This is a genomic window from Paraburkholderia sp. UCT70 (genome assembly GCF_050434085.1).
Classification (GTDB): domain Bacteria; phylum Pseudomonadota; class Gammaproteobacteria; order Burkholderiales; family Burkholderiaceae; genus Paraburkholderia; species Paraburkholderia tuberum.
The window spans coordinates 2,634,637-2,692,307 of record NZ_JBNPVZ010000002.1; the positions used below are offsets into that span (position 1 = coordinate 2,634,637).

At 62.9% G+C, this 57,671-nt stretch carries 50 protein-coding genes and 1 pseudogene (2 of these 51 only partly in view); 17 read left to right on the forward strand and 34 right to left on the reverse strand.

Annotated elements, in window-relative coordinates; translation table 11 throughout:
* On the forward strand, window positions 1-499 hold the end of the coding sequence (locus OKW41_RS14445; protein WP_429572938.1) for a CmpA/NrtA family ABC transporter substrate-binding protein. Its footprint begins 653 nt before the window's first position; the window shows 499 of its 1,152 coding nt (coding positions 654-1,152); the start codon falls outside the window, past its left edge; it ends in the stop codon at window positions 497-499.
* Window positions 500-591: 92 nt separating this feature from the next.
* Here OKW41_RS14445 and rhaS read toward each other — a convergent pair whose 3' ends face one another.
* From rhaS to rhaM, 6 genes are all read right to left on the reverse strand, one after another.
* Window positions 592-1,602, reverse strand: a complete 1,011-nt coding sequence (gene rhaS, locus OKW41_RS14450; RefSeq protein ID WP_026226690.1) for a rhamnose ABC transporter substrate-binding protein — start codon at window positions 1,600-1,602, stop codon at window positions 592-594.
* 39 nt (window positions 1,603-1,641) lie between these two features.
* Window positions 1,642-2,673 (reverse strand): ABC transporter permease, encoded by a 1,032-nt coding sequence (locus tag OKW41_RS14455; protein WP_429572939.1) that lies wholly within the window; start codon window positions 2,671-2,673, stop codon window positions 1,642-1,644.
* On the reverse strand, window positions 2,666-3,721 hold the full coding sequence (locus tag OKW41_RS14460) for an ABC transporter permease (RefSeq protein WP_429572940.1): 1,056 nt from the start codon (window positions 3,719-3,721) through the stop codon (window positions 2,666-2,668). Before OKW41_RS14460 ends, OKW41_RS14455 begins: the two co-directional genes overlap by 8 nt.
* Window positions 3,718-5,247, reverse strand: a complete 1,530-nt coding sequence (locus OKW41_RS14465; protein ID WP_429572941.1) for a sugar ABC transporter ATP-binding protein — start codon at window positions 5,245-5,247, stop codon at window positions 3,718-3,720. Before OKW41_RS14465 ends, OKW41_RS14460 begins: the two co-directional genes overlap by 4 nt.
* Before the next feature lie 47 nt (window positions 5,248-5,294).
* Complete coding sequence (locus OKW41_RS14470; protein WP_429572942.1) at window positions 5,295-6,188, reverse strand: amidohydrolase family protein; 894 nt, start codon at window positions 6,186-6,188, stop codon at window positions 5,295-5,297.
* Between the two features lie 75 nt (window positions 6,189-6,263).
* Window positions 6,264-6,581 (reverse strand): L-rhamnose mutarotase, encoded by a 318-nt coding sequence (gene rhaM / locus OKW41_RS14475; protein ID WP_429572943.1) that lies wholly within the window; start codon window positions 6,579-6,581, stop codon window positions 6,264-6,266.
* 121 nt (window positions 6,582-6,702) lie between these two features.
* Between rhaM and OKW41_RS14480 the strand changes: the two genes are divergently transcribed.
* On the forward strand, window positions 6,703-7,698 hold the full coding sequence (locus tag OKW41_RS14480) for a LysR family transcriptional regulator (RefSeq protein WP_018425428.1): 996 nt from the start codon (window positions 6,703-6,705) through the stop codon (window positions 7,696-7,698).
* A 17-nt stretch (window positions 7,699-7,715) separates the two neighbouring features.
* Here OKW41_RS14480 and OKW41_RS14485 read toward each other — a convergent pair whose 3' ends face one another.
* The 5 genes from OKW41_RS14485 to OKW41_RS14505 form a co-directional block, all read right to left on the reverse strand.
* Window positions 7,716-8,498, reverse strand: a complete 783-nt coding sequence (locus OKW41_RS14485; RefSeq protein WP_184062740.1) for an SDR family NAD(P)-dependent oxidoreductase — start codon at window positions 8,496-8,498, stop codon at window positions 7,716-7,718.
* Between the two features lie 57 nt (window positions 8,499-8,555).
* On the reverse strand, window positions 8,556-9,734 hold the full coding sequence (gene rhmD / locus OKW41_RS14490; RefSeq protein WP_184031529.1) for an L-rhamnonate dehydratase: 1,179 nt from the start codon (window positions 9,732-9,734) through the stop codon (window positions 8,556-8,558).
* A gap of 110 nt (window positions 9,735-9,844) precedes the next feature.
* On the reverse strand, window positions 9,845-10,597 hold the full coding sequence (locus tag OKW41_RS14495) for an SDR family NAD(P)-dependent oxidoreductase (RefSeq protein WP_429572944.1): 753 nt from the start codon (window positions 10,595-10,597) through the stop codon (window positions 9,845-9,847).
* 162 nt (window positions 10,598-10,759) lie between these two features.
* Window positions 10,760-10,993 (reverse strand): hypothetical protein, encoded by a 234-nt coding sequence (locus OKW41_RS14500; protein WP_429443840.1) that lies wholly within the window; start codon window positions 10,991-10,993, stop codon window positions 10,760-10,762.
* Window positions 10,994-11,139: 146 nt separating this feature from the next.
* Window positions 11,140-11,757, reverse strand: a complete 618-nt coding sequence (locus OKW41_RS14505) for a copper-binding protein (protein WP_429572945.1) — start codon at window positions 11,755-11,757, stop codon at window positions 11,140-11,142.
* A 941-nt stretch (window positions 11,758-12,698) separates the two neighbouring features.
* On the opposite strand from OKW41_RS14505, the gene OKW41_RS14510 reads away from it, so the two are divergent.
* A complete protein-coding gene (locus OKW41_RS14510; RefSeq protein WP_429572946.1) occupies window positions 12,699-12,974 on the forward strand; it encodes a hypothetical protein in 276 nt (91 codons plus the stop codon).
* Between the two features lie 115 nt (window positions 12,975-13,089).
* On the opposite strand, the gene OKW41_RS14515 is transcribed toward OKW41_RS14510, so the two are convergent.
* A complete protein-coding gene (locus tag OKW41_RS14515; RefSeq protein WP_184031551.1) occupies window positions 13,090-13,398 on the reverse strand; it encodes a hypothetical protein in 309 nt (102 codons plus the stop codon).
* Window positions 13,399-14,181: 783 nt separating this feature from the next.
* On the opposite strand from OKW41_RS14515, the gene OKW41_RS14520 reads away from it, so the two are divergent.
* The gene (locus OKW41_RS14520; protein WP_429443844.1) at window positions 14,182-14,508 is read left to right on the forward strand and encodes an H-NS family nucleoid-associated regulatory protein; all 327 of its coding nucleotides are present in this window, start codon (window positions 14,182-14,184) and stop codon (window positions 14,506-14,508) included.
* Here the strand turns inward: OKW41_RS14520 and OKW41_RS14525 are convergent.
* Window positions 14,505-15,134 (reverse strand): arsenate reductase ArsC, encoded by a 630-nt coding sequence (locus OKW41_RS14525; protein ID WP_429443845.1) that lies wholly within the window; start codon window positions 15,132-15,134, stop codon window positions 14,505-14,507. The two genes, OKW41_RS14520 and OKW41_RS14525, sit on opposite strands and share 4 nt — an antisense overlap.
* Before the next feature lie 284 nt (window positions 15,135-15,418).
* Window positions 15,419-16,132, reverse strand: a complete 714-nt coding sequence (locus tag OKW41_RS14530) for a J domain-containing protein (protein WP_429572947.1) — start codon at window positions 16,130-16,132, stop codon at window positions 15,419-15,421.
* Window positions 16,133-16,588: 456 nt separating this feature from the next.
* Here OKW41_RS14530 and OKW41_RS14535 point away from each other — a divergent pair, with 456 nt between their 5' ends.
* The 5 genes and pseudogenes from OKW41_RS14535 to OKW41_RS14555 all read left to right on the forward strand — a co-directional run.
* Window positions 16,589-17,332, forward strand: coding sequence for an NADPH-dependent FMN reductase (locus OKW41_RS14535; RefSeq protein WP_429572948.1), 744 nt, complete (start codon window positions 16,589-16,591; stop codon window positions 17,330-17,332).
* Between the two features lie 322 nt (window positions 17,333-17,654).
* On the forward strand, window positions 17,655-17,870 hold the full coding sequence (locus OKW41_RS14540; protein WP_008917353.1) for a hypothetical protein: 216 nt from the start codon (window positions 17,655-17,657) through the stop codon (window positions 17,868-17,870).
* 203 nt (window positions 17,871-18,073) lie between these two features.
* Window positions 18,074-19,528, forward strand: a complete 1,455-nt coding sequence (gene iaaH / locus OKW41_RS14545; RefSeq protein WP_429572949.1) for an indoleacetamide hydrolase — start codon at window positions 18,074-18,076, stop codon at window positions 19,526-19,528.
* Between the two features lie 103 nt (window positions 19,529-19,631).
* The gene (locus OKW41_RS14550; RefSeq protein ID WP_429572950.1) at window positions 19,632-20,420 is read left to right on the forward strand and encodes a CDP-diacylglycerol diphosphatase; all 789 of its coding nucleotides are present in this window, start codon (window positions 19,632-19,634) and stop codon (window positions 20,418-20,420) included.
* Between the two features lie 159 nt (window positions 20,421-20,579).
* Window positions 20,580-21,056: pseudogene (locus tag OKW41_RS14555) on the forward strand (fatty acid desaturase); the annotation flags it as partial.
* A 68-nt stretch (window positions 21,057-21,124) separates the two neighbouring features.
* Here OKW41_RS14555 and OKW41_RS14560 read toward each other — a convergent pair.
* The 19 genes from OKW41_RS14560 to OKW41_RS14650 all read right to left on the reverse strand — a co-directional run bounded on the left by OKW41_RS14560 (window position 21,125) and on the right by OKW41_RS14650 (window position 47,534).
* On the reverse strand, window positions 21,125-22,789 hold the full coding sequence (locus tag OKW41_RS14560) for a glycoside hydrolase family 44 protein (RefSeq protein WP_429572951.1): 1,665 nt from the start codon (window positions 22,787-22,789) through the stop codon (window positions 21,125-21,127).
* Window positions 22,767-23,942, reverse strand: a complete 1,176-nt coding sequence (locus tag OKW41_RS14565) for an alginate O-acetyltransferase AlgX-related protein (protein ID WP_429572952.1) — start codon at window positions 23,940-23,942, stop codon at window positions 22,767-22,769. The genes OKW41_RS14560 and OKW41_RS14565 overlap by 23 nt, the downstream gene beginning before the upstream one ends.
* A gap of 4 nt (window positions 23,943-23,946) precedes the next feature.
* Complete coding sequence (locus OKW41_RS14570) at window positions 23,947-25,356, reverse strand: MBOAT family O-acyltransferase (protein WP_429572953.1); 1,410 nt, start codon at window positions 25,354-25,356, stop codon at window positions 23,947-23,949.
* A gap of 153 nt (window positions 25,357-25,509) precedes the next feature.
* Window positions 25,510-26,205, reverse strand: coding sequence for a cell division protein FtsQ (locus OKW41_RS14575; RefSeq protein WP_429572954.1), 696 nt, complete (start codon window positions 26,203-26,205; stop codon window positions 25,510-25,512).
* A 50-nt stretch (window positions 26,206-26,255) separates the two neighbouring features.
* Window positions 26,256-26,906: an SGNH/GDSL hydrolase family protein gene (locus tag OKW41_RS14580; protein WP_429572955.1), complete on the reverse strand. Its 651-nt coding sequence runs from the start codon at window positions 26,904-26,906 to the stop codon at window positions 26,256-26,258.
* A 53-nt stretch (window positions 26,907-26,959) separates the two neighbouring features.
* Window positions 26,960-31,015, reverse strand: a complete 4,056-nt coding sequence (locus OKW41_RS14585; RefSeq protein ID WP_429572956.1) for a cellulose synthase subunit BcsC-related outer membrane protein — start codon at window positions 31,013-31,015, stop codon at window positions 26,960-26,962.
* Between the two features lie 12 nt (window positions 31,016-31,027).
* Window positions 31,028-33,436, reverse strand: a complete 2,409-nt coding sequence (bcsB, locus tag OKW41_RS14590) for a cellulose biosynthesis cyclic di-GMP-binding regulatory protein BcsB (RefSeq protein WP_429572957.1) — start codon at window positions 33,434-33,436, stop codon at window positions 31,028-31,030.
* 40 nt (window positions 33,437-33,476) lie between these two features.
* On the reverse strand, window positions 33,477-35,864 hold the full coding sequence (gene bcsB, locus OKW41_RS14595) for a cellulose biosynthesis cyclic di-GMP-binding regulatory protein BcsB (RefSeq protein ID WP_429572958.1): 2,388 nt from the start codon (window positions 35,862-35,864) through the stop codon (window positions 33,477-33,479).
* Window positions 35,861-38,116 carry a UDP-forming cellulose synthase catalytic subunit gene (gene bcsA, locus OKW41_RS14600; protein WP_429572959.1) on the reverse strand — a complete coding sequence of 752 codons (2,256 nt, stop codon included), beginning with the start codon at window positions 38,114-38,116 and terminating at the stop codon, window positions 35,861-35,863. The genes bcsB (OKW41_RS14595) and bcsA overlap by 4 nt, the downstream gene beginning before the upstream one ends.
* A 103-nt stretch (window positions 38,117-38,219) precedes the next feature.
* Window positions 38,220-38,642, reverse strand: a complete 423-nt coding sequence (bcsR, locus tag OKW41_RS14605; protein ID WP_429572960.1) for a BcsR/BcsP family cellulose biosynthesis protein — start codon at window positions 38,640-38,642, stop codon at window positions 38,220-38,222.
* Between the two features lie 386 nt (window positions 38,643-39,028).
* The gene (locus OKW41_RS14610) at window positions 39,029-39,487 is read right to left on the reverse strand and encodes a hypothetical protein (protein WP_429572961.1); all 459 of its coding nucleotides are present in this window, start codon (window positions 39,485-39,487) and stop codon (window positions 39,029-39,031) included.
* Window positions 39,488-39,569: 82 nt separating this feature from the next.
* Window positions 39,570-40,703: a mannitol dehydrogenase family protein gene (locus OKW41_RS14615; protein WP_429572962.1), complete on the reverse strand. Its 1,134-nt coding sequence runs from the start codon at window positions 40,701-40,703 to the stop codon at window positions 39,570-39,572.
* Window positions 40,704-40,728: 25 nt separating this feature from the next.
* Window positions 40,729-41,739, reverse strand: a complete 1,011-nt coding sequence (locus OKW41_RS14620) for a zinc-binding alcohol dehydrogenase family protein (RefSeq protein ID WP_429572963.1) — start codon at window positions 41,737-41,739, stop codon at window positions 40,729-40,731.
* 113 nt (window positions 41,740-41,852) lie between these two features.
* On the reverse strand, window positions 41,853-42,167 hold the full coding sequence (locus OKW41_RS14625) for an L-rhamnose mutarotase (RefSeq protein WP_429572964.1): 315 nt from the start codon (window positions 42,165-42,167) through the stop codon (window positions 41,853-41,855).
* Window positions 42,168-42,192: 25 nt separating this feature from the next.
* Window positions 42,193-42,825 carry an amidohydrolase family protein gene (locus OKW41_RS14630; RefSeq protein WP_429572965.1) on the reverse strand — a complete coding sequence of 211 codons (633 nt, stop codon included), beginning with the start codon at window positions 42,823-42,825 and terminating at the stop codon, window positions 42,193-42,195.
* Entirely contained in the window at window positions 42,822-43,838 is a 1,017-nt protein-coding gene (locus tag OKW41_RS14635) for an aldo/keto reductase (protein ID WP_187610742.1), read from the reverse strand. The genes OKW41_RS14630 and OKW41_RS14635 overlap by 4 nt, the downstream gene beginning before the upstream one ends.
* Window positions 43,839-43,952: 114 nt before the next feature.
* On the reverse strand, window positions 43,953-44,897 hold the full coding sequence (locus OKW41_RS14640) for an ABC transporter substrate-binding protein (protein WP_429443864.1): 945 nt from the start codon (window positions 44,895-44,897) through the stop codon (window positions 43,953-43,955).
* A 68-nt stretch (window positions 44,898-44,965) separates the two neighbouring features.
* Window positions 44,966-45,994 carry an ABC transporter permease gene (locus OKW41_RS14645; protein ID WP_184031637.1) on the reverse strand — a complete coding sequence of 343 codons (1,029 nt, stop codon included), beginning with the start codon at window positions 45,992-45,994 and terminating at the stop codon, window positions 44,966-44,968.
* Window positions 45,987-47,534, reverse strand: coding sequence for a sugar ABC transporter ATP-binding protein (locus OKW41_RS14650; protein WP_429573419.1), 1,548 nt, complete (start codon window positions 47,532-47,534; stop codon window positions 45,987-45,989). Before OKW41_RS14650 ends, OKW41_RS14645 begins: the two co-directional genes overlap by 8 nt.
* Window positions 47,535-47,778: 244 nt before the next feature.
* On the opposite strand from OKW41_RS14650, the gene OKW41_RS14655 reads away from it, so the two are divergent.
* On the forward strand, window positions 47,779-48,519 hold the full coding sequence (locus OKW41_RS14655; RefSeq protein ID WP_429572966.1) for a FadR/GntR family transcriptional regulator: 741 nt from the start codon (window positions 47,779-47,781) through the stop codon (window positions 48,517-48,519).
* 279 nt (window positions 48,520-48,798) lie between these two features.
* On the opposite strand, the gene OKW41_RS14660 is transcribed toward OKW41_RS14655, so the two are convergent.
* A complete protein-coding gene (locus OKW41_RS14660; RefSeq protein ID WP_429573420.1) occupies window positions 48,799-49,467 on the reverse strand; it encodes an SDR family NAD(P)-dependent oxidoreductase in 669 nt (222 codons plus the stop codon).
* Window positions 49,468-49,633: 166 nt separating this feature from the next.
* On the opposite strand from OKW41_RS14660, the gene OKW41_RS14665 reads away from it, so the two are divergent.
* From OKW41_RS14665 to OKW41_RS14695, 7 genes are all read left to right on the forward strand, one after another.
* On the forward strand, window positions 49,634-49,903 hold the full coding sequence (locus OKW41_RS14665; RefSeq protein WP_429572967.1) for a hypothetical protein: 270 nt from the start codon (window positions 49,634-49,636) through the stop codon (window positions 49,901-49,903).
* A gap of 934 nt (window positions 49,904-50,837) precedes the next feature.
* Window positions 50,838-51,764, forward strand: coding sequence for an alpha/beta fold hydrolase (locus OKW41_RS14670; RefSeq protein ID WP_429443867.1), 927 nt, complete (start codon window positions 50,838-50,840; stop codon window positions 51,762-51,764).
* Window positions 51,761-52,327: a methyltransferase family protein gene (locus OKW41_RS14675; RefSeq protein ID WP_429443868.1), complete on the forward strand. Its 567-nt coding sequence runs from the start codon at window positions 51,761-51,763 to the stop codon at window positions 52,325-52,327. Before OKW41_RS14670 ends, OKW41_RS14675 begins: the two co-directional genes overlap by 4 nt.
* Before the next feature lie 17 nt (window positions 52,328-52,344).
* A complete protein-coding gene (locus OKW41_RS14680) occupies window positions 52,345-53,619 on the forward strand; it encodes a glycosyltransferase (RefSeq protein ID WP_429572968.1) in 1,275 nt (424 codons plus the stop codon).
* 24 nt (window positions 53,620-53,643) lie between these two features.
* The gene (locus OKW41_RS14685; RefSeq protein ID WP_429572969.1) at window positions 53,644-55,212 is read left to right on the forward strand and encodes a DHA2 family efflux MFS transporter permease subunit; all 1,569 of its coding nucleotides are present in this window, start codon (window positions 53,644-53,646) and stop codon (window positions 55,210-55,212) included.
* A gap of 22 nt (window positions 55,213-55,234) precedes the next feature.
* The gene (locus tag OKW41_RS14690; protein WP_429572970.1) at window positions 55,235-56,215 is read left to right on the forward strand and encodes a glycosyltransferase family 2 protein; all 981 of its coding nucleotides are present in this window, start codon (window positions 55,235-55,237) and stop codon (window positions 56,213-56,215) included.
* Window positions 56,216-56,275: 60 nt separating this feature from the next.
* A protein-coding gene (locus OKW41_RS14695; RefSeq protein WP_429572971.1) for an efflux transporter outer membrane subunit crosses the window boundary here: on the forward strand, window positions 56,276-57,671 show its 5' portion. 170 nt of this gene lie beyond the right edge of the window; only the first 1,396 of its 1,566 coding nucleotides appear in the window; its start codon is at window positions 56,276-56,278; its stop codon lies beyond the right edge, outside the window.

A 57,671-nucleotide genomic window follows, 5' to 3' on the forward strand; every position in this document is an offset into this window, starting at 1 on the left:
AGTGCTCGCCTGCCGACGCGATTTCGTCGATGCGCATCCGCGCACGACGCGCGCGCTCGTGCAGACCGTGCTCGAAGCGTGCCGCTGGCTCGACGGCGCCGGGCATCGCGACGAGATCGCCCGCTGGCTCGCGCGGCCCGATTACATCGGTATCGACGAGACGCTGATCGCGGCGCGGCTCGGCGACCAGCTCGACACGGCGAACCCGCGCCGCCTGCCGATGCGTTTCTTCGACGACGGCGCGGTCAATTATCCGCATCCATTCGAAGGTGCGTGGTTCCTCACGCAGTTCGAGCGCTGGGGGATCATCGATGCGCACAACGACTACGACGCGGTCGCCGCGCGCATCAACCAGACGCAGTTGTATCGCGAGGCCGCCGCGCGCGTGAACGTGCCGGTGCCCGGCGAGGACGTCACAAGGGAACTGATCGATGGCGCGGTGTGGGGAAGCGGCTCACCATCCGCCGCTTATGCGCGGCGTTTTGCGATCCGCCGCTGAGCGGAACCGCACGCGAAAGCCCCGAGATCCGCTGCGCTGACTGCCCACGACCCGTCAACGGCGATCAGGTGGACAGTCGGCGTTGCCGAAACTCAGAAGTTGTACTTGTCGATGTTGCTCGCATCGAACGTGGTCGGCGGCCCGAGAATGATTTCGCCTTGCGCGCCAATCGTGCGCTTGCCGAGCTTGCCGGCGTCGAACGTTTCGCCCTCCTTACCCGTGATCTTGCCCGACGCGAGCGACGCCGCCGCGTACGCGGCCAGATAGCCGAGTTCGCTTGGGTCCCACAACTGGAACGCGGTCACGGTGCCGTTCTTCACGAACGCGCGCATCTGGTTCGGCGTGCCGAGGCCCGTCACCGCCACCTTGCCCTTGCTCGACGACGACGAGATATAGCGCGCCGCCGCCGCGATGCCGACCGTCGTCGGCGCGACGATCGCCTTCAGGTTCGGATACGCCTGCAGCAAGCCCTGCGTTTCGACGAAGGACTTCTGATCGTCGTCGTTGCCGTACGCGATCTTGACGAGCTTGATCTTCGAGTACTCCGGTTTCTTCAGTTCCTCCTGCATCCACTTGATCCAGGTGTTCTGGTTCGTCGCGTTCGGCGTCGCCGACAGAATCGCGAACTCGCCCTCGCCGCCCATCAGCTTCGCGACCAGTTGCACCTGGCCGCGGCCGATGCCTTCGGCGTTCGCCTGATTGACGAACAGCTGGCGGCCCTCGGGCGCGGTATCGGAGTCGAACGTGACGACCTTGATGCCCTGACCCATCGCCTTCTTCAGATACGGCACGACCGCGTTCGCATCGTTGGCGGCAATGACGATCGCATCCTGGTGCTGCGTGATCAGCGTGTTGATGTACGACACCTGCGACGACGCGCCCGCATCCGACGGCCCGACGGCCTTGCCCACGCCGCCGAACTCCTTGATCGCGGCGAGGCCGCCGTCGTCGGCGATCACTTCGTACGGGTTGTTGATCTGCTTCGGCACGAACGCGATCTTCAACCCGCTTTTCAGTTCCGCGGCGAACGCGCCGCCGCAGCTGATCGCGAGCAACGCGGCGCAGAGCGCGGCCATGCCGGTGTGACGTAGAGGTTTGAACATGAAGTGTCTCCTGCGTTGTTGTTGGACAGAGAGGGGAAGCTAGGTTGCGGATGAAGAAGACGTGGCTGCGGACTTCGCGATGAAACGCCGGTCGCGTGCCGCCCGCCAGCGCGCGACGAGGTTCGGAATCAGCACCGACGCGAGCAGCAGCACGCCGGTCACGATGGTCAGCGTTTCGCTCGATACGTCGTCGAGTGTCAGCGCGTTCTTGAGCACGCCGATGATCAGCAGCGACAGCAGCACGCCGACCATCGAGCCGCGTCCGCCGAAAATGCTGACGCCACCGAACAGCACCGCGGCGATCACCGACAGCTCGAAGCCCTCGCCGTTATCGCCGCGCGCGCTCGTGAAGCGCAGCGTATAGACGATGCCCGCGAGCGCGCTGACGAGACCCGACAGCACGAACAGGCGCAAGCGGATCTTCGCGACCTCGATGCCGGAGAACGCGGCGGCGGTCGGATTCGCGCCGATCGCATAGAGACTGCGGCCGAACGCGGTGGCTTGCAGCAGAACCGTGAACAGCACGGCGGCGACGATCACGATCACGAACGGCAACGGAATGAACGTGGGGCCAAGCGTGTTCATGCCGAACGCCGTAAACGCGGCCGGAAAATCCGCGACCGCCTGATCGCCGAGCAGCACGTACGCGAGACCGCGAAACAGCGCGAGCGTACCGATCGTGACCGCGAGCGACGGCAGGTTCAGCTTGACGATCACGAGACCGTTCAGCAGGCCCGCCAGCGCGCCGGCGATCAGCACCACAACGATCACGACCGGCATCGGCAGACCCATGTGCCACAGCACGCCCATCAGCGCGCTCGACGCGCCCAGCACCGACGCGACCGACAGATCGATTTCGGCGGCGACGATGATCAGCGTCATCGGCAGCGCCATCAGCGCGATCTCGGTCAGATCGGCGAATACGTTGCTCAGGTTCGCGCCGGTCAGAAACACCGGCGACAGCCAGCGGCCCAACACCAGCGACACGATCAGCACGATCACCAGCAACACTTCCCATTGCAGCGGCGTTTCGCGCTTGCGCGTGAGCAGCGCGGAATCGGGTTTAGCCATGATCGCGTTTCCTCATCATGCGTTTGGCGACGGAGCGGGCCAGCAGCGTATCGGCGGCGATCGCGGCGACGATCAGCGCGCCCTGGATCGCCTGCTCCCAGAACGGCGACACGTGCAGCACGACGAGCGCGATGCTGATCACGCCGAGCACGAGCGCACCGAGCGTCGCGCCGAGGATCGTGCCGACGCCGCCCGTAATCGCGACACTGCCGACCACCGCCGCCGCGACGACCTGCAATTCGATGCCCTTCGCGGTGCTGGCATCGACGGTGCCGAAGCGCGCGAGCCACAACGCGCCCGCAAAGCCCGCAATCGCCCCGGACAACAAAAAGCCCGACATCACGCGACGCTCGACGTTCACGCCCGCGAGCCGCGCGGCTTCCGGATTCGAGCCGATCGCATAGTGCTCGCGACCGCCGCGAAACTGCTTCAGATACACCGACAGGCCGGCGAGTACGACGATCGCGATCAGCGCGAGCGTCGGGATGCCGAGCAGCGTGCCGGTCGCGAGCCGCGAGTACGCGTCGGGCAGACTGGTCGCGTTGATCTGGCCGCCGTGCACCCATGCGTAATCGGCGCCGCGAAAGATGTACAGCGTCGACAGCGTCGCCACGAGCGAAGGCACGCGCCCCACCGCGACGAGCAGCGCGTTGATGCCACCCGCGACGAGCCCGATCGCTAGCCCCGCGGCCAGCGCGACGAGCACCGGCATATGCGGGAACGCAACGTACAGGCTGCCCACCGCGTACGCGCTGATACCCACCGTCGAGCCGACCGACAGATCGATATGCCGCATCAGGATCACGACGGTCATCCCAGCTGTCAGCAGACTGATGATCGACACGTTCAGCAGCACGTCGCGCAAATTCTGCAGATTCAGGAACTGCGGCTTCGCGAGCCCGGTCCCCGCGATCAGCAAGATCAGCACGACGAACAACGTGGTTTCGCGGCTCTTCGCGACGCTCGCGACGAGGCCGCCCGATGAAGCGGCGGAACGCTTCGGCAGCGACTGCCGCACCGGCGCGGGATGGGTGGAATGGCGCATCATGCTGCACGTCCCAATGGTGAAAGTCCCTGACCGAGCGCGGCGCCCATGATGCGCTCCTCGTTCGCGTCGGGGCGCGCGAGCTCCGCGCTGATGCGGCCTTCGTGCATCACGAGCACACGATCGGCCATACCGAGCACCTCGGGCAGCTCGCTCGAAATCATCAGCACGGCCATGCCATCGCGCACGAGTTCGGCGAGCGCGCCATACACCTCGGCTTTCGCGCCAACGTCGATGCCGCGCGTCGGTTCGTCGATGATCAGCACTTTCGGGCCGGTCGCGAGCCACTTGCCGAGCACGACCTTCTGCTGGTTGCCGCCCGACAGCGTACCGACCGGCGCCCCCGGGTCGCTCGCCTTCAGGCGCAGACGCGTGCCCCACTTGTTGGCGAGCTGCGTTTCGCTACGCGTCGAAATGAGCCCATGCCGAACGAGCCGTCCGAGCACCGTCATCGACGCATTGCGCGCGATGCTCAGTTCGAGCGCGAGCCCCTGCTGGCGGCGATCCTCCGGCACGAGCGCGAGCCCGGCGCGCACCGCGGCCGCGGGCTTGCCGGTGTCGAGCCGCTTGCCGGCCAGCCATACTTCGCCCGAATCGAGCGGATCGATACCGAAGATCGCCCGCGCGACCTCGCTGCGTCCCGCGCCGACGAGGCCCGCGAGCACGACGATCTCGCCGGCGCGCACGTCGAACGAGACATCCTTGAACACGCCGATGCGCGTCAGGCCGCGCACCGACAGACGCACGTCGCCCGGTGTGCAATCGGCCTTCGGATAGAACGTTTCCAGATCGCGGCCGACCATCTTTGCGACGATTGCGTCGGTGGTCAGATCGGCGGTTAGTGCGTCGAAGACTCTCGCGCCGTCGCGCATGATCGTCACGCGCTGCGTCAGCGCGAATACTTCGTCGAGCCGGTGCGTGATGAACAGAATCGCGACGTCGCGTTCGCGCAGCTTGCGCACGATCGCGAAGAGCCGCTCGACTTCGGGCAGCGACAACGCGGCCGTCGGTTCATCCATGATCAGCACGCTCGCGTTTAGCGACAACGCCTTCGCTATTTCGATCACCTGCTGATCCGCGATCGACAGACCGCGCACCAGTTGATCCCCGCGCAGTTCGACGCCGAGCGACGCAAGCAGTCCGTCCACTTCGCGATGCATCGCGTCGTACTGGATGCGGCCGAAGCGGTCGACCGGCTGCCGGCCCATGAAGATGTTCTCCGCGATCGACAGATCGAAGAACAACGTCGGCTCCTGATAGATGACCGCGAGCCCGGCGTCGCGCGCTTCGGCCGGCGTCGCGAAGCGACGTGGCTCGCCGTTCACCAGAAGCTCGCCGGCGTCGGGCTGATGCACCCCGGCGAGAATTTTCACGAGCGTCGATTTGCCCGCGCCGTTCTCGCCGAGCAGCGCATGCACCTCGCCGGGCCACAGCACGAGCTCGCCGTCGGACAGCGCGCGCACCCGGCCGAAGGATTTGCTCGCGTGCCGCAATTCGAGTCGCGGCACCGTGGAAGGGGATGGCTGCACTGCGTGTCTCCTTTTTTGCGGCTGTCTTCTCTTCGACGCGCGGCGTGTCAAATCCGGTAGAACCGTTCCGCGTTGCGACGAAACAGCGCGTCCTTCTCAGCCTCGCTGGCATCGCCAACGATCGCCGCATAGGCGCGCCACAAATCCGCATACGAACCAAACAGCCGGTCGACCGGAAAATTCGACGCGAACATCGCACGTTCGACGCCGAACGTATCGATCGTTTCGAGCACATAAGGCCGCAGGCTTTCGACGGTCCAGTGATGATCGAACATCGCGAGCCCGCTGATCTTCACCGCGACGTTCGGACACGCCGCGAGCAGGCGCATGCCTTCGCGCCACGCGCGGTAACCGGCCACGCTATTACGATCGACGAACATGCCAGCATGATTGACGACCAGAAGCGTGTCCGCATGCGCACGCGCCAAGGCGGCCGCCTCTTCCATTTGCGACGGATACAGTTGCAGATCGAACGACAGGTCGTAACGGCGCAGCAACGCGAAATGCTCGCGCCACCGCGGCTCGCGCATGTAATGCCGGCCGACGTAATTGAACAGTTTGTTGTCGTGCACGTTGAGAATCTGCCGGATGCCGCGCGTATTCGCGAACGTCGCATGCGCTTCGAGCAACGCGGGCGCATTTTGCGCGGACAGGTCCACAGCGGCGACGATCGCGTTCGGCATGCCGCGCGAGGCGTCGCGATCCGCGATCGACTGCAACCAGCGCGTTTCCTCGATGGGATCGGCCGGATCGTGATTCGCTTCGACGTGCACGAGCTTCAGCACGTCGATGTCGCCCGCTTCACCGAGCAGATCGTCGAGCAGATAGTCGTGCTTCAGATCGCGCGCATCGCCGACGAACGACACGCCCGGGTTCTCCAGCCACGGATAGCGATGCGTCTTCAGATCCCACAGATGGATATGCGAATCGACAACCTGCATGCGGCACCTTCGTCCGGTGAAAAGCGTTTTCGAGGTTCGTGCGTCGTTGCGGGGTTCAGCTGCGTTCAGCTCGACTCAATGACTGAGATGAAAGACCGGTTCGAGCGTCTGCGTCAGCGGCGTGTGATCGGGCGCGGTCTGCATGATGTCGGCCATGTAATCCCACCATTTGCGCATCACGTCGAGTTGCGGCAACTCGTTCATCGTGTGATCGCTGGTGCGCGAGAGCACCGCGAAAAGATGATGCGTGGCGGGGTCGAAGAAAATCCGGTAGTCGCGCACGCCGGCGTTGTGCAGCGCGTCAACGAGCTCGGGCCAGATCTGCATATGACGCCGTTCGTATTCTTCGCGCATGCCGGGGTTCAGCACCATCCGGAAAGCGATTGTCTCCATTGCGGCCTGTCTCCTGTCGACCTCTTCGAACGACTATAATTCCTGCATCGATAGCCTCTCAATCCGTTGTTGGGATTGGTCGATCCACAAACCGAATCGCACGGGCACTCCTACTGGCACCATGAGCCAACATTCAGCCGCCGTCGCACTCGTCAATCGTCTCAAGTTCAAGCATCTCGCCCTGCTCGTCGCACTCGACGACACCCGCAACCTGCATCAGGCCGCCGAGGCCGTCAACGTCGCGCAACCGAGCGCGAGCCGCATGCTCGGCGACATCGAGGAAGCGTTCGGCTTCCTGCTGTTCGAGCGCAACGCGCGCGGCATGACGCCGACGCCGCTCGGCGTCGTCACGCTCGCTTACGCGCGCCGTGCGCTCGCCGAGCTCACACGCTTCGCCGAAGACCTCGATGTCAAACGCCGCGGCGGTCACGGCCAGTTGACCGTCGGCGCGATCATGGGCGCCGCGCCCGATCTGCTGGCGATGTCGGTCGCCGCGCTGAAGACCGAAAGCCCGCTGCTCAGCGTGCGCATCCTCGGTGAAACAAGCGATCAGGTCGTGCAATTGCTGCATCGGCGCGAGGTCGATCTCGCGCTGGGGCGCCTGACCAACCCTCTGCAGCACAATGACTTCAGCTTCGAGCCGCTCGCGCGCGAAACGCTGCTGCTCGTCGTTCGCGCCGTGCATCCGCTCGCGCGGCGCACGCGCATCACGTTGCGCGAACTGGTCGCGTGGCCGTGGGTTGCGCAACCCGTCACGAGTCCGGCGCGCGTGCTGTTCGAGGAAGAACTCGCGCGTGCCGGGCTCGCCACGCCAGTCAATCTGACCGAATGCGCGTCGATCTTCGCGACGCTGCAATTGCTCGAGAATTACGATGCGGTCGCGATGCTGCCGGAGTCGGTCGTGCGCGATCATGTGCGCGGCGGGCTGCTGGTCGCGCTGCCACTCGAAATCGGCAAGAGTCTCGCGGGTTTCGGCATTCTCACGCGCAAGGAAGAGCAGCTCGCCGAGCCGGCGCTGCGCTTCATCGAACTGCTGCGCGGCTTCTCGCGCGACCTCGCGCGCGACAATCCGGCCGCCGCACCCGGCACGCCGACTACGCCCGTCACGGTCAATTGACGCCCGCATCGCGTCGCTTATTGCAGGTTCACGAACAGGCCGCCGTCGACGAGCAGCGCGGCGCCCGTCACATAGCGCGCGCGGTCCGACGCGAGAAACACGACGCAATCGGCGACGTCGTCGGGACGCCCGAGGCGGCCAAGCGGAATGCGCTTTTCGAAGTAGGCCTTCTTCGCTTCGTCGGCGAGATCTTCGGCGTTCAGATCGGTCGCGATCGTGCCCGGCATGACAGAATTGCAGCGGATGCCGAACGGCCCCAACGCGATCGCGCACGACTGCATCAGCGAATGCACGCCGGCCTTGGTCGGCGTGTAATGCGTTTGCATGCCGCCGCCCACCAACGCGCTGATCGAACTCGTCGCGACGATCGCGCCGCCGGTGCCCTGCTTTTTCATCTGCTGCGCGGCAGCCTGTGTCACGAAGAACGCGCCGTTCAGGTTGACCGCGACCGTCGATTCGAGCACGTCCGCCGGCATGTCGAGAAACGCGTGAAACGGGCAGATGCCGGCATTGCTCGCGAGCACGTCGAGCTTGCCGAACGCGTCGACCGTCCGTCGCACCAGCTCCTGGCCGGTGTCGCGCGCCGCGACGTTGCCTTCCACCGCGATCACGCGCCGCCCCAACGCCTCGATTTCGCCGACGACTTCCTCGACCGCCGAGCGCCGGCCATACGATGCGTCGTTGTCGCCCCAGTAGTTGATCGCCACGTCCGCGCCTTCGCGCGCGCATGCCACCGCGATCGCGCGTCCGATGCCGCGCGAGCCGCCGGTGACGATCACGACTTTGTCCTTGAGCAGCACCCTAATCTCCTTTGCGGCGGTTCGCCGTTCGGCACAGGTTCAAAACGTTCGACACGTTCAATGCTGATAAGGCCGCACCAGCGCGCATTCCGGATTGAGCCGCACGCCAAAGCCCGGCGTGTCCGGCACCTTCATGCGCCCGTTCACCGGCACCGGCTCGTCGAGCAGCAGCGGGTTGAACATCGGCACGACTTCGTCGGCTTTCGGCGCCATCATCAGAAACTCGGAGAACGGCGAGTTATGGCGCGTGACGACGAAGTGATAGCTGTACACCGACGACCCATGCGGCACCACCATCACGTTGTGCGCATCGGCGAGCGCGGAAATCTTGATCAGCTCGGTGATGCCGCCGCACCAGCCGACGTCGGGCTGGATCAGATCGCAGCACTGCATCTCCAGCAGCATCCGGAAGCCCCAGCGCGTCGCCTCGTGCTCGCCGGTCGACACCATCATGCCGCGTGGCACGTTGCGGCGCAGTTCGGCGTAACCCCAGTAATCGTCGGGAGGAAGACATTCCTCGACCCATTTGAGGCCGTATTCGTGCGCGCCTTGCGCGAGCCGCGTCGCGTAGCGCACGTCGAGGCTCATCCAGCAGTCGTACATCAGCCAGAAGTCGTCGCCGACGCGCGACCGCATGTCGGCCAGCTTGTCGAGGTTTTGCCTGAGTCCGTCTTCGCCTTCCGCGGGACCATGCTGCAACGGCAGCTTGCCGCCGATGAAGCCCATCTCCTTCGCGAGATCGGGCCGCGCGCCGGTCGCATAGAACACCAGCTCGTCGCGCACCGGGCCGCCCAATAGCTGATACACGGGCTCCTTGCGAACCTTCGCGAGCAGATCCCACAGCGCGAGATCGACACCGGAAATCGTGTTCAGCACGACGCCCTTGCGCCCGTAGTACAGCGTCGCGAAGTACATCTGGTCCCACATCTTCTCGATGTCGGTCACCAGCTGCCCTTCGAGAAAACGCGCGAGATGCTTTTCGACGATGAACGCGCCGATCTCGCCGCCGGTCGTCACCGCGAAGCCCACGGTGCCGTCGCTCGCTTCGATCTCGACGACCAGCGTGCCGAGCACATTGATGCCGAACGACTGACGGCTCTGGCGGTACTCGGGATAACGCGCCATCGGCGTCGCGATGTGATCGTCGATCCAGTGTCCGCCGGCCTGGTCGTGATAGTCCGCGCCGCCGCCGCGAACGATGAAGGCACGCACGTGCCGGATGGTAGGCATGGCCATGAAAGGGCTCCGTGAGAGAGGCGTCGAAGCGACTCGACACCGCGCGTTCGACGCGTGTGCAATACGCTGCGGGACGTGAGCACTGCGTGAGCAATGCGCGAGCAGTGCGCTCAATAGGTGGCGCGGCCGCCCGACAGGTCGAATACCGAGCCGGTGCTGAACGCGCAGTCTTCGGAGGACAGCCACAGGATCAGCGACGCCGCTTCTTCCGGCAGCAGGAAACGGTTCATCGGAATCTTCGACAGCATGTAGTCGATGTGCTGCTGCGACATCGAATCGAAGATTTCGGTCTTGGCCGCGGCCGGCGTGACCGCATTGACGAGGATGTTTTTGGTCGCGAGTTCCTTGCCGAGCGACTTGGTGAGCCCGATCAACCCCGCTTTCGATGCGCTGTAGTGCGAAGCATTCGGATTGCCCTCCTTGCCCGCCACCGACGCGATATTGACGATGCGGCCGTAGCCCTGCTTCAGCATTTGCGGCACAACCGCGCGGCAGGTCAGGTACGGGCCGATCAGATTCACGTCGATCACGCGGCGCCACATGTCGGGCGCAAGCTCCCAGGTCGTGCCGTTGCCGCCGGTGATGCCCGCGCAGTTGATCAGCACGTCGATCGAGCCGTGCCCGGCGACCGTTTGCGCGGTGGCCTGCTGGACCGCGGCGTCGTCGGTCAGCTCGACCGTGATGGCGCTCACCTTGCCGAGTTCGCTCAGCTCGCGCTGGCTGCGCGCGAGCCGTTCGCTATCGACGTCCCACAACGCGACCGACGCGCCCGAGCGCAACGCCCGCTGCGCGACCGCGTAGCCGATGCCACGCGCGCCGCCGGTGATGACGACCGTGCGCCCCTCCAGATCGATTCGATTCATTGCTGCGCTCCTGTAGGCCGCCGTGCGGCGTGCCATCGAGTTGTCGTATATCGCTGCAGCCAATATACGGGCGGCGCGATGCGCCAACAATCCGACTATTCGCGGGGGCGATAGCAAAAGTGGATCGGCAGCGGGAGCGAGCGCTAAAGGGAGGCGAAGCGGCTAATCATCGGCAGCGACGAAAAGCATCGAGACATACAGAATGGTCGACACGACGATGATGCCGACGCCGACCAGCACCTTGGTCTGGTCGTAGTTGATCCCGCCGATGATCGCTATGCCGATCCCGAACACCGACGATAACGTGCCGAGCGCCGCGAGGCCCACGTGTATCTTGCTGCGGACCAGCCGTTTGCGCTCCGATTCGGCAGTGGTTTCCGTTTCGCTCTGTTCCATTCCCCGCTCCTTCGCGCGCGACGCGATGACCATCGTGAAACCTGAGCCGCAATGGCCGGCGCGCGACATCGAACCGCCGGTTGCGGTTCCACGCCGTGCACCTCGATACGCTTCAGCGTAGTTTATTTAAGCCTTCTCGATCGCCGTTATTTGACGTCCGCGCCATTGCGCGACACCGACGCCGCGATGGCCGAGACGAACACCGCGCGCACCGAATCGCCGACCTTCAGTTTCTCGAGCGCAATGTCCGGCGCCACGTCGAGCGTTTCCGTGCGCGACGGCCCGCGCAGCGTGATCGTGCGCTTCTTGCGATCGATCTTGCGCACCGTCGCGACGACCTCGACGCGCCGCGCCGATGCAACGACACCGTTGGCCGCGGGCTGCGTGACTTCGGTATCGATGCGCTGGCGGATTCCGTTCGGCGCGAGTTTGTCGACGCCGACCAGCACCGCCTTCTTGTACGCAATCGTCACGACGTCGCCGACATGCAGCTTGCTGACGTCGGCGGCTTGCGGATTCACGTCGAAAGTTTCCTCGCCGCCTTGCGGGCCGCGCAGCGTCACGCTGTTCGTCGCGGGATCGATCGCGACGACGCGCGCCTGAACGTGCAGCAGCGCGGCGGCGCCAATTGCCCGCTGTTCCGGCGCGGACGCGGCCGCGTTGTCCTGTGCCAGCGCCGGACCCGCCGCCGCGACGCAAACCACCAACGCAACCGCGATCGCCTTCACCCGCATGAGCCCGGAGTCCGTTGAATTACAAGCCATGAAATGCTCCTTTTGATTGCGTCGATGTTACGGCAAATGTTTTGTCGCAGATCGCGTACTACGCTTAGCAGCGGCAAGTGCAGTCGCTTCGAATAAAAAGAAAAACGGACTATTAATCGCTTTTATCGGACGGGGTTACGCTTTTTGAAACCAATGGCGGTTCCTTTCTAATGCGTCGATTTGTCCTGGAGAGCTGATCGCGAAAAGCGCGTGCTTCTCCATGCGATGCAATCGGTATGCGGAGTCGTGGCGGATGAGCTTGCGCAAGGAGCCGCGCGGCTTTGCGCATGCGTTCCCGCGAGCGTCAGCGGAGGGGTAGAGAGCTAGCCATAACATATTCCTCGCAACGAGATGGACTACCGGGCGACCCAACGTGAGCGGGTCCGGAAATTGCCGAACGTTATGACTATTTAAAACGGTTTCGGAGATGCTAGCAAACGCGCAAAGGAATGGCAAGAAAAGTGGCGCATCGCCATTCCCGATTAATCGGGTTTGCCGCGTCAAATCTTTTATGACGGTGGGCGATTCATTTGCGATAAAAATATGATCGCTGCAATTCGCTGAGCTCAGATGCCCGGCGACGCCGTCCTCGCTCTGACTCTGTCCGGTTGCCTGACAACAGTCGAATCGGCGCATTCGATATGCATTGAAAAGCGGTAGGCGCGCGGCAGATTGGCAATCGCCGAACGACTCCGCACAAACCCTTAATGGATGATACTGAAGCGATTACGCATCGCTGCGCGACGAATACAAAAAATTGTCGTCAATCATTGGAATACTGCGAACACGGCTTTTGATCGAGCGAATTTTGCCGTCAAGGCAACGAATAAGGACGCCCGAGCCGATGGCCACGGTCATGTGGGCATCACAGGCACAGCGTTTGCTAACGCTCGCGTCACGGTCAAACGCACACACATTGGTTTATCGAAAGGACACCACACATGGTCACGACTCGCCCCTGCACCGCCGCCTGCGTCATCGACGGCCTCCTCGTCACGCTGACGTTCTATCCGGACAACGGCGTGTTGCGTATTGCCGATTCGTCCGGGGCCTGTCTAAGAGAAACGCGCTGGCATGGGTCATGGCGCGATCTGCTCGAGGAGTTCCGCGGTTACTACGAAGCGGCGGAAAACGACGCGGCGCGCGGCGTCGACGATATCGTCGCTCGCCTCGGCGAGCGCTGCGTCGAGGCCCAGCGGGAATTGGCATTCGCGTGAAATGGCATGCGCTTGCGATCAAGCGCGTGAAAGGCGGCGGCAGCGCGCGGCACCTGTTCGTCGCCTCGCGATCCGGGGTCGTTCCTGGCGCCCCGCTGCCGCTCGCGAACTCTGGTCATTGACCGAAATAAGTCTTGCACTCCGTGCTAAACGAGCATGACTGGCTGCGCCGGCCTCCCGCTTGCGACTCGCCCGCCGGAACACCACCATACGACGCGTTGCGTATGCCCTGCTCACGCGGGTCCCAGTTCTGACCGAACGACATGTCGGTCGTCGCCTGCGCCGATTCGTTCGCATCGTGCTCCATCATCGCGCGACCCGACACGGCGTGGTCCGCCTGGCCGCTCAACTCCTCCGCGATGGCCGTTCTCGGCGCGAGAAACAGAACGGCGGTCGCGGCAATCATCAATATACGTACTCTCATTTCCGGACTCCTCGAATCCGGCGCAGCAGTGTTCGTCCTCCATAAGAATTGATCCGAGAACAGCCAACCTGCCCAATCGGGCCGAGGAACGGGTCGATGCCAATGCGCTACTGCTGCGACGGGTCACCGAACTAAACAGATAAAGAATTACCGCGCTTGCAACCGATACTCGACGCGTTCCCGAGCGTCGGCGGAATCGGCGCGCACAAGGCGGCTGTAAGTCTGCATTCGCAGCTTGTCGTCCTTCTTTTATAGTTCGCGCACCCCGGAATTCAATCCAGGAGCTTCCAGCGGTGTCGCCAATCGTCCACACCGTTCGAGAAACCGCATTCACCGACAAATTCAACATGAACTAAGCGTGCTTTGCTCGCGCATTGCGCTATCATGTTGCTACAACGCACAAAAAGCGAACCCGCACATCGACGAAAGTCCGGTGAAAGACAGCGTGGAATGACTCCATCCATTCGCAATCATTGCATCGAGACACAGAGTTTTTCATAGCGAACGTCAGGCTTACCGGCCTCGTTCGTCACGTTGCGACATGCTGAAATATTTGCTGATCGAGACCCTCGGTTCGAGGGTCGGTTGTTCCAGCGGCCGTCTTTGTCCGAGGCCGTATTGCAATTCAGGGAGCAACGTTTTTTAACCCGGCACATGGCATTTCCATCAATCGACAACCCCACCGCGGGGCGGCCCCATTCAGTCGGGCTCGACGCTTCGCAGCTTTTTCCCCGCAATCTGTCTTCGACAGCACGCTGCACGTTTTAGAAGGACGAATATCCTATGGACGAAAGGAAGCGAGATAGCATGATTGCGTATCTCCGCCATCGTATGGAAGAGTTTGGTATCAGACCAGAAGACCTTGCCGCAGCGCTAGCGACCGAGTCATTGGCCAAAAAGGCTGAGCGCTATCGCAATGCGACCGGAGACAGCTGGGACGGCAATGGCGAAATGCCGCAATGGTTGAAGCAGGCTATTAGTGCCGGCCAGAGCATTGAGCATTTCGAATTGGCCGCAAAACCGGCGCCCGCGCCCCAACCGACAAAACAGGTGGACTGGTCGAATGACCCGTTCGCCGGCACGCGGCTCGCGCGCCCGAATAACCGCTAGGTGCAGGCCGCCGCGCTCGAAGGCGCGGGCACAATGGCTGCGGCTTCGAGACGAACCGCCGTGCCACGCACCGGTTTTGCGCCACCGCTTGCCACATTTACGGCATTCGCGGCATTCACCGTATTCCCCGCATTGACGGCATTCGCCGCATCGACGAGATTCGCGTGATTCGAGGCAGGCTGCGCATATTGCGGCAGTTCGATAAGCGCGCTGACCTGCCGGACGATCTGCCAGAAGGTCTTGTCGAAAAGACGGGCCTGCTCGTCAGCGGACCCGTGGCCGCCCGCGAGCGGATCGGTAATGGTCCAATAGACGAACGCCGGTGCGCCGGGAAATACCGGCGCGTGCAGTCCGCCGACGAATTCGTCGAGCGCGATCACGATGTCCATGCGCGGCGCCCATTCGCCGGTGAATTCGAGCCAGCTTTTAGGGCTCAGCACCGCGCGCCCGGAAATGCCGGGCCGCAATTGCGCGACCGCGAGTGGATGAAGGCGCGCGGCCGGTTCAGGGCCCGCGCTGAACGCCTCGAACCGGTGCCCCGCCAGTTCGCGCAGTAAAGCTTCTGCAATGATGCTGCGGATCGAATTATCGCGGCAGAGAAACAACACCTTATATATTCTGGACACGCTTACCCCGTACCGATGTTTTTTTTATTGGCCTCTGGGCGGAATTGTGCCGCTCCAGTCTTGCGCCCCCGTGACACTACGGCGTCTTTATTATTTGCGCCTCGGGATTCGCACCAGGTATCTCGACTCACGGGCACAGAGCACAACTTTGCGAACGATGGGCAGTGTACCAGTGTCCGGCCCACTGTTTCAGCACCCTGTCAATATTTGCCAGATCAACCGACGCTGCCGCCGGCCCGCCGGTCCGGCACGATGGGCTTGGCCCGGTCGCCGTCGGCGGCGGGTCAGAACTTCAGGCTGTTGAGGAACTGAAACCACAGGTTACCGAGCGCGCCGGCCGGATGCATGTCGCTGACGGTTTCGTCGCGCTTCGCATGGTTCTCGCGTCTGGAAGGCTGCGTGTCGTGAGGGGCGGTTTGCGAGGCCGTGCCGGTGTCTTGCGCGGGGTCCGCCAGTTCGGGCTCGGACGCCTTGGCTTGCGCCGCTTGCGCGCTCTTCGCGGTCTTTCCCGCGCGCTGGGCGTTTTGCGCGGCGTCCGCCTCGTCGCGGCGCGCGGCCTGCAACGCCGCGACGCTGTCGGCGATCTGCGCGGCGCGCTGCGGTTCGCATTGCCGCCCGAGCAGTACGCCGAACAGCACGTCGCGATTGTGGCCCTGGTCGGCGAAGCGGATCGCGATCGACACCATCTCGGCATACGCGGCTTCGTCGGCCGCGCGCGCCGCTGCCTCGCGCTTCGCCTGCGCGCGTTGCCGACGCGTGTGCTGCGCCTCCCACTCGCGCATCTGCTCGGTGTAGACCGCGTCGTAGACGTTGCGCTGCTCGGCATCGGACAGGATCGCGTACGCGTCCTTGATTTCCTGGAACGCCGCGCGCGCCACGTCCTCGGCACCGTGGTTGCGGTCCGGATGCCACTTCATCGCGGCTTTCCGGTAGGCGCGCTTGATTTCGTCGTCGTTGGCGTGCGTGGGCACGCCGAGCGTGTCATACAGGGTTGCCATGCTGGACTCGATCTCGCGAAAAATCACTGCGGGCATCGTAGCATGCTAAAAGCGGCGTCATCGTGACCCGGCCTCCACGCAAGCACGCGCATGCCGGCATTGCCGCGATGGCACGGCGGCAGATCGCCCTCCAACGGCACACGAAAAAAAGGCCCCACCACTTGCGTGGCGAGACCGAGTCCCATGTCTAAGGAGATGTCATGGAGGAGACGAGCCCATCTTATCGTCAGACCCGCACGCGCCCAACCAACGGTTCGCCATATGCTTATCGGCCGCGCGCTCACGTGCATTGCGAAGCGGCTCGGCGACCTGCTCATGCATGGTTATATCGTTAGAACAAAAAGTCGCTTAGGCGCGCGGCGGCCGCTCATTAAGATGACGCTTCAAAGTCCGGTTCGCTCCGGCCGGTCCGTTCGCGGCCATGCACGTGCGTTGCTAGCGCTGCATGAGTTCCGCATGAACCGCACCGTGAACCGCAATCGAAGGAGCATTTCGTTGAGCAGATCCGATCATTTCCGCCCGCCGCTCGTCGTCGGTATTGGCGGTACGACGCGCGCGGCCTCGTCGACCGAGCGCGCGCTCGCCTTCGCGTTGCGCGGCGCCGAAGCCGCGGGCGCCCATACCCGCCTGTTCGGCGGCACCTTTCTGCATAGCCTGCCACACTACGCGCCGGAACAGCCGGCCCGCACCGACGAACAACTCGAGCTGATCGAGGCGGTGCCTCGCGCGGACGCGGTGATCATCGCGACACCCGGCTATCACGGCGGCGTGTCCGGGCTCGTGAAAAACGCACTCGACACGCTCGAGGAATTGCGCGCCGACGAGCGCCCGTATCTGGATGGCCGCGCGGTGGGCTGCATCGTCACCGCCTACGGCTGGCAGGCGGCGGGCTCCGTGCTGACGTCGCTTCGCTCGATCGTGCATGCACTGCGTGGCTGGCCGACGCCGTTCGGTGCCGGCATCAACACGCTGGAGACGCGCTTCGATAGCGCAGACAGCTGCTCCGATCCGAAGGTGATCGAGCAACTCGCGACCGTCGGCCAGCAGGCCGCGCAGTTCGCGCTCGCGTTCAATGCACAGCGTGCGCACGGCACGCCCGCCGCGTCGAGCCATGCGACTGCGAGCCCGGCCTCCCCACCGAGCCCCGCCGCCTCCATCGCCGCTGACGGTCGTCCCGCGCGCGTCCTGCACGCGGTCTGAAATACTCCCCGGGCACCGTGACGCCGCCGCAATCGCGCGCGGCGCCACGCTTTGCGCCGAGCGACCGTGCGCCACATAACAGACACCGGGCCTCCACGCGAATAGAGTCACCGGACACAGCGACTTCGATCCAATCCGGGCTTCTGATTACCACTCCGGCCCCGCGCTGATTTGCTTTCGACGAAAGATTGGTTCACCCGCTGCGCAGCGCACCCTACGCTTGACCTGCCCGCCGCTTCACTCACCTATGGCAACGACAGGGTCGCGCCACACGCATTGGTATTCCGCACGACATTCGCGGGCACACAGACAAGTCAAGATCATGAACTCACACATCCGCTACAAGGGCTACGAGGTCGAAGCGGCAACGCAACTGCTCCCCAACGGATTATTCGCCGCCAATCTGACGATCGAGCAGCGCGACGAGAATACGCGCAAGGCTTATTCGTTCGACGCGCTCGACTACTTCTTCGACGAAGAGCATGCGCTCGCCTACGCGTCGGACTGGGGGCGTATGTGGATCGATAATCACCAATAAGGCGATCCCGGAGCGCATCGATATCGATGACAGCGAGCGCGACACGCGTTGCGCATCGCCCGACATCGGGTTTGAGGCGGATGTGCCAGAATAGATGAACCCTTGCGTTCGCTGTCTGCCCGCGTGACCTGTCCGCTACTTCGACGGATGCAGTCGAAACTCGCGCCGCCCGCGACGCACCCATCGATACGGAGACGCCGGTCATGACATGGACCGTCGACGCACAGCTCGCGCTCAGCGCGACACAAGCGGTCGAGGCGCTGCAATCGGGCCGCCTCAAAGCCGCCGACTACGTCGCCACCCTGCTCGCGCGCGCCGCCGCGCTCACGCACCTGAATGCGCTCACCACGCTCGACTTCCACGGCGCGCTCGCGGCGGCGCAGCGCATCGACGCATTGCCGCCGGCTGAACGGGCACGTCTGCCGCTCGCCGGTTTGCCGATCGTCGTCAAGGACAACATCAACACCGCAGGTCTACCGACGACGGCCGGCACGTCCGCGCTCGCGGGCTTCGTGCCGAACACCAACGCCCCATCGGTGCAACGCCTCGTCGACGCGGGCGCGATCGTGCTCGGCAAGGCCAACATGCACGAACTCGCGTTCGGCATCACGAGTACCAACCTGTCCGCGCACGCGGGGCCGGTGCGCAATCCGTACGATCCGTCGCTGATACCGGGCGGCTCGTCGGGCGGCACCGCGGTCGCGATCGCCGCGCGCATCGCGCCCGCCGGACTCGGCACCGACACCGGCGGCTCGACCCGCATCCCGGCCGCGCTGACCGGCACCGTGGGCTTGCGTCCATCGGTCGGCAATGGCGGTGCCGAGCGGCGCTATCACGACCCCAACGCGGTGGTGCCAATCAGCCATACGCGCGACACCGTCGGGCCGATGGCACGCAGCGTCGCCGACCTGGCGCTGCTCGACGGCGTGATCACCGGCGACGGCGCGTTGCCTGCGATTGCGCTCGATGGCTTGCGCATCGGCTTGCCCGCGCCGCTGTGGGATGCTCTCGAGCGACAGGTCGAGGACGTCGCGCGCGCCGCACTGCAAAAGCTCGAAGCGGCGGGCGTCACGTTCGTGCCGGTCGCGATGAATGAGTTGGAGTATCTGAACGGGATGGTCGGCGGTCCGCTCGCCATTCACGAAGCGCGCGACGACGTGCTCGCGTGGTTGGTCGCGAATCGGGCGCCGGTGCAAACCGTCGCCGCACTGGCCGTGCGCATCGCGAGCCCGGATGTGCGCGCGATCTACGACGACGTGCTCGCCGACGTGCTCGGCTCGCACTACTCGGCGGCGCTCAACTACTGGCGACCGCGGCTGCGGAACTACGTCGCCGCGACGTTCGCGAATGCCGGTCTCGACGCGTTGCTGTTTCCGACGACGCGGCTCGTCGCGGTACCGATCGACGATCTGAACGGCTCGTCGACGGTCACGATCGACGGCGGTCCACCGATCGATACGATGGAAGCGTTCCTGCGTAATACCGACCCGGCCAGCACATCCGGCATTCCGGGGCTGTCGCTGCCGGCGGGTATCAGCGCGAGCGGGCTGCCGGTCGGCCTCGAACTCGATGGACCGCTCGGCTCGGACAGGCGCCTGCTGGCCATCGGTGTCGCGTTCGAACAGGTACTGGGAACGTTGCCCGCGCCGGTGCTTTGAAGCCCGTGTTTCACGTGCGCGCCATCAGGTTTGTGCTTTAATGCCTGCGCGTTGCAGCCCGCATTCCGACGCTTTGCCCGCCCGAACCTCCCCCTAAGCGACGATGACGACCCCCGCCACCGCCCTCTCATCTCACGGCCTCGTACACCGCGTCGTTCACTTGAGCGCCGTGCTCGCGGTCGCTTTCGCCGCCAGCGCCTGCGCGCGCCTCGCGACGGTCGATTCCAACGTGCTGTGGAAGATCGTCGACATCCGCTGCGTGCCGTCGCAGCAGGCTACGGGCACACCGGATCAATGCACGGTCGTCGATCTCGACAAACGCTACGTCGTCCTGAAGGACATTCTCGGCCGCTCGCAGTTTCTGCTGATGCCGACCGATCGCATCACCGGCATCGAAAGTCCGCTGATCGTCGCGCCCGATGCGAAGGACTACTGGCGTGACGCGTGGGATTCGCGTCATTACGTGCAGCAAGCGGTCAAACGCGAGTTGCCCGACGATCAGCTCGGCCTCGAAATCAACTCCGAATCTCGTCGCTCGCAAAACCAGCTGCATATCCACATCGATTGCATGCGGCGTGAAGTCAGCGCCGCGCTCGCCAATCACGCCCACGACACGCCCGGCGAGTGGCGTTGGGAGACGCTCGATGGCGAGCGCTACAGGATCATGCGGGTGAACTCGCTGAGCGGCGCCGACAACCCGTTCCGGATCGTCGCCCGCGACAATCCTGATCCGGCGACGATGGCCACCCAAACCATCCTGGTTACCGGCGCGGGACCGTCCGCGGTTCGGGATGGCTGGCTGATCGTCAACAGCGGTATCGACATCGAAGGCGGCAGCGGCACGGCCGAAGGGCTGCTCGATCACGCGTGCCGCGTCGCGGACGATCATTGAGCGTTTGCCGAACACGCAGAATTCGCGCCCGCTTTTCCACGATTGCGCAGATGCATTGCTCAATAAAATGGTTCGGGCGCACAGCGTTGCCCCGTACGATCGGTCTGAACCTGCGAGTCAACACCGCGGGTTCGAACATGCATTCGGACCGGTTCAACGATGGCGATCTATCTCGACGACACCCAGCGCAACGATATCGACCGTCTGGCCGCATGCCGGACCTGGCGCACGCAATGGCCGACATGGACGCTGATCGTCGCGATCTACGGTGGCTGGGTCAGTGTCGCCACGCACGCGCGTCCGCTGGGTCTGCCGCTGACGGCCGCGCTGCTGGCCGTATTCGGCGCAGGGTACATGTCGTTGCAGCACGAGTTGCTGCACGGCCATCCGACGCGCTCGCGATTCGTCAACGCGCTGCTCGGTTTCGCGCCGCTCGCCGTGTGGTTCCCCTATCACGGGTATCGCGAGTCGCATCTGCGGCATCACGACCATGCGCATCTGACCGAGCCCGGCAGCGACCCGGAAAGCTATTTCGTCAGCGCATCGGAGTGGCAGCGCGCAGAGACCGCGATTCGTTCATTGCTGGTTTTCCGCAATACGTTGATCGGTCGATTGCTGGCCGGGCCGGCGTTTTCGGCGGATGATGCCCAAAGTCATACAGCACCGGGCCGGAATTGGCCCGCACCAGCATGCGAGTAACGGAGTCATTGCCGGCCCGCGCCGTGCAAAACCAGCAAGGTTACGGTTTTCGGCGGCAGAGTAAGGTGCAATTGGCCGCTCGCATAGTCGGTGTCGTGCAGACGGGATAAGGCATTGTCCATGAGTTGCCAGGTCTGGGCTTTGCCTTGAGTCACATCAAAGTTGTTGATCGCAATTGTGGCGTCAGCCGATTGATCAAGCTGCTTGTTGATAACCACGATGGTCATGACGCGGTCGTGATCACGCACGGCGGCAAAAGACGAGACCCGATCCGGGTCGGGCTGCGTGTCGGAGATGCTGGTGGTGCCAAAGCCCGAGCCCTGGCCATCGTAGTTGCGATAGAGCTTGATCGCCTTGTAGACCGGCATGTCCCGATTCAATGTGCCCCAGCGCGTGGCAATGTCCAACCCTTCCCGGCCAAAGATGCCCAGCACGTCGGCCTGGGCCGTGGCGCCGTTCATGGTCGTATCGCCGCCCCAACTGTATTCCGTCAGCGCGATCGGCGTACCAGCGTAGTAATAGCTGTCGACCCACCGCCGCATCAACGGAATCAGGGCCACCACGCTATTGATCCAGGTCGGATCCTTGTAGCTCGTATCCCACAGATCGCGCGTGGAGCGGTTACGGGCGAGTTCAATGGCAGGCGTTTCAGCCGTGGCCGCATTCTGGTTTTCCTTGAATTCTCCGCCCTGGGGGTAAAAGTGCAGGCTGAAAACGTCGACAGGGCGGCCGGCCTGCTTCCATTGCGTGAGCAGCCATGGGACGTAATCCATGCCTCGCGTTTCGTTTTCCCTGTCCGGCGGATTGCCCTGGCCGTGCGCGGCGAAGTACTGCTGATCGAAGCCGCTAAAGCGATACCCGGTCCAACCCCACTCTTCCGGTGCCACGACCCGCGCGCCCGGGTCTGCCGCCTTCACGGCGTGCGAATAGGCGATCACCTTGTTCGCTACCTCGCCGGCATGGGCGCCGATGGGATGCATGTCGCGATGGTTGAGTTGCCACAGACTCGGCTCATTGTCCATCAGGTAGTAATGCACACCGTCCGAGCCGGCACTACCGGATCCACGCGTGAGTTGCCTGACGCGCTCCTGCTGGCTCTGCGGATCGTCCAGCAACGAAGCATCGTCCGGGTCGTTCCTGATAGGGGTGCCGTCGGGTGCGATGCCGTTGCCCGCGTCAGACAAACCGTGAGCGTCGACACTCTGCTGCTTGCCGTACCTGTTGACCGAAAAACTGACGAGCGGCTTACCGTCCTTATCGAGCCGCGCTACCCTGCCGATCATCGGGATGGTCAGCATCGGTGAAGCGTGTCCGTCACGGGTAAGCGCCGCGAAACGGTCGTTATATTGGTAGATGTCTTTTGGATCGGTCGGCAGGCTTTCGAAAAACCAGTCCTGGCCTGTGTTGTGAGCGTCGACCCGCCAGTTGTAAGCCGAAGCGGTGTTGCCGCCCGAGCGGTTGATCGGCACGCGCAGATCCCGCAGGATTTCCGCCGTCCCGAAGTTCAAGCCATAGATGAGCGGGCTGATTGGATGCCGGTTGGCCGCGGCATCCACCGTAATGATCACCGGCAGCGGCGCAGCCATGGGCAGATCGGCGTATAGCAGCGCGCCCGCCCCTAGCATCATCGCCATCAAGCTATGGCAGTTAAAGTGTGCTGGCTTCGACATGCGGAGTCCGTGAGTCTATGGCGCTGGATTTCGGCACGACGACCGTATCTTCCGCTTCGAGCGGCGACTGCAGATCCCGTTCGTCCAATTCCCAAACGACGAGCCTGGGCGGTGTCTGAGCATAAGCCGGACTCGCGAAATAGGCGCGCGCCGAGCCGCCGAACTTGCCGCCCTCGCGTGCGAAATTACCCACGCCTGTTCCGAGTGTCAAAGCGAGCTGAGGCACGAAATCGGACGTCGTCGAATAAGAAGTGCCGATCACGGCGATGCCAGGCAGATCGGCATCGCCGAACAGATCGTCGGCTGACGCGGCCGCCTGAGCCTGAGGAATGTAGTCACGGCTGGCCGCAATCTCAGGCCTCGGCTGCCAGGACGGCGGCAAATCATCCAGGCCGGCCAGACGCACAAGATCGCCGGGCCGCCTGCCGGGAGGCTTGTCTGTGACGCGATAGTCGGGCTTACTCGAACCCAGCGGCACCCCCATCGCACGGATGCGCTGCGCCACGGCCTGCGCCGCGGCACCCGCGCCGTCCTCGGTCCAGTGCGTGTCAGTCCGAAAAAAAGCGCCGCCCGGCGCGCCACGCAGCGCCGGACTTAGATCCAGCACCTGCACGCCGTCAGCGGTCAGACGCGAGGTCCAGTCAGCGAGACGCGCACCCAACGAAACCGGACGATACAGGCTGCACAGATGTTGCGGCTCGATACGCGACTTGTCGGGCACCACGACGACCAGCAACGCGATACCGTGCCTCGCCAGGTCGCGCCGCACGGCGGCCACCGTGTCCGCGCGCGTGGCGAGATGACTGTCGCTATCGGCATACACGCTGAGTTCGTCGCGCAGGAACAACCAGCCCGGGCAGCCCTGCCGCACGCGCGGCCCCAGATCGTGCAGCGTCAGCCAGCCCAGCGCACGCTGCGCGCGCGCCGCGTCGGCGGCGATCGGCGTATCGGCCATGCGATTGGCGAGTTCTTTCGATACCGCACCGTCCAGAATGCCGGCCCGGGTCACGGCATGAGGCAACACCGATTCGGTCGTCGACGCGAACCTGAGATTGGAAAGCAGGCCCGCGAACAGGAAGACCATCAGGATGACGGCAGCGATCTTGCTGGCGCGCGAGGCGGGTAATTGAGGTAGCGGCTTGGGATCTTCCATGGCGTCAGAACTGGAAGTAGAGGAAAGGCACCGCGCCGCGCGCGACGATCAGACCGAACGACAACAGAAAACCCGCTAGCGGCCATCCCGCCTGCCATAGCTGCCGCAGCGCCGTGTCGGGAAGGCTATCCCAACGCTGTTGCCAGAGCGGCAGCAGCACGCACACGATGCCCAACCCGGCAGCCAGAGCGTGCACGGGCCGCAGCAGCACGAGCGTCGCGTCGCTCAGGCCGATGCCATTCAAACCGAACTGGCCGCGATACATGGCGAGCGCGGCATGGAAACCCGCCGCGCGAAACAGTGTCCACGCGAGCATGACGAAAACCAGCGTCAGTACGTGCGATAACCAGGACGGCATGGTCAGCATATCGAACCGGCGCCAGAGGCGCGCGACCATCAGAGCGATGCCATGACCGAGGCCCCACAGCAGGAAGTTCCAGCTATCGCCGCCGTGCCACAGGCCGGCGATCGCCATGGTCAGCAACAGATTGCGGCAGGCTTGCCACTCACCGTGGCGGTTGCCGCCTAGCGGGATGTACAGGTAATCGCGTATCCAGCTCGACAACGACAGGTGCCAACGGCGCCAGAAATCCTGAATGCTGCTGGCAAGGTACGGATGGTTGAAGTTCTCGGGAAAGCGAAAGCCCAGCATCTGCCCCAACCCGATGGCCATGGCGCTGTAGCCCGCGAAATCGAAGAACAACTGCAGCGTGTAGAAACCGCAGCCCAGCCAGGCGTCGGCCAGCGTGGGCGCGTGCAACGAGAAGATCGCGTCGACCATCGGCGAGAGTGTGTCGGCCACCAGCACCTTCATGCTCATGCCCACCATGAGCCGCCTTGCGCCGGCTGCAAAACCGTCCCAGTCGACCTCGCGCGACACCAGCTCGCGCCTCACCCACGCATAGCGAATGATCGGCCCCGCGATCAGATGCACGAACATCCCTTGATAGGCGCCGTAACGGATCATGCTGCGATCGGCCGCCACCGTGCCGCGCTGCACGTCGATCAGATAGGAGATGGATTGCAGCACGATGAACGAAAGCCCGATGGGCAGCACGACGTGTCGCCAGGGGATGGACCCTGCATGGCCTGCCCCCAGCACACTGTCGAGACTATCGACCACGATGTTGGCGTACTTGTACCAGCCCAATATCAGGACGTTGACGACGATGAACACGGCCAGCCAGCCACCGCGTGCACGCTGGCTCGGTGCCCTGTCTATGACCATGCCGCCGAACCAGCCCCAGAAGGTCAGCGCGATGAACAGCAGCAGAAAGACCGGGCTCCACCAGCCATAGAAAAGCCAGCTGCAAAACAGCAGCACGCCATTGCGCCAACGCGCAGGCAACGCGACGTAGATCGCCAGAAAGGCCGGCAGAAACAGCGTCAGGAATTCGAGGGACGCGAAAACCATGCATCGTTCTCAATCGAAAAAGATATCTGGACCGACGCGCCATCGCGAAACACACCGAACCCCGCTCTGCCCGTCGTGACCAGATGAAAAACGGGGAACAGCCGGAAATCGGCGATGAGCGGCGTCGCTTTCAAGGAGAAGGCGCAAATGCGATCAGTGGCTCACCGCGTCGTTCGCAATGAAGATGCGCGAATGCGCCCCGCCCGGCACGAGCAACACCGTATAACGCTGCCCGGCCGCGAGCGTACCCAGGGTGAGTGGCTGCCCCACAGGCTGGCCGCCGCAGACCAACTGCACCGAGAGGGCGACCGGGTTGACCTGACGCCGCTTGGCTTGTCCCACAGCCACGCCGTCGAGCAGCACGATGTCGCGACCCGGCACTTTCAGCGTGGGTGTCGCGCAGCCAGCGTCGAGGTTGTAGAAAGCCACCGAAGCTTTGAGCGCATTGAAGTCGTCGGGTTTTTCGCGGACCGTCACCGTATGCAGGCCACCCGCTTTATCCGCGCCATCGAGCGCAACGATGCTGACGAACTCGCCAGGCTGCACCGTCGCCGATACGTCCTGGTGCGCGCTACCGGCTCTCAGTGTGCCGGCCACCGGTTTGCCGGCGGCGATCGGAAGGAAGTGAGTGGCCGGGTTCGCGGCGTCGAGCGTCAGACGCGCTTTCGACCCCGCCGCGCTCACGTCGATCGGACCCGAACCGCCATCGACAAAACGCACGAACGACGAGTCCTCCGCGGGACCGGTCAGGTATAGCGGAATTTCTGCGGCCATGGCCGGCTGCACGGACAAACCGGGACCGGACAGAGCGAAGCCGGACAACAACAGGGAGGAGAGGAAATTTTTCATTCTTTTCTCAAACGGGAGACCTGGGCAGGCGCAGCTCGAAGCCCGGCGCGTCATTTCTGCGGAACGACAGGCAGCTTGACCAGTGCCTTCATGATGTCCGTGCCCCAGTACTTGTAGCCGGTCGTCGTCAAATGCTGACCATCGACCGTCGCCCATTCGCCCGGCCTGGAAAACGTGAGCGAGTCGATGTACTGACACGGCGCGACATTGGCGGCGAGGAAAGACGACAGCTGCTTCACACGGGCGAAGCTCTTCTGATACTTGCCGCCCTCGGTGCCCCAGACCGGCCCTACCCAGACGCAAGCCGTCTTGTTGGCGGCCAGGTCTTGCGTCAGCGCCGTGACCTGCTGCCAGGCCCAGGCCTTCGGGAAATCGTCCTTGCTGTATCCGCCGATCGTGTCGCCCTGGACGATGATGACGAGCTTGGCCTTGTTCGCGTCGATCAATTGATCGACGGGTTGGGTCTTCGCGTTGTGGTCGATGACCAGGGGCGCCTTGCCGTTACGCTCGGCGCCACCGCATGTGCCGGGCACGGACTTCACCCAATCGCCAGGAATACTGCCGCAGACGCTGTAGGTATGCACCTGCGCGCCAGCGGCGATCAACTGATCCTGCAACGTATCGATGAGATAACCGGGTTCGCTCAGATGGCTATCGCCGACTATGAGAATGCTGAGACCAGCAAGTACGGAAGCAAGCATGACTCTTCGACTCCTGAAAAAATAATCAATGTCCGATCGATCAGTATGGCGGGCTACTGATCGCTGTAATGCGACTGGTAAGGGATGACCGGCATATCCAGCGCCTTCGTCTGTGGCGCAAGGGTATAGCGCAGATACAGGCCCGCCGCCCACTGCCGGTAGCTGGACGAGTTGTTGGCGCCCACCGAGGCTCCGCCAGTCAGATGATTGGTGAAGCGGTATTCGGCCGTGGCCAGCAGGTTGTAGCCGAAGCCGGTCGAGGACTGGTCGGGATGGATCGCGCCGTCGGCGAGGCCAATCGTCGAAGCCGCCGACACGGCTGCGGCCTGCAACCCGCTGTCGGTCGGGAAATACGGCGAGCCGGCCTGGTGGTAGTACTGCACACCGACGGCCCCTTGCAGCTTGTAGGTCCAGCGCTCCGAACGCTGCGCCCACGTGAGCGGCAGGTTGAACGCATAGAACCGCTGCGGGCTGAAGTAGCCGCCGTTGCCGTAGGTGAAGTTGTTTTCGTTGTGGTCGTAGATCATGCCGCTCAGGTTCACGCCCGCGCTCAGCATGCTGTTTTCCGTGCGCAGCAGGTACCAGTACGTCCCGGCGCCGACCTCGGCACCGACGTTGGACTGGACGTTATGACCGTCCAGGTATTTCACGGAACCGTAGCCGTAGACGCCGTAGTCCTGATTGTCGAGGCCGATCGCGCCATGCACGCCGGTGGCGGTCACGCCACCCCAGCTCAAGCCGGATCGCGAATCGGTCGAGCCAGCAAAAGACGTGATGCTGTCCGTCACGGCGCGGCGCGATACGCCCACGTTGAACCAACTGCCCTGCCCGGCATCGATGGAGTTCCTGAACATCACGCCGCCAACGACATTGGTGTACTTGAAACCCAAAGGCGTGGTGCCGATGTCGGCCATCCAGTTCCCAGTCTCGTAGCCGAGACCCAGACCGACGCCATAGGCGGTCTGTTTCCCCGGTGCGGCGACCTTGCCGGCCTGCTGCGCCCGGGTGGCGGCCGGGCCGCCGCCGAACTGACTGGCGCTGAAGACGTCGGTACCCAACGTGCCGCCCTCGAGTTCAACCGGCGTCACGCGAATGGAAAGCTTGCCGTTGTCGACCGGCAGCACCCCTTCCAGAGCTTGCTGCACGCTCGTCAACTGACCCGTACCGGGTGCTGCGTTGTTCGACGAGACGAACAGCCCACCCCTGACTTCCGGTGAACGCTGCGCACGGAGGTCGCTGAGTTCATTACGCATTTCCTCGAGCGACGGCGATCCGTCCTGAGGCTCGCTCACCGCGACCGTGTCTTGCGGCGCCAGGCCGCCAACCGGCGTGCCCGCCACGGTTGGCAGAGCGGATGAACCCGAGGACGAGCGCTCGCGCGCAGCCGTGGATGTCACGGTCGAAGCAGTCGCGCTCGCCGCGGTAGCAGCCGGAGCAGCCGGAGCAGCAGCGGGCCCGAAACCAGCCTTCTGGTTCGCCGGCACGCTATCCGGCGCCGCGGGTTGCGGGGCGAACGTTTCGGCAGCGGGCGCGCGACTGTGGCGGACCTGACGACGGTGACCGTCGTCGTGGTGGACAAAGGGATTGCCCGCCACGTGGACGTCTTGCGCCTGCACGCCGAGCCGCTTTTCCTTGGCGGCAATGGCGGATTCCAGCAGCGACTGCGCTTCGCGGGTCTTGCCCTGCATGACGTAAATGCGCGCGGCGCCGGCCAGCACGTCGGGATCGTTGGGCGCCTTCGCAACGGCCTCTTTCAATGCCGCGTCGGCAACGCTGTTCTTGCCGGCCTGCACTGCCGCCATCGCGACGCCCAGTTGCAAACCCGGATTGTTGGGGTCGTTGACGAGCGCCTTCTGGTAAAGCGACAGTGCCTGGTCATACTTGTCATCGGCGGCGTACATGCGCGCGAGCGCGGCCGTGGCGAGGCTGTCGTTGGGGCGCTTCGCGAGGATCGGCGCCAGCGTGTCGTAGGCCTGCGCGAGGTCACCTTGCTGACGTTGCTGGTCAGCCAGTCGCACGGTGTAGAGGTAGTTCAGTTCGTCCAGTTGCCGGCGCTGGTCCGCGGTCAGCGTCTGGCCGTGCATCTCGCGCATCGCGAGCCCGGCCTGGACATTCTGGCCGGTCTTGAGCAACAGGCCCAGATAAGCCAGTTGCACATCCGGGCCGCTGCCCTTCAGACCGTTAGGCATCAGCCCGTGCATCAGGCTCATGGCGCGCGGCGTGTTGCCCGCGTCGACATACGCCTGCGCCAACGCGCCCACCTTGGCCGGGTCTTGACCCGCCGCGGGTTCGAGCCGCGCCAGCATACTGCGCGCATCCTCCAGATTGCCTTCGAGCGCCGTTTGCGAGGCTTGCGCCACGACCACCTGAAAATCGATCTGCTGCGCCGTCGCAACCATGTTCGGCGTGCGCAAGGCGGTGGAGATGCGCGTCATCGTGTCCTGCGCGCGCGTCCAGTCGCCCATCTGCATGGCCAGCAGCGCGCTCGCATAGAGCGCTTCGGGATTGTCCGGGTTCGTGACGAGCAGGCCGTCGACGAGTTGCTTCGCTTCGTCGGCATGACCCTGTTTGAGATCGTAGCGCGCCAGTTCCAGACGAATCCACGGGTTGTCGGGCGCGCTGCGCTGGGCGTCTTCCAGAATGTGCCGGGCCGCGCTCAGATCGCCACGCTGCGCGGCGGCATCGGCCCGACCGGCGGCGACGGCGGCGCGCAGCCGATCGAGCCCGCCGATGCCGGCCTTCTGCTCGCGTGACATGCCGTCGATCAACTTCTGGGCCTCATCGGCGCGTCCCGTCTGCGCCAGGATATCGATGAGGCCGCTCGCCGCCTCGCGGTTATCGGGGCTTGTCGCCAGCACGTCGCGGTAGCCCTTTTCAGCACGCGTCAGATCGCCTTGCGCCGCATACAACCGGGCCGACGCATTGCGCCCGCCCGGCTCGGCTGGATCCAGCCGCAGCGCCTGATCGAGTTCGCGTCGCGCGGCGGCGAAGTCGCCCACGTTTTGCGCGCCCTCGGCCTGGTTCACCAGCAGCCAGTAGCGCGCTGAATTGAGGGCCTTGGCCCAGTTCGCGCCCGCGCCCGGACGCGACACCGCCCGCGACAGCAGCGTCTGCGCCTGCGCCAGGTCGCCTTGCTGCATGCGCACGAGGCCCAGTCCCCCCAGCGCATCCGTGCTGTCGGGTTTGTCACGCAGCACAGCGGAAAAGGACTGCTCTGCCGCGGTGATGTCGCCTGACTTGAACGCGGCGAAACCGCGTGTCAGTCGTGCATCCACGACCGGACCGGCCGGTGCGAGCGGATGCGGCGCCAGCATCTGATGGCGTATTTCGTCGTCGTCCGGATGCAGCTTCAGATAGTCTTCAAACCACGATCTGTTTTTCGGCGTGGGCGTGACCCAAGTCAGCACGGAGCGCCAGACTTCCGTCGCTTCGCCGCCGATGTCCGGACGAGCGGCAAGCTTTTCCAGAAGGGCGACACCCGCCGCGCGATCCTGTTCGTCGCGCACCATATGCTGGGCCAGCGGCAACATGAGGTTCGGATCGTTCGGCGTCTCGGCATTCAGGCGCTCGAGGCCCTGGATGGCCTGATCCACACCGCCATCCGTATAGCCCAGATAGCTGTAATACTCTCGCGCCACACTGCCCTGCGGCGCTTTACCGCCCAAGGCCTTGTTATATTCGGTGATGGCCGCCAACAACGCGGCCTGATCCTTCTGGTTGACGGCGTCTTGCGCCATCTGGCGCGCCTTGGCGAACGTGGACTTACCCGGTTCGACCGCGAGGCGCAAGCTCTGCTCGAGCAGCGGCACGAAGCGGCTGCCCGGCGCGGCCGCACGAAGTCTGGCCAGATACCCGTTCGCCGCCGCGAACTGCTGCTTGCCGACGGCGATCGTGCCCATCCCATACAGCGCCTCGGGCTGCTTCGGGTCGCTCAGCAGCAGTTTCGACCAGGACTGCGCGGCCAGATCGGGCTTGTCATGCGTTTGCCAGTAGCGGCCCTGTTCCAGCAGCATGTTGGACGTAGCATCCTGCGCCCAGCCCGGGTGGCCGACCGATGCGACCATCAGTCCGAGAATCCAGGCCCGGTTGCGGCTGCGTCTGACTACCATGACTTTCCTTGATTATGATTGTTGCTGCCGCGATGCCCGCAGCCGCTCACGGGCTTCAGCGTCGCGCCGGGCCTGGCGGCGCCGCAAGAACGAAAACAGACCAACCGCGATCAGCACGAGCGCGATGATGCCCAGCGCCTTCAGCACCCACGCGAGCGACAGGCCGAATGAAGCCAGCCACCAGTCGAGGCCGCGCCAGATGCCGAGATGCCCGACGTAATAGGTATGCTCGCTCACGAGCGAATCGACTTCCGTGCCGCGGATGGACACGAGGCTTCCCTGGATGGGCTGCTCGCCGGAGTTCGGCGCATCCAGCAACGCGGAGACCGCATCCTTCAGGCCGTCGGGCTGATTGCTGGCCAGCATGACCACGCTGCGGCCCGGTTGCTTCGGCGATTCGAAGCCTGCGAGCACGGCGCTCACGCCCGGCCCCGACCAGGCCAACGACAGGCGGCGGGGTTCGGCGTCGAGGCGCGGGTTGGCATGGAACCAGCCCAGCACGCGACCCGGCAGATCCGATACGGCGAACTGCGCGCTGTGGTCATACGCCGCGGGCATGGTCTGCGCCCAGTCCTTGAGCCAGGCTTGATCCGCACCCGAGACGATCACGAGCAGATCCTTGTCGGACGGCATCGCGTCGATGCGCTGACCGTGCAGCACGGTGACGCCGCGCGCCGGATAGCCGGTCGAATCGCCCATGCGGCCCATCACCGCCAGATACGTGCTGTATTCCGGTGGGCCCGCGTTGGGGCTCAATACGACGTCCGTTCCGGACAGGTCGGCCATGCGCGTGAACGGGAAGCCCGCCTGGGCGAACGAGGCCAGGTTCGGCATGGCGATGTAGTGCGGATACTGCGACAGATCGATCGTCGATTCGGGATCGACCGCGCCGCGCACGTTGTCGATGATGATGTCCCGGCACTCGCCCTGCTTGATGTAGTCGTACATGTAGCGGAACTGCAACTGGGTATTCGGCTGCAACAGCGCCTCCAGCGGCACTTCCAGTTTCGCCTGGCGCGGCAGGCTGCTGTCGGGCAAAACTTCACCCCGCAGCTTGCTGCCGCCCTCGAGCCGTTCGAGCGAGAGCAGCGGAATCGACTTCATGAACTGGTCACTGACGCTGAACAGCAGCGACGAATTGACCATATAAGGCTGCGGCGTATAGCGGTAATGCAGGTCGATCGGCACGTTGGGCGCGTGCCAGCCGAACAGGTCGGGCGGCACGCGCATATTGATGCGGATCAGATCGGGGCTGTAGCCCGACACCTGCAATTGTTTGGCGTCGACGAGTTCGCCCAACGACATCGGACGGTCGGTGCGCAGCCAGCGCGGCGCATCGTACGGCTTGCGCGGCGCGAGGTCGGCGAACCGCGTGATGAGCGCGCTCGAACCCGACAGCGTCTGGCCGCCCGTGACCAGCGCGTCGGCGGCCTGCTTGAGTTCCTTGCCGTCACGGCCCATCACCAGCAACAACTTGCCGTTGGGATCGTTGGGGTTGGTCACGACGGCGAGAGTCGGACCTTGCAGCGGCGAGTCCGCCAGGCTCGCTTGCGCCGCGCTGTCGACGATGACGACCGCGTTGCCCCTGGCAGGCACGGTAGAAATCGATACCGGGAATTGCGCGCCGCGATAGTTCGCCAATGCGCCGAACCACGACGACACGGCGCCGGCCGCTTCCAGCGCTGCCGTATCAGGATTGCCGGCGAACACGAACGGCAGGTTCAACCGGCGAATATCGTGCTCGTCGAAGAAGGGTCGCGGCAGGCGAGCCAGATCGCCGGCCTGCGCCAGCGGCTGGGTGTCGATGCTCAGCGTACTGTCGTTGCTGATGTTGGCCCACAGGCTCGAATGCAGCGGGTCTTCGCACTGGTTGGTGTAGTGGCCGATCAGTTGCAGACGCAGCTTGCTGTTCGCGGTGAACAGATACGGCGGCAGCGTGATAGTGCGCTGCAGGTTGGTGCCGGACGTGTTTTTGGGTACGTCGATCGATGCCGCCACCTGATCGTTGACCAGCACATTGATGTGCGACAGATCGGGCAGCAGCGCCGGCGAATAGGCATAGCGCAGGTTCAGTCGCGCACCTGTGACGACCCGATCGTCGCGCACGCCGACCGGCAGCGTATTGCTGCCGTCGACGCCGCGCAGGTTGAGCGCGTATTGCGCGCCGAGTTGCTGCAGCGAATAGGTCACCGTCGAAGAAGCCGCGGTAGCGGCTCCGGCGTCCGGCGCGGACTGCAGCGGCGCCGCGTTGCTATCTCCCGTTGCCGGCCGCGCGGACGGGTTGGCCGCGCCGCCGGCCGAAGCCGACGCGTCCTGCCGCGCAGCGGCCGCAGCCGCCGCTGGTTGCGCGGCCTGGGTTACCGTCGATGTGACAAACACACAACCGAGCAACAGTGCCGGCCATACGGGTTGCGCAGTCATGCAACGCGCAAGGCGTGCCCGGGAGATGTCAGGCCGTCTTCTAAACATGAGAACCTCTTCGTCCTTCTTCTCGTTGCGATGTCTGGGGAATATCCAGGTCTAATCGATTCAGGGCACGCCGGTGCAGAAACACGCCGCCGAGCAAACCTATGAGCCCGACGCTGGCGAGCGTCGCCACGAGCAGCAGCAGGATGTGGCTCGCGAAGAACCATTCGAGCGCGAGCCCAGGCGGCAAGGACCCGATGAAATAGCTTTGATCGTTGCTCAGCGTGCTGAGCGTGCCGTCATGCACGACCACGAGGCTGCCGCTGATCTTGTCGTCCGGACGCTTGCTGATGAGGTAGCGGTTGGCTTGCAGCACGTCCACGACAGCGTCGAGACCGTCCGGCGTATTGCCCGATACGACCACCGCGCTGCGGCCGCGAGCCAGCGGCGACTCGAGTCCCGCCAACATGCCGTCATGGTCGTCGCTGCTATACAGTGCGGCGATGGCGGCCTCGCGTTCAGCCTGCGCATGCCCACCCGTCAGCTTTTCCCACCACGCGGCGATCCAGCGGTCCGATGAAGCAACCGGAGCGAAGAAGCCGCGCGGCAGATCATCACGCCATGCTTTGAGCAAGGGCTGGTTATCGCCCGAAGCCAGGACGAGCAGGTCCTTGCGACGCAGCGCGTCAACCTGCGCTGGATCGCCCACCGTCACGCCCAGCACCGGATAACCCGTGGTTTGACCCATGCTGCCCATCAGCGTCAGGTAAGCGGAATAGTCGCCAGCGACCGGCTGTGCGGGCAGGATCACCGCCGTTTCGGACAGATCGGCCATCCGCGTGAACGGAAAGCCTGCGTCTGCGAAGGCGCGCAGATCCGGCATGGCTGCGTAACGCGGCAGTTGGGAAATGTCGATCGTCGAAGTCGGATCGATGGCGCTCAGGAGCGGGCCGCCGGGCACATCCTCGACGCGGTCTTTCGGCGCCACGGACTCGTAGCGATAGTCGAATTGCAGCGTCGTCAACGACGGCAGCAGATAGGTCGGAACGCGTATCACCGCATAACCGTCCGACGCGTCGCCTGTCAGCGGCAAGGTCTGCAGGGGCGTGTTGCCGGCCAGCACACCGAGCTCCGAGCGCGTTGACTCCGGACGGGCCGTATAGCGGTAATGCAGGTTCAGCACCGCGCCGCTGTTGTCAAAACCGAACAGACCCGGCGGCAGACGCAGGTCCACATTGATCGCCCCAGGGCGAAAGCCCTGCACCGTCAAGCGGTCCGCCGATAGCATCTCGCCCAACTGCACCGGGCGGTCACCCGGCAGCCAGTTGGGTGCGTCATAAGGCTTGCGCGGCACAACGGAAACCGGGGCGTCGATCTTGACCCGAGAGCCCGACAGCGTCTTCGCGCCAAGCACCAGCGCGGTCGCGGCCTCGCGGATCTGCGCGTCGTTGCGGCCCATGACCAGCAGCAGCTTGCCGTTAGCGTCATTGGGGTTGGGCACGATGGCCAGCATCGGCCCTTCCACCGCAGGCAGGGTCAAGCCCGGAACCTCGCCCGGCAGCGCGAGCACCACCGCATGTCCATGCGCGGGTATCGCACCCAGGCTCGCGGAGAAGTGCGCACCGCGATAGCCCGCCTGCGCACCCAGCCACGAGGTCACGATACCGGCCGATTCGAGGCGCTGCGCGCGAGGCGCTTGGGGCAGCACGACGGGCAGGTCCACCCTGCGCACATCGCGCACGTCGAGGAACGGCGCGGGCAGTTGCGACAGGTCACTGGACAGGGTCGCCGGAACCACGGTCAGTTCCAGCGCACTGTCCGGCCCGGGCTTCAGCCACAGGTCGGAACTCAGCGGATTGTTGCCCTGATCGCTCGCCTTGCTATGCGCGATCAACTCGAGGGTGAGCTGGTTGAACCCGGACAGCAGCGACACCGGCAGATCCACACTGATATGCGCCGGCGTCCGCGGCGCCGGTTCGGGCAACGCTACGGTCGCCCCCACAACGCTGTTGAGCAACACCTTGAGATGCGAGAGCGTAGGCAGCAATGTGGACGAGTAACTGTAGTCCAGCACGAGCCGCGCGCCGACCACGCGCTCGTCGCGGCGCAAACCGAACTCCATGCCCGCATAGGCATCCTCGCCGAGCAAGGTCAATCCCTGCTCCGCGTTTTGCCGCAGCAGCGGGATCCGGTAGGTATACGCGTCGGCCGGCGCCGCCGCGCTGAGTTCCGGGTGCGGGCTTTGCCGCACGGCATCGACCGGGACAGCCGACGCGGGCATCGCCGGCGTAGACGCCTGAGATGCGAACGACGCTGCCGATGCAGCGGGCACCGTCGCGGCCAGCACGTCGCCCGCTCCGAGCAACAGGACCGAACACAACACCGCGCCCAACCGGCGCGCGCTCGTCAAGGAGCGCAAAAGCGACAGGTAGCCGACACTCACGATTGCTTTGTTCCCAAGTCGCTTGCCGGGTCCGCGGACGAACGGCCAAGGCGCTCACGCCCACCCAGGAACAGATGCCGGAACAACTCCCCGAAGCCGCGCATGCCGATGCCGAGCACCTCAAACAGGCTTCGCAGCGGCCTGTCGGGACGATAGCTGCCCCATGAGGCGATCCAGCTGTCGGCGCGCGAAAACGTCGCCCCTATCCAGGCGCGCTCCTGAGCGATCGTCAGGGTCGGAAAACTCACGCCGATGGTGCGTCCGCGGCACACCTGCACTTCGGCCGGGAAAACGTCCTCGTAGTCGTCGCGCAACACCGCCACCGTGATGCGATCGCCGTGCTCCGGCAACGGTGCGCCCTCAGGCAACACCAGCCCCAGACCACCGTGCGAATAGTCGCTGGTCTGACAGTCGATGCGAGTTCCGTCGGCGTGAATCACGGCGGCCGGCAGTTCGATCTGGACCCGCGGAGCGAGACGCAACTGTCTCGATTCGCTCGCTACGCCCGCGGCCGCGCTGAGGTTCATGATGTTGTAGGTTACCCATATCAGGTTGAACAGAATGCTCGTCGCTTCGGGCCAGCCCGGACTGCGGATCAGACCTGCGACACCCACCATGAATCCGGTCAGATTGATGAGCAGCAGAACGATGTAGGGCCGGGCCATCGCCCAGTCCAGGAAGGACTGACGGATCACCCCGCCTTTGGACGTCACGTTGAAGCCTTTGCTGCCTGGAAAGAGTACGGCTTGCAACGCGGGCAGAATCACGTACCAGGCCAGTACCGTTTCGTAGACTTCGCTCCAGAACGAATGTCGGAAACGCCCTTGAATGCGCGAGGCGCCGACGCTCGAAATGACGAGATGCGGCACGACATAGGCCAGCACCATCAGCGCGGAAGCATGAAAGACGTGCGCGCCAAAGAACAGATACGCCATCGGTGTGATCAGAAACACGATGCGCGGCAAGCCGAAGAAAAAGTGCATCATCGCGCTCAGGTAACACAGACGCTGAGGCAGTGTTAGCCCTGCGATCAACAGCGGGTTGAAGCGACGGAATATTTCCGCCATGCCTCGTGCCCAGCGTATGCGCTGACCGACGTGACGCCCCAGACTCTCGGTGGCGAGACCCGCTGCCTGAGGGATGGCGAGATAGGCCGTGTTGTAGCCCCTCGTGCACATCTTGAGCGCGGTGAGCGCATCTTCCGTGACACTTTCCGTCGCCACCCCGCCTACATCCTCCAGCGCCGAACGCCGCAGCACCGCGCAGGAACCGCAGAAAAAAGCGGCATTCCACAAGTCGTTGCCGTTTTGCAGCACGCCGTAAAACAGGTCACCCTCGTTGGGCACCGTGCGGAAGGTTTCGAGGTTGCGCTCGAACGGATCGGGCGAGTAGAAGACGTGCGGCGTCTGCACCATGGCCATCTTCGGATCTTTCAGGAACCAACCCATGCAGACCTGCAGGAACGAGCGCGTGGTGACGTGATCGCAGTCGAACACTGCGATGTACTCGCCGCTCGTCCTGGAGAGTGCCGCGTTGAGATTGCCTGCTTTGGCATGTGCGTTGTCCGGCCGGGTCAGATAATCCACGCCAGCCTGCTCGCAGAATTGCCGGAATTCGTCACGACGGCCGTCGTCCAGCACATACACGCGCAGCTTGTCGGCCGGCCAGTCGAGCAGCGTGGCGGCCAGCACCGACTGCCGCACGACCTGCAGCGGCTCATTGAACGTGGGAATGTACACATCCACCGTCGGCCATGCCGAGCTATCGGCCGGCAATCGCGCAGGCCGGCGATGCAGAGGCCAGAGCGTCTGAAAGTAGCTGCACAACAGCATGAGCACCGCGTACCCTTCGGCCAGCAGCAGAAGGCAGCCAAAGGTCATGTCGAGCGAGGTGGTAAAGGACAGCGTCTGCGTCAGGCGCCAGTACAGGTAGCGCAAGGACATAAACACCGACAATGCCACCATGGACACCGTGATGATCCTGCCGCGAACGCGGTTCAGCAGAACCGCGACGACCATGCAAAGGATGCCAAACGTCCATTGCTTCGACACGGCCAGATTGACCGTCATGGCAGAAGTGAACAACAGCGCGGCCAATAGCGTCACTGCCAGCCGCAGCCAGTTCGACGCCCATAGCGGTGTCCCCGCTTCCAGAAGTTTGACGTCCCAACTTCCGGCATCGTTACTCTGGTCCGTGTTGCGCGTTTGCCGCCGCTGCTCCGTCTTGCTCAGCCTACGTTTGATCTGTGCCATGGAAAGGTCTTCTAGCGCGTGCGCCGGTTCGGCACGACGCGCAGGTTCGCGGCCACCGTGGTTTTAACCAGGCCGTCATTGACGGAACAGACTGTGACGAAGTTCATGACGTCTGGCGTTGCGGACCACCTTCTTGAGGCTCACTCCGTTCCCGCAGGCGCGCAAACACGGCGCTCAGAGAGTCCGGCTGTTGAGGAGCGGTGACAGGTTCGGGATTGAACTGAAGGACCGGCTGTTCGGGGGCGGCTTGCAATACCGGAAGAGATCCGGACACGGCAGCGGGGACGGCTGGCGCAATCAGCTGCGGCGGCGCGGCGGGGGCCACTTCAGTCACATCGGTGGGAAGAACGGCTTCAGCCTCGCGAGCCGAGTCGTCCCGGGTCGTGTCCCCTGGCGACGACGTGGTCTGCATGGACCAACGCCCACGCGAACCTTGCACCTGCTCTATTCTTTCTATTTCTTGATAATGCGACGGGCTCACGCCCAACATCTGGAAGAGATTCGAAATGTCTGATGCACCGCTCATACGCCATCCCCGTCGAACTGGCCATATTGTTTGTTGCAGACTGCACCGCGTACTGGTCGGGCAATCTGCTGTAATTTTTACTTAGGAATAAGGATAACCATTATTTCCGTTACATCATTGCGTCCGCCATAATAATTCCCAAATCGTGAGGCGGCGCCGTTGATACACTCGCCCTTTAGAGACCTCTTCAGGAGAGCCGCGCCCAGGTCTTATTTTTCAGCCAAGGCAACCGAGGGCCCCGCCGCTGCGGTACGAGCGTGTAACTCATGAGACACTCTTGCGTTCAGGATGAGCGGCGCTATTGTACAGCGGAACTTAATGCGTGGCCCCAAATAATTCCAATCTATATATCGGCTATTTCAGAGCAAAGTTAAGCGTTTAAAATGTTAAATATGGTCAGTCAAACGTTTGCTTTTTATTGGGCGTCCGATTATTTCCGAATTTGCGCTGGGAATCGGTTTTAAAAAGCGCGCCGTGGTGTTGCCCTTGAGGTCATTGTCATGAAATCGCCCCGGATCTGTTCGAGCACTGGCAACCAGTCGCCGTACTGTCGCTGCCGGTAAATCCGCATCGATGGATACCGGGTCGACGTCGAGCAGCAGCCGTGTCGGCACACCGAGCGCGCCCGACAGATGAGCAACCGACGTGCATACGGTAATGACCAGATTGAGATTGCCGACGAGCGCCGCCGACTCGTCGAACGACTTCAGTTCTTTCGTGCAGTCGACGACATCCAGTCCGTCGGACGCCATCGTCGCAAGCTCTTTCTCGCCGTCGACCTGCAGGCTATAGAACCTGATGCCGGACAGCGAGCCAAACGCTCGCGCATAGAGCGCGGGCGGCATTGAACGCAATGGATTGCGCTGGTGCGTACGACTGCCACATAAGGCATTTCCAAGCTTCGCAATGGCAGGTATTCGGGCTTGGCTAAATCGATGCGACGCGCTCCAGCATCGCTCGTATTCGCAGCGGTCCAGGCTTCACGCCGAGTTTGTCGGCAAGTTGCACGAGCGGCAGAAAACGCCGCTGCAATTTTTCTGTGTGATTCTGCGCGATGTCCGCTATCCGGTGCTCAAGAAACGGATTGAGTAGGCGGTCGCGTAACTCGACGAGATAGGCGAGAGCCTGCTCGCGCTGACCGAGGACCGCAAATGTCGGGAGCACATCTTCCGCCCAGACAGTTTCCAGGCTGGCGCGTAGTATCAGGTCGTTCATTGCCTGACATACGGTCTCGTCAACCGGTCTGCGGTCCTCTAGCCACCGCTCCGCCAGATAGCTGTGACCGAGATTGAGCAGGAACAACTTCAGGCGCTCGAAGTGCTGCAGATCGTCAGTCAAAACGATGTTTTCATGAGTGCAGGGTAGAACCAGCCCCGGCTGCTGCTCAATCGCCCAGAGCGCATACGGTTCGGCAACGGCGCCCACCGGTTCAATCGCCTGCGAAACGATGCGGTCGACGAGCGAATTGGCCCATATGCAATGCGTTCGAAGGTAGGTGGTGAACGGCTCCGGCAGCCGCCACTTTACCGCGAGAGTCACAACAAGTTCGCGCAACGTATCGCCGTTATTGACCACGAGTTCGCATGGAAAAAGGGAGAGCGGCGCATCAGGGTTTCGTTCCCAACGGGCATGAAGCAACACCAGCAGTTTTGCCGGAAAGCTCTGTGGCACGCGCTCCGGATGATTCACGAGCGTCGCGGTATCTCGGTCATCAAGCCGGAATCCCCTGTCTCCCGTATTGGAAACAATCACTTCGACGTGCTCTGCCACGGCGTCTCGCACTTGTGCCCAATGAGACTCGGCGTGCCATGCTGCGCGCACCGCGTTGCCGCTCAGCATCTCGTCCACCAGCACTCCGTGACGCATACCTCGAACCCGTACCGGATATCGCCCGCCCTCTGCCAGCGCTGCAATACGCTTCTGACTGGACTGGCTGCTGGTGGTCTGCACGACTGTAATGCCACCGAGCGCGGCACCCCGCGTCATGGCTTCCGAAACAAACAGGTCGACATGCGCCTGAAGAAAGCGGCTAGTGCCGAACTGGAGAATTGGCTGGCTCATGGCAAATATCCGATATGCGTCAGAGTCAGCATTCGATGATGGCTTTCACTACACCTGCGGACGGTTCGAGCAGTTTCGAAAATTCGGCAGGAACATCGGCAAGCTTCATCCGGTGCGTGTTGAGTGCCGCATCGGGCACCTGACCGGCACGCATGGCCCTGAGCACAGTTTCGAAATCTTCCGCAGTCGCATTGCGGCTTCCGATCAAGGTGGCTTCGCGCTTGTGGAATTCCGGATCGGAGAAAGTGATCTTGTCTCTCACCACGGAAATCAACACGTATTTCCCGCCGTGCGCAATAAACTCAAAGCCACGCTCCATGGCAGCCGGATTGCCCGTCGCATCGAAGACCACATCGAAGAATTCGCCGTCGGTGAGTTTCGCCAACTCGTCGACGTCCATATCACCGATTTGCACAGTAGCCGCCACTTCAATTTTCTCAGCGCAGAATTTGAGACGATCGAGCCGTGTATCGAGCGCCGTCACCGTGGCCCCGCGCAGACGTGAAAAGATCATTGCGGCCATACCGATCGGACCTGCACCGACTACCAGCACGCGCTGTCCCGTCTGAACGTCTGCGCGACGAACCGCGTGCGCGCCAATGGCGAGAAATTCGATCATTGCCGCCTGATCGAGCGTGATTCCTTCAGCCTTGTGAACGAACTGACGCGGCAAACTTAGATACTCCGTCAATGCGCCATCACGATGCACGCCCAATACCTGAATGTTCACGCAGCAGTTCGTTTTTCCGTTCCTGCAGGCAATGCACTGCCCGCATGACAGGTAGGGCATCACGTAGACCGGGTCGCCGGCGTCCAGGCCGGAATCCGTGTCGGCTTCTTCGACCGTGCCCGACAGTTCGTGTCCCATCACGCGGGGGTAGGCGAGAAATGGCTGATTGCCGGTAAAGATGTGCAGGTCGGTGCCGCATACGCCGACGCGTCGCACGCGTAGCAGCACTTCGCCGCGATCGCGAGGTGGCCGTGAGCGCGTCTCAGCGCGTAGTACGCCGGGAGTTTCACAAATAATAGTGAGCATGAGGTTTCCTTTTTCAGCTACAGAACCCGCGAAGCCATAGTGCGGTTTCGATGCGAGCCCGGTTAATTTGTTTCTTCATGGCGAGGTCAAACGAGTGCCGTGTCGAGACAACGCTATTCGAGATAAAAGACCTCTTCCATCTGTGCCCAGTGTTCCGACGGCGCACGACTCACCAACGGTTTCTGGCACGGGCTGCACAGGCTCCACCAACGTTGTGTTTCCGGGTCGCTCGCAATCTTCGCCATATCGCTTTCATAGTCAGTTCCGACGTATTCCCAGTAACCAAACAACAGGTTCTCGGGCTCCCGCAGGAAAATCGAGTAGCGGGTGACATTCGAGCGTTTCAGGCGATCGAGCACCGTCGGCCACACCTGCGCATGCAAGCGTTTGTATTCGTCGATGTGCTGCGGATCGATACCGATGACCATTCCCATTCGTTGCATTACACTCTCCCTATTCTTCGAGCCGGTAGAAGCGATAAGCGTTGCCGCCGAATACAGCTTGCAATGTACATTTTCGAGTTTGGCCAGATCTGCCATGTCGGTTCGCCACGGCTCCAGTTTGCCGGACAGCGATCAGTGGCTTGGCCGCATGATCTATAACAATCCGAAGGCCGGGGTAACGCCTCGCGAACGCGACCACACCGGGGAGTTGACGCGGGACGACCAGTGCATCAAATGCAAGGTCATTCGCGAGCATCGCTGTGATCGCCGATCGCAATGCGGGGTCGTCGATCCAGTTGTCGTCGGCAAGATCCTGCAGCATCGGCCGCAGCGCTTTCAGCTTCGGGTGGCGGGCCAAAGCATCGATCTGTTGCGGCGCCTCCGGTGATTTCAGGTCGACCCATCCCACCACTCCGCGAATAAAACAGTAACGCTCCGCCAGTTCGAGCAGGAATCCCGTGTCTTTGCTGTCCGGTAAGGACTGGACCAGCACGCTTGCGTCGATGCCGCATTGCTCAAGCAGCGGTTCAAAATCGGCCGGCCCAAAGTCTCGATAGATCGCTTCGAGGCTGGCAGGCGGCCAATGCCCCACACGCGCCGCGAGGTGCCAGAAATGGTGATGTGCGTCGATACGCAGGCTCACTCGACCACCTCGGGCACAGGTGCGGTGTCCGCAATCAGACCGTCCGACTTCAGCTCCTGCCACAATCCGGCTGGCAGCGCCTGCTCAAACCACGCGACGTTCTGCTGGAGTTGTTCGACACTGCGCGCGCCCACCACGCACGACACAACCGCAGGATGCGCAAGCGGAAACTGCAGTGCCGCAGCGGGTAGCGGAACCTCGAATTCGCGGCAAACCTCAGCCAGCCGGTTGACGCGCGACACGACACCGGCGGGGGCGTCCCCGTAATTGAACTTGCCGTTACCTGCCAGCACGCCAGAATTGAACACACCGCCGACCACGATCGAATTCCCATACCGTACGCAATTGTCGAGAAACGGCGCGAGACAATCCTGCTCGAGGAGGGTATAGCGGCCCGCCAGCAACGTCACATCGAGCTGTAATTCCTGCATGGCTTCATGCGCGACCTGCCACTCGTTCACGCCGAGGCCGATGGCTTTGACCACCCCTGCGTTGCGCAGCGTGTCGAGCGCGCGGAAACCGCCCCCTTCTGTAAGCTGTTTCCAGAATTCGACGTTTGCATCCCCATGTGTCATTCGACCGATGTCATGCACATACAGCAGATCGATCTGCGCAATACCGAGACGCTGCTGGCTGTCTTCGAAAGACCGCATGACGCCGTCGAAGCTGTAGTCGTAGTGCGGCCGGAAAGGAAGCGGCTCAGCCCAGCCGTCGTCGCCGCATTGAACAGTCGGATCCGGCCGAAGAAGCCTGCCGACTTTCGTACTCAGCACGAACTCGTCGCGTGGCCGCGCTGACAACGCGTTGCCCACGCGGCGTTCCGAAAGCGTGTACCCGTAGAACGGCGCAGTGTCGAAATAGCGCAGACCGAGCGACCATGCTTCGTCCATCAGCGCGCGCGCCTGTTCCGGCGGCATCGTGCGATACAAGCCGCCAAGTTGCGAACAGCCCATACCCAGTGCGCTCAGTTGCACCCCGGCACGCGACACCTCACGCAGATCACTTGCTTTCATCAGGAATACCGTTCCCAGGGATTCATTGCTGGATGTTCAACGCTTCACAGCGCGTCTTGAGTAGCGCTGGGCTCAAGGGCGGACAACGCCGTCTGGCGTCGTCCGCATCGCGCTTCAGTACAAGACATTCTTCGCGGCGGGCTGATCGATGTTGTCCTTCTCGACCATCACGACACCGGTATCCAGTTGCTTCGTAACCGGCTTGTGTTCGATGACATCCACCGCCGTTTTGACACCCTTGTAGCCCATCTGATACGAGCCCTGGACAGCGATGGCCTGGATGGTTCCATCCTTGACGAAGCCCTGGAGGTCCTGGTTGCCGTCAAAGCCGATCGCGACGACCTTGCCGGCTTTCCCGGACTGCGCCAACGCGCGCCCCATTCCCACAGCAGTCGGTTCATTTGCACCGAAGATGCCCTTCAGATCCGGATTGGCCGACAGCACGTCGGTCGTCTGATTGAGCGCGGTCGCCATCTGCGACTGCGAGTAGAACGGTCCGACAATCTGCAGCTTCGAGTGCTGCGCGAGATACTGCCGGAACCCACCCACGCGGCCAATCTCGGAACCGGCGCCGGCGACGTACGACATCACAGCGACTTTCCCCGTCTGTCCGACACGGTCGATCATCGCTTTCGCGCACAACTCACCGGCCTTGACGTTATCGGTCGAGAGAAACGACTGGTAATACTGCTTGCCGGAATCGGACACGAGCGAATCGATCAGGACGACCGGAATTTTTGCCTCCCAGGCCTTCTTCATTGCCGGGACCAGCGCGTCGGGATCGGACGGCGCGAGCACGATCGCCGCGACATGCCGGTTCACCGCGTTCTCGACCATATTGACCTCGTCCGCCACGGCTGACTCGGTCGCCGGTCCCTGAAACGTCATCGTGTAGCCGTTCAGCCCTTTCATGCCCTCCGTTGCACCCTTTTGCACGTTCTGCCAGAAATTCGAGTTGGCCGTCTTGACGATCACGGCGATCTCTCCGCCCGCCGCATTCGCGTGCGCCGTCACTGCGGTCAAAAGTGCGGCGGCCAATGCCAGATACGTCTTCCTCATGTCTCACTCCTTGGGTTGGTGATTGCACTGCTTTGTTGGACTTCTCGAATGGCTTCATTCGATGTGCTTCATCGACGGTTTCTGACCTGGTCGATCCAGACCGTGCCGAGAATGACCAGTCCGATGATGATTTGCTGGATGAAACTCGATACGCCGTTCATGTTCAGGCCGTTGCGCAGCACGCCGATGACAAACGCACCGATGGCCGTACCGGAGATCGTGCCTACACCGCCCATCAGGGACGTCCCGCCAATCACGGCGCTGGCGATCGCATCGAGCTCGTACATGACGCCTTCGTTTGGTTGCGCCGTGACGAGGCGCGACATCAGCACACAACCCGTCAAACCGGCGAGCACGCCGGACAGCACATAGGTAAACAAGGTGACGCGGCGGACATTGACGCCGGAGAGCCGCGCAGCTTCGGCATTCGATCCGACTGCGTAGATGTGGCGGCCAAGCGAGGTGCGCGTCAGCATGATCGACACGGCCACCGCCAGCACGACCATGATGATCACGGGATACGGGATCCCCGGAAATACCGTATCGGGGAACCCGTCTGCCCCGATATGCGAGATGCGGAACAACGCGCCATTTCCGAGTTCGCCGAACGCGTCGCCGAGTCCCGAAACCGGGCGCGCGCCAGTGATCTGAAGCGCGAGACCACGCGCGACCAGCATCATGCCGAGCGTGGCGATAAAAGGCGGCAGACCCATACGCGTGACGCACAGGCCATTAACGAATCCGCACAGGCCGCCCACCACGACGCCGCCGAGCATGCCGAGAGGAATCGGCACGCCAGCCTTGACGAGCAACGCGGCGACCACACCAGACAGCGCGAGTACGGAACCCACGGACAGGTCGATTCCGCCCGTAATGATCACGCAGGTTGCCGCCACGCCGAGATAGGCAATCGACGTCACCTGCAAGGCCACTGTCATGCCATTGTCGACCGAGAAGAAAGCGGAACTGGTCAATGAAAAGACGGCCACCAGCATGATCAGACTGCCGAGCGCGGCAAATTTCTGAATCAGGTCGCGACGCCGGAGCTTCGCGCTGGTGTCGACAGTAGTGGTCTGTTCGGATGTTATTTCAAGCATGATTTCGTCCCGATGCGAAGTGCATGATTTCTTCCTGATTGGTGTGGCGCGTCTCCAGGATCGTGGCGATCCGGCCTTCGTGGAATACCGCGACGCGATCGGACATGCCGAGAATTTCAGGCAATTCCGAACTGATCAGCACAACGCCGATGCCCTGCGCGGCGAGCTTGTCCATCAGCTTGTAGATCGCGTATTTCGCGCCGACATCGATGCCGCGCGTGGGCTCGTCGAAAAACAGAATCTTCGATTCGCGAAACAGCCATTTGCCGATGACAACCTTCTGCTGATTGCCGCCGGACAGGTTGCGCGTGAGTTGATGGACCGTCGGCGTGCGGATGCCGAGCGTTTCGACGTAACGCCGCGCGATCGCCGCTTCTTCCGCGAAGCGGATGAAGCCGGCGCGCCCCGACACCGCCTCGATATTGGCCAGCGTGATGTTGGTCGCGACCGGCATCTTCAGCGCGAGACCGTCGCTCTTGCGGTCTTCCGACAGATACGCGATACCGTGGCGAATCGCATCGATAGGCGAGCGGATCGAGACGCGCTCGCTCCCGATATGAATCTCGCCGCCGTCCGGTTGGTCAGCGCCGAAAATCGCCCGTGCCACTTCGGTCCGGCCTGCGCCCATCAAACCGGCGAAGCCGAGAATCTCGCCTCGCCTCAGTTCGAACGAAACCGGCCCAAATGCCGGTGCGCGCGACAGATTGTCGACGCGCAGCAGCACGTCCTGCGTCGGGACCGAGCGGCGCGGCGGGTACGCATCGTTCAGCGCCCGGCCGACCATCCGCGCAACGATCTCATCCATGCTGGTCGCCGCGAAATCGTCGGTTGAAATGTGGTGTCCGTCGCGCAGCACCGTCACGCGGTCGACGATCTGCTTCATTTCGTCGAGACGATGAGAGATGTAGACAATGCCGACCCCGTTCTCGCGCAACTCCTTGATGATCCGGAACAGGTGCATGGTTTCGGATTCCGTGAGCGACGAAGTGGGTTCGTCCATGATCAGCACCTGGGCGTCGAGCGAGAGCGCCTTGGCGATTTCGACCATCTGTTGCTGGGCGATCGACAGCGTCCCCACCAGCCTCGTGGGCGGCAACGACAATCCAATGCGGGCGAGCGCGCGCTGGGCGTTCCCATTCAGTCGTGCGCGATCGATGAACGGCCCGCGTTTGGGCTCGCGTGCCAGGTAGATGTTTTCCGCAATCGACAGGTGCGGCACCAGATTCAGTTCCTGGTGAATGATCGCAATGCCTGCTTCCTGTGCCTCGAGTGAGGACGCGAACCGCCTTTCCATGCCGCGAAAAACGATCGTGCCGGCATCCGGCTGGTATTGCCCGCTGACGATTTTCATCAGGGTTGACTTGCCAGCGCCGTTTTCGCCACAAATTGCGTGCACTTCGCCGCGGCGCAATTGGAAGTGCACGTCCTCCAGTGCAACGACACCGGGAAACCGCTTGCCCAGTCCGCTCAGTTTCAATAGCTCCGGGGGTTCCTTTGACGCGAAGGCGTCCACCACGCGCGGGGCCAGGTCAGTGCTCAGATCTGTCACACGTGTCTCCTTCTTTTGTGTAGAGGCGCTGCCATCGGTCAGGCCAATCTGATGCAGATTAAAGAATAAACGGCGATTTTGGTCAAGCCAATTTGCAATATACTTCTTCTGGCCTTACCAAGGGCAAACCCGAACTGTTCCTGCGAAATGCGCCGAAAACCTTGTCAGGCTTGCGTGGTAGACTTTGATCGCTGGTCGACAGACGACCCGGGCCATTTATCCTTGCGGCAGCAAAATGAAACAGACCGAGCCAAAGCGGCTTTACCAATTGGTCGCCGACCAGATTCGCGGCCTCATCCACGGGGGGGATTTCCCTCCGGGGTCGAGACTGCCGCCGGAGCGCGAGTTGTCGCAGCAACTGGGTGTTTCGCGCCCGTCTCTGCGCGAGGCGTTGATCGCACTGGAAATCGGCGGCAGCGTCGAGACCCGCATGGGTTCGGGCGTCTATGTGCTCGAAACCGCAAACGAAAGTGAAGGGTCACTGGCTGTATTAGGCGAAAGTCCGACGGAAATCATGCAGGCCCGGGCCGTAATCGAAGGCAGCCTCGTCGTGCTTGCCAGCACGCGGCTTACGGCCGGCTCTCTGGACCGGTTGCGGCGCAGCGTGGATGCGATGCATCGCCTCGCCTCTGCCGGCAAATCTCCTCTGGAACCGGACCGGCAATTCCACCTGATCATCGCGGAAACGGCCGGCAATACGGTGTTGAGCCGGTATGTGGCCGATCTGTTTGACGCGAGACGCGATCCGATCGGGGCGAGGATTAGCGAACTCGTCGAAAATACGGCCACATGGATGGCTGCGGTTGAGGAGCACGAAAAAGTCCTGCATGCACTGCAAGCAGGAGACCCTATTGCTGCAGAAGCGGCGATGCGTTCGCATCTGAAATCTTCTGAAGAGCGTTGGGTCGGAATTGACATCAAGAAGGTCACACCCAACGATGCGGACGGTAAAGTTACCCGCGTGCGACTGGGTTGAGTTGCGAATTCAGCCGGTTGAATTGCCAGTTAAAAGCAGGTGATCGTCGATGCCATAAGCGGATCGCCGCGGCCGCCCTGGGCGGCGCATGCCGCTTTAGTTGTTGAAGTTCGTAAAGCTGCACTTCCAGGTCGACTTTAGACATTCAGCACCGACAGGGGAATGCGTTCTAGTCCGCGTCGACAGGTTTGGCGCGCTGGCGCGGCGCAACCACGCCGCCGCGTCGTCAGACCCGCCGTTCGCTTCTGCCGAAGGCAAAAACAGCGCTCGTTTGAAACTTCATAGCGATGCTCCACCGCATATAACGATCTGCTGACCAGTAATCGCACCCGCCTCTGCGCCCAGCAGAAACGCGGTCAATGCGGCCACTTCCGACGGTTGAACGAAGCGGCCAATTGGTGGCATCTTCGGCGGCGTTCCTGCGCGCATCGGGTCGGTGAGCAACGGCGTATCCGTCGCACCGGGCGCCACCACGTTTGCCGTAATTCCGCGCGGCGCGAGTTCCGCGGCCCAGGAGCGTGCCATGCCCACCAGCGCCGCTTTGGTGGCCGCGTATTGACTGCGCGTGACGGCGCCGTTCGCGGTCCGGCTGCCGATCAGCACGATGCGGCCACCGGCGGGCATTTTGGGCATCAACGCATTGGCGAGAAATGCGGCGGCATCGACATGAATCCGCCACATCGCGGCGCCCTCATCTTCGGTCAGTTCGCCGAGCGGCGCCGTGCGCGTGAACCCAGCTGCGTGCACGAGTGCATCGCATGAGGCGATTGCGTCGAGAGCAGACTTGAGCGCCGAGAAGTCCGTCACGTCCACGGGGACAATGGTCAAACCTTCGATGCTTTCCCTCGACGGCGTCCGGCACAGTCCAAGTTTGACAATACCCGCTGGGATTGTCCGGGATTTGAGCCTGGACCGCGGACAGCGAGCGTCAGGCTGTCGCGATATCATGAATTGTTGCGTTCCGAAAGATCCTGTCCGTCGAAACGGGCCTGGAAGCCTCTTGGATTCGCATCGTTCTGCGGGCGCTGTCGAAGCCACCCGCAAACATGCGCTGGGGATCCGATAGCGTTACGCGAAACGCACCAGATGATTCCCCTCGCGGAGCGAGACGCTGATGACCATCATCACCAGATCGACGCTGATGTTTGGCTTGATATGCGCGTGCTGCGTGGCGGGTACGGGCAAGGCGGAGCCAAACGACAGGCTTTTAAAGCTGCTGCAGTTGCAAACCTTAAATCGTATGGCGTCAGATGCCGCGCCGAAGAAGAGCAACGCTTCGGGCGGCGACAGTGCGCGTCAGGACCGTGGGGCAGACCGTAGAGGGTCCCAGCCACAGCCAGACGATCGCGGCGCCCCCGGCAGCGTGCCGGCGCGAAAGCCGTAGCGATACCGTAGCAATCGAAAATCGGCGACAGGGGAAAATAATCCGCTCCCGTTTGTTGCAGACCGAATCCTGAGAGTATTCAGGAAGGAACAGAAGCAGCCCGCAAAGCCTCCAGTCCGGCCACCGGCCCGGCTCTGCAGCGGCACCCGTGCCCCACGATCGGGCTACCAGTCCGGACCGGGCCGGTTCAGGTCTTGGCGAGGGCGCCGCGCTCGCAAATTCGTAGCCTAATCGTCGGCAGATCCGATATCTAATGGTTGACGTTGGACCCACAACGCATCGCGACGATTTCTAGAGTCCTCTCCCGCGCCGCGCGCCTTGCGAACGCCCATTACCGCGCAGCCTGGCTAGCCCGTGGCCTAACTCGGCCAGATACAGCTTTGTTCATCGAAGATCTTCTTCGAGTCTGTTCTCATTGGCTCCGATCGCGCATCCGGTCGCTGGCTCTTGGTCCGGCACCGGCTTGACGGCCGCTATCGAAGTGCAACCGTGATTCGTTGAATCGAACCGGGCGTCAGGTGATCTTCGGCGTTTTCCGTCATCCCGGCATTTGCGCTGATGAGAAGCCTACGGGTTGGTTTCCAGACATTCGCGCCTCGTGAATGGCGTCGATGCGTGCGCTGCGGCCGACTTTGCTTTTCTGATGCCGTGAATTTCCATGCTAATGGCGCTTGTCGGCGATCTCCAGAAGAATGATAATTCATTAAGCATGAAGCAGTATTTTTTACACAATTTTCTTGTATAAAAAATTAAAAAACGCGCTTGATTTTTCACATTTGTTAAGACAATATCGATTCGCCGGACATTGCGTCGAGCCACCATTAAATGCGATTGATTTCAGCAGCTTAGCTGGCTGTGTCCTGTCGTGTATGTCGCATTGTCGCCGACATTTAAACGTCAATTCGTCATGCATTTCTAAATGCAGGGGGGCCCTATGTCCGTCGAGAAACTTATCTTTCGTTTACCTAACTCGCTTAAAGTACAAGTCGAATCGCATATTTTTGAAGTCGGTCGTAAAACCGTAATACTGGTGAATGGCGCTTTAGCGACAACGGCGTCGTTCGGACAGACAATCAAGTATCTCGGCGAGCGATATAACGTCATTTGCTTCGACCTGCCTTATGCGGGGCAATCAAAGCAGCACAATCGGGCCGGTTCCCTCCTGACGAAAGAGGACGAAGTCGAAATCCTGCTGAACCTGATTCAACACTTCGAGCCCCGCTTCCTGTATTCCGTGTCATGGGGAGGACTCGCATCATTGCTCGCGCTGGCGCGGCAGCCTGCTTCCATCGAGCGGGCGGTAATCGGCTCCTTCTCACCGTTTCTCAACGATGCGATGGTCGCCTATGTGACGCAAGCGAGGCATCTGCTCAGTACGGGCGAGAATCTGCAAGCCGCGCAACTGCTGAACGACACCGTGGGAAAACATCTGCCGCGCATACTGAAACTCCTGAATTACCGCTATCTGACGAGCCTGCCGGAGGAAGAGCAAAGCCAGGTCGCCTTTCACGTCGAGCAGATACTGGCGTTAAGGCCCGAAACGTATCTGGATCAATTGGCGAACATCCGCTGCAGGGTGAAGTTCATCAACGGCGAGCTCGATGAATACACCACTGCGCACGACATTCGCACCATGGCGCGCTATGTCCGTCACGCGCAGTTCGCGACCGCACCGAACACCGGGCATTTTCTTGAACTCGAAGGACGGGCGCAGGCCGCCACGATGCGCGAAGAAATTCTCGGCTTCTTCGGCGTCAACCAGGAGTTCGATCGTTCACGGCTCGACGCGCTGTCGCCCGCGGCAGAAGCGCAAACGTTTGCTCACTCGGGACTGAACATCGAATTCGGGAGCGGAAAGTGACGATCTATCACACGCTTGCCGTTCTCGGCCCATGGGCCGTCTGGGTCGCCTACTGGATGAAAGCATCGTCCGGTGTGAAGAAAACCCTAAAACGCGAGGATCGACTTTCACGCACGCTTCAGTCGATCCCGCTGATCATCGGCTGTGCGCTGGTTGTGTTGCCGGACGGCGCCGCCATCTCGAGTCCGGCGGGCGCTCATTTCGATTTACAGCAATGGATCGGCCTCACGATCGTTGTCGCCGGTCTCGCTTTCTCAGTGTGGGGCCGTCGCCATCTCGGCCCTAACTGGAGCGTGTCGGTCACGCTGAAAGCCGACCACGAACTCGTACGCAGCGGCCCTTACGCGCTCGTGCGTCATCCGATCTACTCAGGTTGCCTGCTGGCGATTGCGGGCGCCGCGCTCGTCAACGAACAATGGCGCGGCGTGATCGGCTTCATACTGATCTTCGCTTCGCTCGCGTACAAGGTGCGCGTCGAGGAACAGTGGCTCTCCGAGTATTTCGGTGCACCATACCGTACCTATCGCGAGGAGGTACGGGCGCTCGTGCCGTGGCTCTATTGAGGAGCCGCAAGCAAACCATGGCACAAATCGTCATTACTGCAATCGGCTCGGCAGGCGACGTTCATCCGTTCATCGGCATTGCGCGAACCCTGGCAGAACGCGGACATCGGATCGTGTTCTGCACGCATCCGCAATTCGCCGCGCTCGCGGCACAACACGGCTTCACGTTTGTGCCGATCGGTACGTGGGACGAGTATGCGCGGGCGATTGCAAGCCCGGCGCTGTGGAATCCGCGGACCTCGTTTCGCACGCTATGGGCCGTCATCGCACCGACTATCCGCCCTCACTTCGATGCGCTCGCCGCGATCGCGACCCCCGACACCATACTGGTCGGCTCGTTGTGGGCGTTCGCCGCGCGTCTGATGCAAGAGGTTCATGGCACGCCCTACGTTTCGGTCCAGGTGTCGCCTTCGACGCTGCTTTCCGCGAGCGCTCCTCCCACGCACAAGCGTCTGACCGTGCCGATGTGGCTGCCACTGCCCGTCAGGGCAAAGTGCATGGAAATGATCGAAAAAGGCGTGCTCGACAAGGCGTGCGGACCTGCTCTGAACGACGTCCGGGAAACCCTTGGGCTTGCGCCCGCGAGCCGCATACTAGGTGAGTGGCTGCACTCGCCCGACGGCGTGCTGTGCCTGTTCCCGGACTGGTTTGCCCCGGCTCAACCCGACTGGCCGCGCAATCATTTCATGGCGGGCTTTCCCCTCTTCAACGATGTAGCGCCCGACGCCTTCGACGACGAACTGCGCGCCTTCGTCGCCTCGGGCGAACCTCCGGTCGTCTTCACGCCAGGCTCCTCGCGGATCGACGAGCGGACCTATTTGAGCGCCGTCGACGAAGCCGTGCGCCGCACGGGTGCCCGCGCGATCGTGCTCGCCGGCACCGCCGCAGCGCGGGCGCTCGCGCGCCGCGACGTGCTGGTGCGCGACTTCGTACCCTTGCGAATGCTCTTGCCGCACTGCGCAGCCATGGTCCATCACGGCGGCATCGGCACGGCGGCGCTCGCATTCGCGGCTGGCATTCCACAGGTCGTCACCCCGTTCGCGCACGACCAGTTCGACAATGCGCAGCGCGTGGCGAAAAGCGGCTGCGGCCTTCGCATCGACAGTCCTGCAAGCGGCAAGGCGCAGGCCTCGGCACTCGTGCGCGTCACCACGGACAAGCTCGTGACGGCCCGTTGCACGATCGCCAAACGGCTCATCGACGCAGCGCCCGACGCCTGCGAGGCGGCCGCGCGATATATCGAACGCTGCGCAGATCAGCGCGGCGACCTCAGCATCCGTTCGGTCGCCTGAACGGCTTCGGGAAATACCGTCCACATGAGTACTTCAAGAGGCATGGTCATACAGGACGTCGGCGGCCGCGCCGCGCCGCCACTGCGCGGCGCGTGGCTCGCGTTGCTGACCTTCGCGCTCTCGCTCGCCACCTTCATCGAGGTGCTCGACTCGACGGTCACGAACGTCGCCGTGCCGTCCATCGCCGGCAGCCTCGCCGTGTCGAATTCCCAGGCTACGTGGGTCATCAGTTCCTATTCGGTCGCGGCGGCTATCGCGATTCCGCTGACGGGATGGCTGTCGCAGAGGATCGGCGAAGCGCGTCTTTTCGTCTGGTCCGTGCTGCTGTTCACGCTGACGTCGCTGCTATGCGGCATCGCCGGCAACCTGGAACTGCTCGTTTTATGCCGCGCCATGCAGGGACTCTTTTCAGGTCCGATGGTGCCGCTGTCGCAGGCCATCCTGTTGCGCTCGTTTCCGCCGCAAAAGCGAGTGCTCGCGCTTGCACTCTGGGCAATGACGGTGCTGCTCGCGCCGATCTTCGGTCCGGTGCTCGGTGGCTGGATCATCGATCAATTCTCCTGGCCGTGGATCTTCTTCATCAATCTGCCGATCGGCCTGTTCGCCTTCGCGGCCTGCGCCGCGCTGTTGCCGCGCGAGCGTCCGGATACCCGGCAGCCGCCGATCGACACGATGGGTATCGTGCTGCTCGTCGTCGGCGTGGGCGCACTACAGGCTGTGCTCGACCTCGGGCGCGACCACGGCTGGTTCGACTCACCGCTGATCGTTGCGCTGTCGTTGATCGCCGCGCTCGCGCTGGTTTGCCTGTTGATCTGGGAGTCGGCTGAACCTTTTCCCGTCATCGACCTCGACCTGTTTCGCGACCGCACTTTCTCTTTCGGCGTCGCGATCATTTGTCTCGGGATGGTGAGCTTTTCGGTGATCGGCGTCATCTTTCCGCTGTGGCTGCAAACCGTGATGGGCTACTCCGCGTTTCAGGCCGGACTGAGCGTTGCGCCGCTCGGCATCCTCGCCCTCGTCTTTTCCATGCTGATAGGGATTTTTCTGGACCGGTTCGATGCCCGCGTCGTGACATCGTTCGGCTTTCTCGTGTTTTTCGCGGTGCTGGCATGGGACGCGCACTTCACGCTGACGATGTCTTTCTGGCAAATCGTTACGCCAACGTTTATTCAAGGTATCGGCCTGCCGTGCTTCTTCATTCCGCTGAGCGCAGCGATTCTGTCGCGCATCCCCAACGAGAAGCTCGCTGCCGCATCGGGCCTGTCGAACTTCCTGCGCACGCTGTCCGCCGCGCTCGGCACCGCCCTCAGCGTGACCTGGTGGGACAACCGCGCCGCACATCACTACGGCACACTCGCGCAATCTGTCACGCAGGCATCCGAGGGCACCGGCCTTTTCACGCGGTCGCTGCAAACACTCGGATTCGGCGCCAACCGATTGGCGGCCATCCGCGATGTCGTTCAGCAGCAGGCGTACATGATGGCGACCAACGACCTCTTTTACATGGCGAGCCTCGTGTGCCTCGCGCTCGCCGCGCTGATGTGGGCCACCAAACCCTGGCGCGGCGTATCGGCCCAGCGCGCCGGACATTAATACTCCTGACAGGGTGACGATCATGAGCCAGACGATCTCCTCTCCCGGCGCTGCGGCCAGCGCCGGTTACGCAGTGCCGCTGCTCGGTGCGCTGGTGGTGTTGTACCGCCCAACTGCCGAGCATCTGACTCATCTGCTGGAACTCTGCGCGCACGGCACGCCGTTGCTGGTCGTCGATAATTCGCCGGCGGCCTCCGGCGCGTTGGCCGATGCGCTGAACGCGCACGGCGCGGAGTATCTCTGCAACGCGAATCGTGGCGGCATTGCCGGTGCTTATAACCGGGGCCTTGCGCGGATGTTCGAACGCGGCCTCGGCGCCGTCGCGCTATTGGATCAGGATTCGCAGGTGAGCACCGATTACTTCCGGTTGATGCTCGAGTCATGCAAAGCGCTCGGCCCACGAGCTTTCGCGATCGGACCGCGTATTTACGACGAGAACGTCAGGCACTTCCTGCCGCAGATGGTTAGCAACGGCTTTTCGATCCGCACGCTGGTGTTCGAAGCGGACGCATCCTTGCAGCCGTGCTCCTTTTTGCTGTCCTCCGGTTGCGTGGTCTCGCGCCTCGCGTACGAGCGCCTCGGTGCGTTCGCGGAAGCGCTGGTCATCGATCACGTCGACACCGAATATTCGTTGCGCGCACTGCTGCACGGCGTCCAGTTCTATGTCGAGCCGCGGCTCACGCTGTTACATCGCATCGGCCACAAACGGCAACATCGTCTCGGCCCGGTGCGTATCACGTCGATGAATCACCCGGCTTTTCGACGCTATTACATGGCGCGTAACGGCATGCACCTGTGCGTTCAATATGTCCCGTCCCTGCCGGTCGCGCTCGTGCCCAATTTCATCACGCTGCTGCAAGTCTTCCAGGTGCTGCTGTTCGAGTCCGGCAAGCTGGCGAAACTATCCAGTATCGGTTGCGGGATCGTCGACGGCCTTCTCGGCCGGCTCGGTCCGCTCGAAACGGCGCGCCCGCGGCTTGCGGCGCGTCTCGGACACGGCTGACCGATGACGACCGATTCTTGCCCCATCGGCTTCGCACGAAAGCGCCTATGGACGGCGTTCGTGTCCACCGCTTCGCTATGCGCGCTGTGCGCAGTCGCGGGTTGCGCGGACAACAGCTCTTACCATCCGCTTGCGATGCATTCGCCGGGCCCCGAGGCGCTCGCGCGGACCGCGCAGGATGCGCAGACCGCGAACGGCGCATGGCCGCAAGCGCAATGGTTCGAGTCGTTTCACGACAAGCAGCTCGATGCATTGATCGCCGAGGCGTGCGCCGGCAATCCGGACATCCAGGCCGTCGGCGCGCGTCTGGCCGAGGCGCAATCGCAACTCGACCAGTTCGCTTCGGGCACGGGACTCACGGGCGGCGTCGCGGCCGCGGCCTACAAAGCGCGCATGCCCGCCATCAACGGCGCGGCGGACGTGAATGTGGCGGGCACCACGGTTCCCATCAATCTCTTCAGCGATCCGTGGGTCTCGCCCGCGAGCGTTATCGCCGGTGCGAACTACGACCTGGACCTGTGGGGCAGGAACCGCGCCGTGACCCAGGAGCTCGTGTCCGCACGCGACGCTGCGCATGTCGAAGAACAGCAGGCCCGCCTGATCATCACCACGTCAATGGTCACGCTATACGGCCGTCTTGCCGACGAATACGCAAAGCGGGATCTGATTGCGGCGAAGCGGCAACAAGCGGACCAACTCGATGAGATCCGGCGCACGCGCGAGGCAAGGGGAATCGACAGCACCTACGCCGCACAGCAGGCACGTATCGATCAGGCCGCGCTGCGCATGCAATTACAGACGACCGACGACGCGATCACGCAAACGCAATTGCAGATCGGCGTCCTGACTGGAGAGGGACCGGAACGCGGCCTCGCATTGCGGCGCCCGACGCTTGCCAACGCCGACGCCGCTGCTATGTCCGTGCCCGCGAATCTGCCATTCGACCTGCTCGGCCGGCGCCCGGACGTCGTCGCCGCAAAGTTGCGCGTGCAGGCAGCGACCGCAAAAATCGCGGCAACGCGCGCGGCGTTCTATCCGAACATCAATCTTTCCGCGGCGGGCGGCCTGGCGTCGCTCAGCCTCGGCTCGCTGTTTTCGAGCGCGTCGCTCTTCTTCGCGTTGGGCCCTGCCGTTTCGTTGCCGGTCTTCGACCGCGCGCGTCTGCGCTCGCAACTGCATGGCGACTACGCGCAAGCCGACGAAATGATCGCGCTGTACAACAAGACGCTCGACGGCGCGCTGGCCGAGGTCGCCCGTTCCATCGTGACACTGCGCAACGTCACCGCACTCATCGACGCACAGGCACAGGTAGTCGCGGCGCGCGACAGGATGCTCACAGTAGCCACCGAACGGCAACGCCGTGGCCTCGTCCAGCAGGCGGACGTGCTGGCGCTGCGTGACATGCGGCTCGATGATCAGTTGCGTCTTCTCGAACTCAACGGGCAACGACGCGACG

What these genes read in the sequence shown, in the direction of transcription:
- rhaS (WP_026226690.1), bottom strand. Translation starts at nt 1,602, where the DNA reads ATGTTCAAACCTCTACGTCACACCGGCATGGCCGCGCTCTGCGCCGCG.
- OKW41_RS14455 (WP_429572939.1), bottom strand. Translation starts at nt 2,673, where the DNA reads ATGGCTAAACCCGATTCCGCGCTGCTCACGCGCAAGCGCGAAACGCCG.
- OKW41_RS14460 (WP_429572940.1), bottom strand. Translation starts at nt 3,721, where the DNA reads ATGATGCGCCATTCCACCCATCCCGCGCCGGTGCGGCAGTCGCTGCCG.
- OKW41_RS14470 (WP_429572942.1), bottom strand. Translation starts at nt 6,188, where the DNA reads ATGCAGGTTGTCGATTCGCATATCCATCTGTGGGATCTGAAGACGCAT.
- rhaM (WP_429572943.1), bottom strand. Translation starts at nt 6,581, where the DNA reads ATGGAGACAATCGCTTTCCGGATGGTGCTGAACCCCGGCATGCGCGAA.
- OKW41_RS14480 (WP_018425428.1), top strand. Translation starts at nt 6,703, where the DNA reads ATGAGCCAACATTCAGCCGCCGTCGCACTCGTCAATCGTCTCAAGTTC.
- rhmD (WP_184031529.1), bottom strand. Translation starts at nt 9,734, where the DNA reads ATGGCCATGCCTACCATCCGGCACGTGCGTGCCTTCATCGTTCGCGGC.
- OKW41_RS14495 (WP_429572944.1), bottom strand. Translation starts at nt 10,597, where the DNA reads ATGAATCGAATCGATCTGGAGGGGCGCACGGTCGTCATCACCGGCGGC.
- OKW41_RS14500 (WP_429443840.1), bottom strand. Translation starts at nt 10,993, where the DNA reads ATGGAACAGAGCGAAACGGAAACCACTGCCGAATCGGAGCGCAAACGG.
- OKW41_RS14505 (WP_429572945.1), bottom strand. Translation starts at nt 11,757, where the DNA reads ATGGCTTGTAATTCAACGGACTCCGGGCTCATGCGGGTGAAGGCGATC.
- OKW41_RS14510 (WP_429572946.1), top strand. Translation starts at nt 12,699, where the DNA reads ATGGTCACGACTCGCCCCTGCACCGCCGCCTGCGTCATCGACGGCCTC.
- OKW41_RS14515 (WP_184031551.1), bottom strand. Translation starts at nt 13,398, where the DNA reads ATGAGAGTACGTATATTGATGATTGCCGCGACCGCCGTTCTGTTTCTC.
- OKW41_RS14520 (WP_429443844.1), top strand. Translation starts at nt 14,182, where the DNA reads ATGGACGAAAGGAAGCGAGATAGCATGATTGCGTATCTCCGCCATCGT.
- OKW41_RS14530 (WP_429572947.1), bottom strand. Translation starts at nt 16,132, where the DNA reads ATGGCAACCCTGTATGACACGCTCGGCGTGCCCACGCACGCCAACGAC.
- OKW41_RS14535 (WP_429572948.1), top strand. Translation starts at nt 16,589, where the DNA reads ATGAACCGCACCGTGAACCGCAATCGAAGGAGCATTTCGTTGAGCAGA.
- OKW41_RS14540 (WP_008917353.1), top strand. Translation starts at nt 17,655, where the DNA reads ATGAACTCACACATCCGCTACAAGGGCTACGAGGTCGAAGCGGCAACG.
- iaaH (WP_429572949.1), top strand. Translation starts at nt 18,074, where the DNA reads ATGACATGGACCGTCGACGCACAGCTCGCGCTCAGCGCGACACAAGCG.
- OKW41_RS14550 (WP_429572950.1), top strand. Translation starts at nt 19,632, where the DNA reads ATGACGACCCCCGCCACCGCCCTCTCATCTCACGGCCTCGTACACCGC.
- OKW41_RS14560 (WP_429572951.1), bottom strand. Translation starts at nt 22,789, where the DNA reads ATGTCGAAGCCAGCACACTTTAACTGCCATAGCTTGATGGCGATGATG.
- OKW41_RS14565 (WP_429572952.1), bottom strand. Translation starts at nt 23,942, where the DNA reads ATGGAAGATCCCAAGCCGCTACCTCAATTACCCGCCTCGCGCGCCAGC.
- OKW41_RS14570 (WP_429572953.1), bottom strand. Translation starts at nt 25,356, where the DNA reads ATGGTTTTCGCGTCCCTCGAATTCCTGACGCTGTTTCTGCCGGCCTTT.
- OKW41_RS14575 (WP_429572954.1), bottom strand. Translation starts at nt 26,205, where the DNA reads ATGAAAAATTTCCTCTCCTCCCTGTTGTTGTCCGGCTTCGCTCTGTCC.
- OKW41_RS14580 (WP_429572955.1), bottom strand. Translation starts at nt 26,906, where the DNA reads ATGCTTGCTTCCGTACTTGCTGGTCTCAGCATTCTCATAGTCGGCGAT.
- OKW41_RS14585 (WP_429572956.1), bottom strand. Translation starts at nt 31,015, where the DNA reads ATGGTAGTCAGACGCAGCCGCAACCGGGCCTGGATTCTCGGACTGATG.
- bcsB (WP_429572957.1), bottom strand. Translation starts at nt 33,436, where the DNA reads ATGACTGCGCAACCCGTATGGCCGGCACTGTTGCTCGGTTGTGTGTTT.
- bcsA (WP_429572959.1), bottom strand. Translation starts at nt 38,116, where the DNA reads ATGGCACAGATCAAACGTAGGCTGAGCAAGACGGAGCAGCGGCGGCAA.
- bcsR (WP_429572960.1), bottom strand. Translation starts at nt 38,642, where the DNA reads ATGAGCGGTGCATCAGACATTTCGAATCTCTTCCAGATGTTGGGCGTG.
- OKW41_RS14610 (WP_429572961.1), bottom strand. Translation starts at nt 39,487, where the DNA reads ATGCCGCCCGCGCTCTATGCGCGAGCGTTTGGCTCGCTGTCCGGCATC.
- OKW41_RS14615 (WP_429572962.1), bottom strand. Translation starts at nt 40,703, where the DNA reads ATGAGCCAGCCAATTCTCCAGTTCGGCACTAGCCGCTTTCTTCAGGCG.
- OKW41_RS14620 (WP_429572963.1), bottom strand. Translation starts at nt 41,739, where the DNA reads ATGCTCACTATTATTTGTGAAACTCCCGGCGTACTACGCGCTGAGACG.
- OKW41_RS14625 (WP_429572964.1), bottom strand. Translation starts at nt 42,167, where the DNA reads ATGGTCATCGGTATCGATCCGCAGCACATCGACGAATACAAACGCTTG.
- OKW41_RS14635 (WP_187610742.1), bottom strand. Translation starts at nt 43,838, where the DNA reads ATGAAAGCAAGTGATCTGCGTGAGGTGTCGCGTGCCGGGGTGCAACTG.
- OKW41_RS14640 (WP_429443864.1), bottom strand. Translation starts at nt 44,897, where the DNA reads ATGAGGAAGACGTATCTGGCATTGGCCGCCGCACTTTTGACCGCAGTG.
- OKW41_RS14645 (WP_184031637.1), bottom strand. Translation starts at nt 45,994, where the DNA reads ATGCTTGAAATAACATCCGAACAGACCACTACTGTCGACACCAGCGCG.
- OKW41_RS14655 (WP_429572966.1), top strand. Translation starts at nt 47,779, where the DNA reads ATGAAACAGACCGAGCCAAAGCGGCTTTACCAATTGGTCGCCGACCAG.
- OKW41_RS14660 (WP_429573420.1), bottom strand. Translation starts at nt 49,467, where the DNA reads ATGATATCGCGACAGCCTGACGCTCGCTGTCCGCGGTCCAGGCTCAAA.
- OKW41_RS14665 (WP_429572967.1), top strand. Translation starts at nt 49,634, where the DNA reads ATGACCATCATCACCAGATCGACGCTGATGTTTGGCTTGATATGCGCG.
- OKW41_RS14670 (WP_429443867.1), top strand. Translation starts at nt 50,838, where the DNA reads ATGTCCGTCGAGAAACTTATCTTTCGTTTACCTAACTCGCTTAAAGTA.
- OKW41_RS14680 (WP_429572968.1), top strand. Translation starts at nt 52,345, where the DNA reads ATGGCACAAATCGTCATTACTGCAATCGGCTCGGCAGGCGACGTTCAT.
- OKW41_RS14685 (WP_429572969.1), top strand. Translation starts at nt 53,644, where the DNA reads ATGAGTACTTCAAGAGGCATGGTCATACAGGACGTCGGCGGCCGCGCC.
- OKW41_RS14690 (WP_429572970.1), top strand. Translation starts at nt 55,235, where the DNA reads ATGAGCCAGACGATCTCCTCTCCCGGCGCTGCGGCCAGCGCCGGTTAC.